The following is a 57671-nucleotide window of genomic DNA, read 5'->3' as shown; positions in this document are numbered from 1 at the left end:
ACAAGGCGATCGTTTTTGGATCAGCTTTAATAAAGTTGAGTTGCAGGTTTCCTGTTTCTACCTGTGCAAGGTCGAGCAGCTCTCCGGTAATCTTAAGTAAACGGCCGCAATCTTCCCTGATGTGTTGAATCAGCTCCTGCTGCTCCGGGTTCAGCACTCCAATCCGTTCATCTGCCATGAGCTTTAGACTCATTTTGATTGAAGAAATGGGAGTTTTTAGTTCATGAGAAACCGTTGCGATAAAATTGGTCTTTGCCTCATCGAGCTCTTTATATTGGGTGATGTTTTTTAATATATATACTTCACCTGCCGTTTTGCTGCTTGCTCTAATCACATCGTCGGGGCGCTGCTCATCCATGGGGACGGTAATTTCCCGTCGTTCGAGCTGAAAGTAAGACTCCTTGCCATCTGCATAGATCTTGATTGGCTTGTCACTGTTTCTGACTTGTAGTATTCTGTTTAACAGATCGTTGGTTTTTAACAGATCATTGGCGTCTTTCCCAATAGCATCTTTTTCGTTCAAATTCAGCAGTTGTCCTGCAACACGGTTGATGAACAGGATTTCTTTCTCTTCATTCAATCCTATGATCGCGTCCTGCATTTGCTCGATGATGGCTTCGATCCGGAGTTTCTCGGATTGTAACCTGGCCATGTTGCTGCTTTCCCATTTATTAAGTTGAAAGACCATCGTGTTGAATTCCCCGGCGAGTTCAGAAAACTCATTGTTTCCGGGAAACTCCAGGTGTTGCCGGTAATTTTTGCGACTGATTTCCTTTATCGCATCGGAGAACTCTTTTAAAGGATTGGCAACGAACCCGGGGAAATTGACGCTGAATGAAAACAGAATAAGGAAACAAATTGAGGCAATGATGATCAGGTTCCTTGCTGCCCTCTCCACGTCCATCCTGCTTGTTTCATTTTTTCTCATGATAGCCTTCATGTTGAGCTCATCGATCACCCTAAGCTGTCGATATACGTCTTTAAGAGATGACTGCTGTGAGAGGTCCTCAGCTGCAGGAACGCCTAACCGCCGGATTGCATGATACAGCGATGCAACGGCTTTGTCTTCTCCCTCCTCTGTGATATTGCTTTTCAGCAACATGAGTTGTCGGGAGATATCGGTGGCTACCTTCTCTGAAAAAGGTAGTGTGGTTTCGTCAAGAACAGCTCGCAGGTCCCGGGTATATTTAAGACTTTCGTAGTTATCTTTCAATATGAGTCTGGAGCTAAGCGAGATGTTGCTGATATAGAAAAGGGAGATCGCGCCAAAGAAGAGCACGATGATGAATAGAAATCCAAATCCGAGGCGTAGTTTAGTTTTTATCTTCATATTTCAGGGTGCTAAGATCTTATGAAAGAATGATAAGATCGCTGTCTGTTTCTGATATCTTTTTTAAAAGCTTACTGAAGATCGCAGTTTGCCATACCATTTGAAAGAACTTTAAATGCGGCTTTCCGATACAGATCGTTGTGACATCCTTTTCGGCGGCTACTTGCATGATGGTCTGGGTAATATCTTCGCCTTTGACTTTAAGTACCTCTGCCCCGAGTTCGGTTGCCAGTTTGAAGTTGTTGATGAGGTGGCGTTGCAAATCAAGTCTGATCTTGTCGCCACCTTCATGGCTTCTCTGCACATAAAGCAGGATCCAGGTGGAGTGGTGGTAGGATGCAAGTCGCGCTGTTTTACGAATGATGATCTTAGCCGTCTTATGATTGGTTGAAATACAGGCCAGGAACTTTTCTGGCCTGAGTTTGACTTGGGCGGGCACTTCCGCATTGATCTTTCTTTGCAGGTGATGGGCAACTTCTTTAAGCGCAAGTTCACGCAACTGAAGAATCCGCTCGCGCTTGAAGAAATTATCAAGCGCGCTCCTGATTTTAGTACTGTCGTAGATCTTACCCGCTTCAAGCCTTTCGATAAGCTCGTCAGCTGTCAGGTCGATATTGACGATCTCGTCGGCCAGTTCCAGAATTCTGTCCGGTATTCTTTCCGTGACGGGTACGCCGGTGATTGATTCAATTTCTTCGTTCATGCTCTCCAGATGCTGAATGTTGACGGCTGATATGACGCTGATGCCGGCGTCCAGGATGTCAGCAACATCCTGCCAGCGCTTAGCGTTTTTACTTCCCTCAGTGTTCGTATGCGCCAGCTCATCAACAATAACAACCTCCGGGTGAATATTGAGGATATTTTGCACATCCATTTCTTCGAGTTCTTTTCCCTTATAGAAGATCTTCCGTCTCGGGATCAGAGGCAGGTTGTGTAAAAGAGCGTGAGTCTCCGCTCTATTGTGAGTTTCGATATATCCGATCTGAAGGTCGATCCCATTCTTGAGCAGGGCATGCGCCTCCTGCAACATGCGATACGTTTTACCCACCCCGGCACTCATGCCTATATAGACTTTGAACTTTCCTCTCCGGGACTTCTTCACGAGGTCCAGGAAATTTTTAACTGATCCTGTCTTCTCTGATTCTTCCATGACGATTGAATGGAGCCTTAGAAAGAGATGGCTATACTTGCTGTGATCAACTCATTTCTGTCGCTCAGCGTCTCCCTCCTGAAAAAAATATCATCTTTGCTGTTGTACATTTTACCTTCCAGTCGCAATAGAGCATTGCTGACGGGGGCGTAGTCGATATTCACGGAATATCCACTGGTGTTAAACCCGTGCCCCGTTGAGGAAGCGATCAACATTCCATTTTGATCGTGGAAATATTCTGCTCTTGCGGCAAGGGCTAATTTACTGCTGATTCGGTATTGAGCGATGGCAACCGGGGAAAATACCTCATTTTTCCGGTTACTGCCTTTTTCGCGCTGCTGAGTCCCGTAATCGAAGCCGAGAGTAATTCCGAGATGTGAGCTGACTTGAATGACACTATAAACATTATGATACAATCGTCTTACGCGAATAGAATCAGCACCCTCTGTTCCCAGGTAGCTGCTGTAATTCAGGCTGAGCGAAGAGAGCGGCTTCCAGGTGAGTTGCAGTCCGCCGGCAGGCTGTCCGTTGCCGTACTGGCGGGTAATCCGTTGCCAGCCATTTAGATAGAGTAGGGATGCTGTAAGTTTACCGTCGTCAGTGCCGTAACTTAGTTTTGCCCCTGCTTCATAATAGGGTGTGTTTTCGGATGAAATATTTCTCGTCAGTACCCAGCAGTCTTTGGATATGGCGCTTTCAAAGCCAATGTGCGAAGGGAAAATTCCTGCATCCAGCCACAGGTTACTGGAAGGGGAAAGCTTTATCCCGGCATTTGCCTCGTAGATGTTTTTCAAAACACCAGGCTCTGCAGCCAGGTTGGCATTGGCGTATGTTCCGGCCATCAGGGCCACATTAACTCTTACCAATCCATTGTCATAGCTCCCTTTGATGAATCCAAGATTGAGGTTTACTTCATTGTGGCGGTTATGCGAATAGACGAATCCAGGCCTGGTGTTGTCTGTGGGTTTGTTAAAGTCGTAGCCAAAGTAGGTCTCTATGTATCCGCTTACTTTAATGGCAGGATCGTTTTGTGCGTAGCAAACAGAAGCGCTTGTTAAAGCAGTTGCTAATATGAAGAGTTTTTTCATGAATGTGGTCGTATTATAAATTCTGATTTTTCAGTTCGTCTAGTGCGATGTTGAGCTGAAGTACGTTCACCGAAGAGGGACCCAGTAGTCCCAGCAATGGTTTTTTCGTGTGCGTGGCAACCAAGTCGGCCACTTGTTTTTCGTCCAGCCTGCGATAGGCGGCAACTCTTTTAACCTGGATCATAGCTCCCGGTACTGATATATCAGGATCAAGTCCGCTCCCGGACGCAGTAACCATATCTGCAGGGATGTCTGCTTTCTTCAGGCCAGGGTGGTATTTGATCAAGGTATCTATCCGGTCTGAAACCTGCTGGAGATAGTCAGTGTTAGATGCGCCCTTATTGGATCCCGCGGATCCGGCTGCGTTGTAGCCGGCAGCGGAAGGGCGCCCCCAGAAGTACTCAGGCTTGGAAAATGATTGCCCCAGTCGTGCATAACCGACTACTTTTCCGTTTCTGGTGATCTTCTCACCGCCTCCTCCGCCGGGGGAAAGTTTGCCGACGAAGGCGATGCTAAGGGGATAGATGATGCAGAGTAAAACCATGAGGACTGCTGTAAGGCGGATGGATTGTATAAGGTACTTTTTCATATTTCTCGATAATTAAATAAACAGGCCAACCAGGATGTCGATCAGCTTAATGCCGGCGAAGGGCGCGACCACACCGCCAAGTCCAAAAACCAAAAGGTTATGCCGGAGCAGCGCACTGGCTCCTATCGGCTTATAAGCCACACCTTTCAGCGCGAGGGGAATCAACAGAGGGATGATGATGGCATTGAAGATAACGGCAGATAAAATGGCACTTTCGGGACTATGCAGTCCCATGATGTTCAGACTCTGCAAGGCAGGAATGGAGGCAATAAATAGTGCGGGTACAATGGCAAAATATTTGGCCACATCATTCGCAATGGAGAAGGTGGTAAGGGTGCCGCGTGTGATCAGCAACTGCTTGCCTATTTCAACGATCTCAATAAGCTTGGTGGGATCATTGTCGAGATCGACCATGTTACCCGCTTCTTTCGCCGCCTGAGTACCGCTGTTCATTGCTACTCCTACATCAGCCTGTGCGAGTGCGGGTGCGTCATTGGTGCCATCGCCCATCATGGCTACAAGCTTGCCCTCGGCCTGTTCAGCCTTGATGTAATTCATCTTGTCTTCGGGCCTTGCTTCAGCGATGAAGTCGTCTACTCCGGCTTTTTCAGCAATGAACCTGGCAGTCAGCGGATTGTCCCCCGTTACCATTACGGTCTTGACACCCATCTTTCTGAGGCGTTCAAAGCGTTCGCTGATGCCGGGCTTAATAATGTCCTGAAGTTCTATTACCCCCATAGCCTGTTCATTAAGCGCAACCACTAACGGAGTCCCTCCGTTACCGGATATCTTCTTTACCTGATCTTCAGTTTCGGTCGGGAAGCTCTGACCTGAGGCCTTCACCATATTATGGATAGCGTCAAATGCCCCTTTCCTGATCCTTCTGCCGTCTGCAGTATCTAATCCGCTGGAGCGGGTTTCTGCAGTGAATCTGATGAAGGAGGAGCCTTCGGGAGCAGGTGCCATTTTGTAGTTCTGAGCCAGCGCCAGTTCGATGATCGACCTTCCTTCTGGTGTCTCGTCGGCAAGAGAGCTCAGTACGCAGGCTTTGATAAACTCAGTGTCAGCTATTCCCGGGGCAGGATAGAAGTGAGTGGCTTTCCTGTTGCCGATCGTAATGGTTCCGGTCTTGTCTAACAGCAGCACATCAATGTCGCCTGCTGTTTCAACGGCTTTACCCGACTTGGTTATCACGTTCGCACGTAAAGCCCGGTCCATTCCGGCAATTCCGATAGCAGACAGTAGGCCGCCAATTGTCGTCGGGATGAGACACACAAACAGGGAGATCAGGGCGGCAATAGTTACCGGCGTGTTTGCGTAATTAGCAAATGGCTTCAAGGTGACGCATACGATGATGAACACGATGGTAAAGCTGGCCAGCAGTATGGTCAGGGCGATTTCGTTAGGGGTTTTCTGCCTTGATGCTCCCTCTACGAGAGCAATCATCTTGTCAAGAAAGCTCTCCCCCGGCTGGGTATTGACAAGTACCTTAATCTGGTCTGACAGCACCTTCGTGCCACCGGTAACAGATGATTTATCCCCGCCGGACTCGCGGATAACAGGAGCAGACTCTCCGGTTATTGCAGACTCGTCTATCGTGGCGATACCTTCAATGATTTCTCCATCGGATGGTATCGTATCTCCGGCCTGACAAATGAAAATGTCACCTTTTTTAAGCAGGCTGGAGGACCGGACTTCGATTCTTCCGTCTTCCATTACCATCTTGGCCGGAGTCTCGGTCCGGGTCTTCCTTAAGGAGTCTGCCTGCGCTTTGCCTCGCGCTTCAGCAATAGCTTCGGCAAAGTTTGCGAACAAGACAGTAAGAAAGAGGATAACGAAGATTAGAAGGTTGTATGCAGGCGAGCCCTGCCCCGGATTATTTAAAGAGTATAAGGTTACGCAAGCCATGATCAGGGTGCCAATCATTACGGTAAACATGACCGGGTTTTTGATCATTGACCGTGGGTCAAGCTTGATAAACGACTGCTTTATTGCGTCCTGAACGAGAGCAGGTTCAAATAATTTATTAGGATTTTTCATCAACGTATTATTGTTTTTAACAGTGATGAAGCGATCATGAGCACGCTTTTTTGCCAGTTCACAATCGTTTCATAGAACTTTATTTAAGCATCGAGAAGTATTCAGCCAACGGCCCCAGAGTCAAGGCAGGGAAATAGGAGAGTGCATTGAGTACGAGGATCACCGCAAACGTCATCATACCAAAAGTCAGCGTATCTGTTTTCAGGGTTCCGGCTGATTCAGGGATGTATTTTTTGGAGCCGAGCAGGCCTGCAATGGCTAAGGGGCCAATGATCGGCAGGAAGCGTCCCAGGAACAGGATGAAGCCGGTCAGCATATTCCACAGCACGTTGTTGTCGCCCAGCCCTTCAAAACCTGACCCGTTGTTGGCGTTTGCAGAGGTTACTTCATACAACATTTCAGAGAAGCCATGAAAACCAGGATTGTTGAGCCAGTTTTGCGGTTGTACGGCCCAGGCTGCATCCCCATGCTCCGTAAATACATAGGTCGTGATCGCGGTTCCCGCGAGGATAAGGAATGGACTTAGAAGGGTGATAAGTGCCGCGATTTTCACCTCCCTGGCTTCCACTTTATGACCTAGAAACTCAGGGGTGCGTCCCACCATTAGCCCGGATATAAAGACAGCGATAATCAGATAAATGAAGTAGTTGAGCAAACCTACACCACAACCGCCATAGAATGCATTGATCATCATGGCTAAGAGTTGCCACAGGCCTGTTAGGGGCATGGTGCTATCGTGCATGCTGTTGACAGAGCCTGTCGAGATGATGGTGGTCACGGTGCTCCAGTATGCTGATATAGCTGGTCCGAACCGCACCTCTTTACCTTCCATAGCGCCTGTTTCCTGGGAAACGCCCAATTTAGCAATTGCCGGGTTGCCACCTAACTCTGAACTTATTGTCGGAATCAACAGAAGAAGCATACCTATAGTCATCACCCCGAAGATTATCCAGGCTAACTTTTTCCGGCGGATAAATATTCCGAAGGCGACAATCATCGCAATTGGGATAATCACCTGTGCAATCAGCTCTACCATATTGCTTAGATAATTGGGGTTCTCAAGCGGATGCGAAGAGTTGACACCGAACCATCCGCCGCCGTTCGTACCCAGATGCTTAATGGCGATCATACCGGCAGCGGGACCTCTGGAGACATTTACGGTATCCCCCTGAAGAGAAATGTATTGATCTTTACCCTCATAGCTCGCAGGACTTCCGTTTAATGCGAGAATGGTGGCAATGACAAGGCTTAAGGGTAACAGGAGTCTCGTGATCGACTTAACGAAGAAGACCCAGAAATTACCAAGTGTGGTGCTCGTTTTCTCTCTGAATGCCTTGAAGAACACTACTGCGGCAGCTATGCCGGTGGCGGCGCTCACAAACTGCAGGAACATCACGACGAAATGCTGAGTCAGATAGGTGAGTCCGCTCTCTCCGGAGTAATGTTGTAGATTGCAATTTACAACGAAACTGATGATGGTGTTAAATGACAGGTCCGGGCTCATACCTGGATTTCCGTCGGGGTTGAGAGGAAGCTTGTCCTGGTACATGAGAACAAAAAAGCCGTAGAGGAGCCACACCATGTTGATCGTCAGCAGAGCTTTCATATGTTGCTTCCAGTTCATTTCCTCTTTTGGATTGATCCCGGAAAGCTTGTAAATGCCGGATTCAATTGGTTTTAGAAAGTCGGTCCAGACTCTCTCTCCCGCAAATATCTTCGCCAGGTAGCCACCGAGGGGAATGGCAATTACCAGGGTAAGCAGGTAGGTTACAATAATTCCAAGTAATTCTGTGTTCATGATGTTCAATTAAAATTTTTCCGGCCTGATCAGCACGTAAATCATATAGATGAATACGATGATGGCAATGATGAATAATGCAGTCATAATGCTTTAGATTTTTTCGAATAAGTCGATCGATTTGTAAGCGGCCCGGCATAGAAATAGCAGGGCGACGAGTAGTAGGATGGTAAGCATAGCGTTTTCTTTTGATGCCACTATTCCAATCCGGGTGCCATAATGAAGGGAATATTTTTAAGATGTTGGTTATTAGTGTGTTGTGGTTTGTTTTTTCAGTCGAAGTTCTTTTTAAATAAAAAAGACCCTTCCATTTTGGAAGGGTCTTTGCTGAAATGAAAAGATAGGGATCAACTATTTAGATCCTGTACTCGTCGATCTTTCTGTATAAGGTGGTAAGACCTATTCCGAGCAGGCGCGCTGCTTCCGTCTTATTCCCTTTTGTATACCTAAGTACTTTTGTAATATGCTGTCTTTCCATATCCTGCATATTTAGCGGGTCTGCATTCCTGGTCTCATCGTGGAATTCAGCAGGAAGAAGGGCCGATGTGATCATGTCGGAATCTGTAAGGATGACTGCTCTCTCCATGATGTTTTTAAGTTCTCTGATATTGCCTTTCCACTTATGGCTCACGAGGAGGCGTTCGAACTCTTCGTCCATTTCCATGGCAGGCCGGTTTACTTTAGTTGTAAATTCAGCAAGATAATGCTTCGCAATCAGCATAATATCTTCACGGCGGTGCGCCAGCGAAGGCAATTCAATGGAGAATACCGAGAGACGGTAGAAAAGATCCAGACGAAATCTGCCCTCATCGGCCTCTTTTTTCAAGTCCCGGTTGGTAGCAGCGATGATCCTCACATCGACCTTGCTGGTTTGAGTGTCCCCCACTTTGATATAGGTGTGGCTCTCCAGTACACGAAGTAACTTGGCCTGAAGGTCCAGGTTCATTTCTCCAATCTCATCCAGGAATATGGTTCCTTCATGTGCTTCCTCAAGCAATCCCTTTTTATCTTTCAATGCGCCCGTGAATGCACCAGCCTTATATCCAAACAGTTCACTTTCAAGAAGCTCTGGGTTGAAACCGCTGCAGTTCACTGCCACGAAGGGCTTTGATCTTCTCGCGCTTTCATAATGGATAGATTGGGCAAATACTTCTTTTCCTGTTCCAGTTTCACCCAGCAGCAATACGGTTGTACTGGTGCCGGCGACGCGCTGCGCAAGGGCGACAGCCTCTCTGATGGCTCTTGACTTTCCGAGGATGGAATCGAAACTGTATCTGCGTGCAATCTTTTTCTCCAGTTCAACAACGCGGGCGTTTAACCGCGCTTTCTCCATCGCCTTGTAAACAAGGGGAATGATCTTGTCGTTATCGTCTCCCTTGGTGATATAGTCGAATGCTCCATTTCGCATGGCCATAACGCCGTCAGCGATGGTACCAAACGCAGTTAAATTGATGACCTCGGCACCTGGCCTGATCTTTTTGATCTCTTTGACCAAATCCACACCGTTGAAGTCCGGAAGTTTTACGTCACTTAGGACTACCTGAACGTCATCGTTTTTCAGGATTTTCAATCCTTCTTTGCCTGTGTGGGCCTGAAGTACTGTAAAACCCTCAAGCCCTATAATTCGTGCCAGGAGGTTGCACAGCTTTATTTCGTCATCTATTATCAGAACAGTATTTTGCATCTCAGCAGCTGGTATATTAACAGGGTGAATTTAACATCGGTGCGCCATGAAATTATTCGCAAGCTAGGAATATAGCACGAGCAAGTCATATCATTATCGCTTTAACGATCTCGGAGACAAATGTAATGCCTGAATTCGGTAGTCTCGAATTTTAGGGTGTTCATTGATCATTAAAGCCCGTAACGCCTGGTTTCTGGTAAGCATAATAATCCTGACCATTTCAAAATGGAAGGGTTTTTTCATTTTGGAAGGAATATATCTCAACATGCTTAGCTATATTCGTTAATACCTAAACCCCGCCTTATAGATGAAGCCGATCCTTATCGTTTCTTTGTTGCTTTTCGCAAACCTTGCTCTTCATGGACAGGAGCGAAGTAAAGTGAAGACTAGTTCGCAGGCAGCAGGCAGTGACCCGGGCAAGGGAACAAGGCTGAGGGGCCGTACGGTAGATTCTGCTGGCAAGCATGTTCCCTTTGTTTCCCTGGCACTTTTCAGGGATGATATCCTGCTAACCGGTTCCATGAGCGACGAAGCAGGTGTATATCAGCTGGCCTACCCGTTTGCTGTAAATCAAAAGTATCGTCTCACGGCCTCCTCATTGGGGTACAGACCGCTATCGTTTGTTTTTACTTATCCTGATACTACTTTAACTGGTAGTCTGACGCTGACGGAAGAGCAGAACATGCTGAAAACGGTCTCTGTGAGGAGCCAAAGACCTCTTATTGAACGCAGGACTGACCGGTATGTAGTCAATGTGGAAGGAAGCCTCCTTGAAAGTGGAAATAACGGACTGGAAGTGTTACAGAAATCCCCGGGCGTATGGGTTGGTAGTGATGGTTCCATTAAGATAAAAGGGAATCAATCAGTTGCCGTCATGATTAACGATGTCGTACAACGCATGTCAGAATCTGATTTGGCAGAATATCTGCGAACCTTAAAATCGGAAGATATCAGCAGGATCGAGATTATCTCCAGTCCTCCCTCGGAGTTCGAGGCCGCCGGATCAGGAGGTATTATACATATCGTTTTGAAGAAGAGCAGGAAAGACGGGATGGTAGGCACCCTGTTCGGTCAGTACCGGCAGCAGGAAGAGCGCCCGGCGTATACAGCCGGCAGCGCCTTGAACTATAAGATCAAAAACCTTTATCTGAGCGGTACTATCTCCGCAGGAAAGGATGAAAGTGATTATGTAGCCATTACCGGGATAGAGTATCCCGACAAAGATCAATATTCAAGTCTGACAAGGCGGTACAATAACAACGGGCGACTGATGTACAGGGCGGGAGCGTCTTATGATCTTGGAGCACGCCAGTCGCTGGGTGCCCAGTTTATGCATAATGCCAGTCGCTTAGATCAGTATTTTGACACAGACATTGTATTGCGGGGGGCGGAGGCGATGACGGGTATTGCCAGGTCTGAATGGTTCAGACGCCCGTCCTTCAACAGTCTCACCCTGAACTATTCTTTACAAATGGATAGCCTCGGCTCGGGACTTAAGATTATTGGCGACTATCTGAACAGCACGAAGACGGAGTTGAACAACTTCCAATCCAGCTATAGCCTAAGCCAGAGAAATTCCCACTTCCGCAACAATACACCTAATGTCACGGACCTGTATAGCATACAGTCGGATCTAACCCAGGTATTGAATAAAACAACTTCGTTAAAGGCCGGAATCAAAATTGTTGGGACAAAAAGAGATAATGAGGTGATAAACGAGAACTACGCAGAGGGAAAGTGGCAGCTCAACGATAGGCTCAGTAATCAGTTCGTCTACAAAGAACTACTTTCTATGGCCTACACATCTATGGAGAAACGGCTTGGAAAGCTAGATGTTAAAGTTGGACTAAGAGCTGAATTTACGAAGATGGACGGGAATACCGTGACGACGGGCGAACAGTTCGACAGGAATTACTTTAGTGTTTTTCCCTCAGTCTTTGTTGTCAGGAGGTTAAATGAGAGGAAGGCTAGCTCAGTTTATATGAGTTATTCAAAACGAATACAGCGGCCTTCATTTGCAGATTTAAACCCTTATCGGCTCCAGTTTGATGATTATCTCACCCAGTTGGGTAATCCCGACCTGATGCCTGAATATACGCACAAGCTTGAGCTTGGCTCTGTTTTCTGGAAGAGTTTTTCCGCTGACGTATATTATTCAAGTACAAGTGATAAGATCGCCCAGTTGGCGAGACCCATGCAAGACAAAGTGATTGAATATCAGACGATGAATTTCAATAGCAGCAAAGAGTACGGATTATCTCTAAACGCGCCTGTTAGCCTTGTCAGATGGTGGAAGACGAACACCTCTATTGCTCTTTATAACCTGCGGTATGCTTTAAATGAATACAACATCAGGCAGACGACTTTTTATGCCAGGACACAGCATGAATTCTCAATAAAAAACCTGGGCGACGTTGATCTGTCTGTTGATTATCGTTCGCCTTATGTAAATGCCAACACGTATGTGGCATACCAGTTTGCAACAGATGCCGGTATATCGAGAAGGTTTCTGGACAGAAGCATGTTGCTCCGCTTCAACGTTGCTGATATACTGAATACAGCAAGAGAAAAGAACTACACACTGTATGAAGGGACGAGGATTGACTTCTACCAGAAGCGGCCTACACGCACTTTCAGTATATCCCTGAGCTATAATTTTAGTTCCGGAAAGAAGTTTAGCAACAAGCAGATTGAGCAGAGCGTGAACGAGGAGAAAAACAGAATTGGAAATTAAACCGACCCGGGCATTTCGTATGAATGATCAGACCACAAGGGAAACCTGGCATCTAGTTGATAAGCTGGACCCTTGGTTTACCGTTTACACATTCTACTCCTTTTACGGCAGGAATATTCGGTGTGAGATCACCCGATCCCTCTGCGTTAATGATCCTGATCATAAGTCGGTTATAGAGGACAATGTTTCTTTTCATATTCAGTGGACTTCCTGTTGATGAATACGGTACAAATTGCACTGACCTTGTATAGTCTTTAATCAACGCGGCGTAGCCCCAGTTGGAGGCGCTTGTACATGTTTGTGCGTTCAGATCATCAGTTACTTGCTTGTAGGTGATTTGTGCCAGAGTCTTTGCTTCGGCAATACTGATGTCTTCTGTGGTAATTACGACAAGCTTATCATTCCTGCACTCCAATCGAACGGGTTGATCCCTGGTCAATGAAACAGCCCAGCAAGGCATCGTATCCTGTACCCATCCTTCTTTAGCGATGGCTTTATTCAACTCTTCTGAATAGCGTTGGTATTCAATTTTTAATTTGTTGAATCTATCGATGTCTGCCCTTAACACCGGGAAATATCGTTCACCACATCCCGTGACCACCTCCTGTAGTGAAACATCAGATAGCTTATCGCAAGGAATGTTTTTACCTAATGATTGCATCTCTTCCAGCTTTGCTTCAGTAAGTTGCCGCCAATCTTTAGCTGTACGTTCATCTTTTTTGCAAGATGATAATAGCATGACGAGGCAAATTGAAGCCAGGCTCATTTTCAGGATTTGATTCATGTTTATATGAGTTGTTAGTCTGCAAAAAGAATACTAGGCTTGCCGTTTACGCATTCTACGCTTTTTACTCTTTTGGGCTGACTGTCATAAATGGGCTGTTCCCCGGAGTTGTTGATGATTCTCAATTTAAGACCATTGTAGAGCGAGGCTATTTTCTGAAGTTCTTTTACGTCTCCTTTTCTTGAGAAAGGAATGTACTGTATCCTCAACGGACTGTCTCTCACCAGTGCTGTATAATCCCAACCGGAATTATCGGCACAAACCTCGCTGTCTACGTGTCTCATCAACTGTTTATAAGCGTCTTCTGCAAGGGGTCCTGCTTCGTCTACGCTGATATTATAAGAGGTGATCAGTTGGATCTTATTATTGTTGCATTCAAGACGGATAGGCTGTTCCTGGTTCCAAAGCATGTCCACGCAAGGGTCTATAATAACGCCCTCCTTGATCATCGCGTCAGTTTGCTTGCCCACCAGATCGAAGTACTCCGCCTTTAGATTCTCGAATGTTTTGAGGTCAGAGTTGAGGATGGGATAGAGCTTAGAAGAGCAGCCGTTAGACAGATCCTGGATGGTGACATTTGCCTGCTGCTGGCAGGGGAGGTCACTGGAGAGTATTTCAATTTGTCTCAGTTTCGCTTGAGCAAGTTGGCCCCATTCTGAAACGCTACGCTCATCTTTTTTACAAGCAGAAAGTATTAAAATCAGGCAGAGGCTTGAGGTTAAGGCTTTGATAGTGTGGTGCATCGTTTAAGCTAGTTAGTATAAGTACAAGAACGTAAGTCCGGAACTAAACGCTACAGGTAAAAATATTCAGGCGCATATTTTTTAGAAAGAGACAAAAAAGCCTATTTTACGCCTTAATGCCAGTCGGATATCAGGAAGATGCCCGGTCTGGTTAAATCCAGTACTAGCCGATAAAATTACGATGATGCAAACCAATAGTTTTCCTGATGCTAAGCCGCACTACCAAATCCTCGATGGATTAAGAGGTGTTGCGGCGATTGTGGTGGTGCTTTTTCATATCCTCGAAGCGCATGCGGGAGGAGATCATACTAAGCAAATTATTAATCACGGATATCTCGCGGTCGACTTTTTCTTTATGCTATCAGGTTTTGTGATAAGCTACGCGTATGATGACCGTTGGAATATTATGTCCCTCAAGCAGTTCTTTTTGCGCAGAATTATTCGGCTCCACCCCATGATTATAGCTGGATCTATTATTGGGGCCTTGTTTTTTTATTTTCAGGATTCTGCAGCACTCGGCTGGGGTGGGATCAGTGAGGTGCCTTTCTGGAAACTGATAATGGTGATGATCATAGGCTGTACGCTGATCCCTGTAGGTAAAGGGCTCGACATCCGCGGTTGGAGTGAGATGCACCCACTGAACGGACCCGCCTGGTCACTCTTTTTTGAATATATCGCGAATCTCCTCTATGCCATCGTCTTACGACGACTAAAGACGGTAATGCTGTTCATTCTTGCTTTGATAGCTCTCGGTTTTACCTTACGTTTCGCCTTGACGGATCCGCAGGGTGATTTTGTTGGCGGCTGGACCATTGATGATCCGCGACAGCTCATGATAGGATTTACACGTCTTTCCTTTCCGTTTCTGGCGGGAATGATCTTAGCTCGCACAGGTAAATTGAGGTTTACCCGTTATGCCTTCCCTATTGCTTCGCTACTGCTGGTTACATTGCTCTCTTTGCCACGCATCCCTCCTGTAGATGTTCCATGGATGAACGGCCTTTACGAGAGTATCTGTGTAATCATCCTGTTTCCCCTCATTATCTGGCTTGGAGCGGGCGGAAAGGTGGAGGGAAAGCAAGCAAACAAGCTCTGCACCTTCCTGGGAGATATATCTTATCCAATTTATATCACTCACTATCCCTTGATTTATCTCTACACTGCCTGGGTTGCAAATGAGAAATTATCCTTTCAGCAATCGTGGCCTGCAGCTTTGTTGACGGCAGCAGGGGCCCTGCTTCTGGCTTACTGCTCCATGAGATTCTATGATGTACCTGTGCGAAAATGGCTTCAGAAAATGTTTTTCCCTAAGAGAGCATAGTGCTATTTCCTGTGAGATATCGGCGCATAGTGTGGTTTTTATCAACAGGGACTGCTTTATGTCATGGCTCTATGGATAAGTCTGACCTTTCAGATAATCAGTAGATTATAACATTTTTGTTGCATTGAGCTGATTCCTGAACATGTTTGGTGTGCTTCTTGGAAGTTTCTCTGTAAGGAGGAACGATGATGATAATAATCGAACAAACACCATTCAAGCGAGGTATCCAGCTATTGATTATGGCTCATTTGACATTGTTCATATTGGCCATGTCAGCTGCATCAAAGAATATCACCGATTTCATTCTGTCTTCTGATATCGGAAGTTTATCCTCTCATTGGTGGAGTGTCATGACTTACCAGTTTGTACATACTGAAATTCACGAATTCATGCTCAGCATGGGAGCATTGTGGTTTTTCGGAAGGATTCTTCAAAAGCGTGCCGGATGCATGGCTGTTCTCAGATTGTATGCAGTTAGTGCTGTCACCGGTTCTGCAGTCTTCCTTTTGGCTCATCAGATCTTTCCGACTTTTGCCGGCAGAAATCATATGATGGAAGGAGCATTTATAAGTGTGCTCTCCATTATGACGGCTACTCTTGCAACTTGCGGATCAAGATATACCCTTCAGTTTGGCGGTGTGTCTGTATTACTCTGGCACGTGTATTTAGCCGTACTGGCTACAAGTCTGTTTCTGGTCTACGAGCATAATATAGCCTGCATTCTGACATACCTGGCAGGTATAGCAGTCGGATTCAGATACAGTTACCCCCGGGAGGGTGATTTTCGCTCTTCTGCTTTGAAACTCCCTGACCATTCTCAGCAACAGAGGCAGGCATCTGTATCTCTGTAGAGTATGTGATCACAGCATCAGAGAGCATATTCTAAACTTTATTTTCTACTAACGCAACTTCTTATCGTAAAATGTGGTTTTTTTCACATTTTTGAACTATGCCAAGGATTACGCTGCTGGCCCAGCTCTTACTTTTCTTTTGTTATTCTGCCTATTCTCTGGAACGCCCTTCATTACAGGAGGTATCGAACTTGTCTGTTCCTGCCGTTCGCCCTGATACTGCGCAAGTCAACAGGCTTAATGATTTAGCCAATGAGTACCTGAAAGAACAGGTTTTCGATAGCGTGGAGCTGTTTTCAAAGAGGGCTGTTACCTTGTCCGAATCGATCAATTTCAAGTATGGATTGTCTGTAGCCCTCGCGAACATAGCGAAGGTGCACTATATGAAAGGCGACTATAAGCCGGCACTTAGCTCCATTTTGAAAAGTCTTAATCTTTCTGAAAGTATACACCATCCTGCAGGAGTAGCCATCTGTCTCAACGTCATTGGTCTTATACACTTGGCACAGGGTAACAGAGAGTTGTCGCTTGAAGAATTTAGTAAGGCTGCCACTCTGAATATGAAGGTTGGGGACCGTTATCGCTTATCGACAAACTATTTCAATATGGGTTTGGCATACAACGAGCTCAACTTGACAGATAGCGCGCTGACAGCCTTCTCTAAGGCTATAAAAATCAGTACAGAGATCAGGCATTTGAACATGCAGGCTATGGCATCAAACCGTTTGGGAGATACGCATTTCAAAAGGAATGAAATAGATGCAGCAATAAGATATTACAGCTCGGTTCTTAATAACGATGAATATCAGAATGATTGGGAAAATAGCTTCGCGTACACAGGTCTCGCTCAGTGTTTTGAAAAACAGGGAAGGTATCGGAATGCGGTAAAGTACGCGGGAAGGGGATTGGAACTTGCAGAAAAGAAGAAGGTTAAATGGGATGCCGAACGAGCATTCAGGGTGTTACACCATTCGTATGCAAAGCTCGGTGATTACCGGCTGGCCTATAAGTACCTGCTTCTTAATAAATCTTTCAGTGATAGCCTCTTGAATGAAAGCAAGGTGAAAGAACTGAATGCTCTGCAGCTGAACCATCAAAAGGCGGTTAATCGGGTGTTGATAAAAGAGAAAGAGATGGCGCTTCAGAAAAGTTTGCTCAGCAAGCAAGTGTTATTTCTCAGTGTGTTTATTATTGCTTTACTGATATTTTTGCTCTTTGTATTGTTCAGAAATGTTCGTGTTAAAAATCGACTGAATAAAGATCTCACGAAAAAGTCGGTCCACCTGGAAGAACGTAAGGAAGAAATAAAGCAGCAGAACAGCGAACTTAACGAACTCAACCGGACTAAAGACCAGCTGTTTTCGATTATCAGTCACGACTTGAGAAGCCCCTTTGCTGCTATCCTGGGTACTTTGCAACTCCTGAAAACCGTAGAGGTTGACAGGGACGAGTTGACATATCTTCTTGACACGTTGTATGAGCAAACTGCAGCTACCTCCGCGATGACCGATAACTTGCTGGTTTGGGCGAGGAGCCAGCAGGAGGGCATATCGGCTCGCTTCTCCCGGGTTCAGTTATCTGAGGTCATGATGGAGGTTCTGACAGTGTTTCAAAATATAGCTACTGAGAAACGAATTGAAATCAGGCACGAGATCGATAAAGACGCGTATAGCTATGCTGACCGGGATCACGTTAAGATCATCCTCCAGAATCTGTTAGCGAATGCCATTAAGTTTACACCGGCTAAGGGAAGGATTGCCATTCTATACGGTGCCCATCAGGGGACGACATGCGTCAGTATACAAGATAATGGAGTAGGCATGTCTGAAAATAAAATCCAGCAGCTTTTTCATAGATCAGGAAAGGATATTAGTACAGCAGGCACAAATAATGAGACTGGTATCGGCATCGGACTGGTACTGGTAAAGAAATTCGTGGACGCCAACCAGGGAACCTTAGTAGTTAATAGTGCAGAAAACGAGGGAACAACATTCCGGGTTTGCTTTAGAAGGGACGTATAACTTTGGAGTAACATGCACGTCCGCACCCAAAAGGTACCAAGACCTGCATGTAGATGCAACAGCTGCTCTGATATACCTCATTCACCTCCTTTTGCTTTAGTGGTCGCAATGCACACGTGATATATTGATCTTCAAAACCGGGCCGGGAAGCATCTGGAGTCTCACCAGTAGACTGTTCTCAAACTGCCCGGATCTGCCAGCCTCTCAGTTCCCGGCACGATAAGCAGGAAGGCGAATCTTTACTGTTGTTCCGCTTTCCGGACTGGAAGTAATAGAAAAACTGCCTTTTAAGAGCTTCACCTTGCTGCGGATCGACGCGATACCAATACCGCTTCTCCCTCTTTTTTTAACATCAAACCCTTTTCCATTATCCTGTACAACGATGAGCACAGAATCATCATAATCGGTGATTTCGGCCGAAGCATCAGTTGCCTCAGAATGTTTAACAACATTTGTGAGCAGTTCCTGTACTGCGCGAAAAACAGCCAGCTCAAGGAATTTGTCCAGTATGACATTACCGAGTGCGACTTTACAGCGGAACTCGATAGCACCCTCAAGCTGGTCGCAAATAGACTTGACCGCAGCTTTTAAGCCAAAATCCTCCAATATCGTGGGCGACAAGGTATGAGAGATCCGGCGCGTGCTTCTGATGGCGTCTGCCAGTAGGTCTTCTGCATATTTCTTTGCCTTCTGAAATTCCTCTTGTTCTTGCGTAGCTGATCTGAAAGTGAGATTGTTCATGCTGATCTTAACGGCGTATAATAGCTGTCCCAGTCCATCATGCAGACTTTCTGATATCCGGCGCCGCTCTTCTTCCTGCGTGTCAAGGGTGACCTTGAAGATTTCCCGTTGCTGTGCTGCCTCCATCTGACGGATCCTTTCTTCCGCTTTTCTGGATGAGGTGATGTCTATTGTAATGCCTAGCACCCGGCTCGGCTGATCCATGAAGCCCTTTACAGCAATTGCTTTAAAGTGAAGTACTTTACGCTGCCCAGGGACCCTGATTTCGAATGTTTTTTCGAATGAATCACTTCCCATCCGGAGAAGTTCCAGCATCTGCTCGGCAACTGTGCGGCTGCTGTCCGTCACGTACCTGATATATACCTCCGGCGAAACAGGTGAACCTGCCTTGATCTTAAAGAGTTTGTACATCTCGTCAGACCATTTTAAAATGTTTGTCTGTGGTTCGTATTCCCAGCTGCCCATCTCGGCAAGTTCCTCCGACTGCTGTAGCAGAAGATAGTTCCTGAAGCGCTCCTCTTCGGCTTGTTTTCGTTCGCTGATATCCAGATTCGTTGCGGCGATCCCATCGTCAATTTTGACGAACATGCAGGAAAACCACTTGTTAAGTCCCTCGAAAGGATAGAAGTACTCCATGCCTTGAGGTTCACCGGTTTCCATAACCCGGAGCATGGTGCGGAAGATGCCACTGGGTTCAATCCCGGGGAACTCCGCCCGGTAGAGTTTCCCGATCAGGTCACATCTGCCGACTTGCTTCTCGAGCTGTCCGTTTACCATACGGATCCTGAAGTCGACGATGCATCCGTTCTGATCGCGCACAGCCTCCATAAGCGACATGGCGATCAGGCTCGTATCAAGAATAGAGTTAAGCAAATCGCTGCTTTCTTTTAACTCCAATGTACGTAGCTTCACTTGCTCCTCTAAATTTAGCTTGTAGGCTTCCTCAGCATTTTTCCGTTCGCTCATGTCATTGAAGAGCATGGCCACGCCGCGCTTCCTGGGAGCATCTACGCGAAAGGCATATACGTCATACCATCGTCCTACTGCCCCTGCCCATTCATCAAAGTGCCGGGAAATGCCCGTCTTGGCTACCTCGCCATATATACGAAACCAGTGATCCTCCGGATTTGGCACCAGTTGACGTATCGTCTTGCCCACTACATTCCGCAATCCTGTTTCGCGTTCAAAAGCTGGGTTTACCTCCAGAAAGCGGTAATCAATAGCTTCATCCTGATCATCAAACAACACTTCAATAGTGCAAAATCCTTGTTCGATAGAATTGAATAGCGTTAGGTATTTGTCGATAACTTCGATATTGGTAGTGCGCTGCCTTTTCGCCTGATTTTCAAAGATTACAGCAACGTGGAATTCGCCAGGCTCTCCTGCTTTGATTACCACCTTCGGGAAGTTCAGAGAATAGTATTCCCGAAAGCGGAAATCCCGGCATATTGTTGGCCGCCGCATTCGCTTCCAGGCAGCGGATATCTACTGGTCGCTCGTGTTCATCAAACGTGATCTCCAGGCCCACATAGCCTTGATGCATAGCATATACCAGGTTTTTGTAATATTCATCGGAATGGTTCAGAGTTGCGGGACTTTCCATCGAATTCTGCATAGGTGACCGATCCAGTTGCATTATTATAAGCTTTTTATTTTACTATTGTTTATTTGCGGCAGATATTTGAATATATGTTTATTCTGAAAGCTAATCAATATTAAAAATGCGGCTGCAAATTATCGTCCTTCTTTTATTGTGCCTGTCAACCCGGATGAAGGCTCAGGAGTTTATTCCACTATGGCCTGAGGGTAGAATGCCGAATTCGAAAAATCTGCATTTGAGGGACTCGGTCGCGAATGAACGGATTTATCAGGTAGGTACTCCTGGAATGTATGCCTTCTTTCCCTCTTCTACTGAAAACAAGGGGGCTGCTGTGCTGATATGTCCCGGCGGGGGATATGAAAGACTGGCCTATGTCATCAGTGGAACTCAGCTTGCCAAATGGTTTAATACCATTGGAATCAGTGCGTTCGTGTTAAATTATCGTCTGCCTAATTCTCCGGATCTGAAGGATCGTCATACAGGCCCTCTGCAAGATGCTCAGCGAGCCATCAAGCTGATCCGGTCGAACGCTCCGATATGGGGGATCGACAAAACGAAGATCGGAATCCAGGGATCATCAGCCGGAGGACACCTTGCCGCTCTTACGAGTGTAAGCACTGAGGATCTTTCCTCTGTTGGAGATTCCCTTGATAAGGTCTCCGCACGCCCCAACTTCTCCATACTGGTATCTCCCGTTATTGACCTCGGTACGTTTGCCCATGTGGGTAGCCGGAAGAATCTTCTGGGGGAGAATGCTTCGAAGGCATTGATTGCCCGGTATTCTCCGAATCTGCATGTAAGTTCCACCACGCCACCGTCTTTTATCGTACACGCTTTCAACGATAAATCGGTCAGCGTGAACAATTCGCTGCTCTTCTATCAGGCTTTGCTTGACAATAAGGTACAGTCCAGTCTTCATGTCTTCCCCCAGGGAGGTCATTCTATCGCTTTGCGGAACAATCCAGGCTCCACAGAAATGTGGACTCAGTTGTGTGAAGCCTGGTTGGTAGAAATGGGCTTTATAAAAGAACCGTCATCCGGCAAGTAAGGTTTCTTCCGGGACGGGCTATCTTTTGTATATCCAGATGTTGATAATAGTGTTCGTCCAGGATGTTTTCAATCCCCAGATTGATCTTCAGTGCCTGAAGTGATGATAAGCCGAACTGCTTTCCTATGTAAAAGTTTAGTATAGTGGAAGCTGGTGTGGCAGTTTCACCATATCGGGATGTACTAACATGTTTTTGAGAGGTGTTAGTAACTCCCTCTATCCGGAGAATAGACTTTTTCAGGCTATAGTCAATCGTATTCACGGTTTTAAAAGGGGCGATCATAGGCAAAGCGAGCCCGTCACCATCAGCCCCCCGGGTAAAGGTGTTCAAACTGGTTACGACCAGCCCTCCGCCTGCTCTCCATTTAAAGGCTACTTCGCCTCCATACAGCCGGGCTGACGGAAGATTGATGTATTGCTTTACGCCATTCGCCCCAATGGTCATGGTGCTGTAACCTCCGAGGATCGATCCCGCAATGTAGTCTTTGATGAAGTAGCGGAACAGGTTGGCTGATGCTTCGATCTTTTCATTACGATAGGAGGAGTTGATGGATAAATTGACAGACGATTCTCCGCTCAGATCCGGATTGCCTATATAATCGTAGGCATCTAAGCGGTTATAGATGTAAAAGGCATAAGCCTCCTGCAGCGATGCTGCGCGCCCGCCCCGGGCAATAGAAGCATTCAGCAGCCAGTGTGCATCCGGCTTGAAGCCTAGAGCCATGCTGAGGTTGCTTATCAGGCCTCTCCTTGAAAGATCTCCGGGGAACATACCTGATAGCTGTTCCCTGGCTTCTTCTCCGCAGATATCATCATGATAGTATTCCAGGCGTGCAGAGGGTGTGAGGCTTGTCCGCTTTCCAAGTGAGAGAACATCGCTTACATAAACTCCAATGCTGCTTCTTACAGGAGATGCCAGCGTGTACATAAACATAGGAGATCCGTCCGGCGGATACATCGTCATGCTGGCTGACAGCTTGTTCTGATATCCATCCACTTTAATGTTCATGTGATGCTGATCATTCAAATGAAGATCAAGCGTTGATAATCCGCCTGAGGTGGTGGATGTGCCGGGCATATCCATATGCATGCTGACCGTTTCGGGGGGCCTCTTCGTATCATCCATAGCATGGTCGATGCTATTATAGTACGCCTTGGTTTCCCATTGAATGGTTCCCTGCTGATTAGCGTACAGGTATGAAAGGCTTGCTATCCTTGCTTTCGCAAAGGAAACATCCATCGTAAGAGCCGGGTAGCCGATGTCCCGTCCCTCATCCTGCAGATAGCTCGCTTTGAGAATACCTGTTCTTCCCAGCCTGCTCATCACAGATGCGCTTCCATTCCATTTACGATATTGTGAAAATCCAATCTCCTGGCCTCCTGCGGCCTTGTAGTTGTCACTTCTTCTGAAAATCCCATTGATCTGAAAGGCCAGATCTGCACGGCCATAGTCCAGCCCTCCAAGGGTTTGCACAGCTGCTCCATTGCTCTCGAACCCCGTTCCTATGCGGCCTGACCACCTGGGGGTTTCTCGGAATGAAGGTTCTTTAAGACGGAAGTTGATGCCGCCGCCGAGACTACTGCCCCCGGTGCTTAAGCCAGGATCGTAAGAAACGGAAATGCTCTCCAGGTTGTTGGGTTCTACGTAGGAGCTGACTGGATCCATCTTATCTGTGCATGCGCCGAAAACGCGCATGCCATCAATAGTCGTGGTGATCTGCCCACTGTTTAAACTGCGGATAGTGGGTTCCATAGCAAAGTTCCCCCGGCGTATCATGCTGATTCCCGGGGTATATTCAAGGATCTTGTCGGTCAGCTCCTGCAGACTCTTTTGTCTGGTGTCTTTCGCTGCTTCATAAATATCTTTTTCTGGCCGTATCAATACCTCATTGAGCAGCAGTGTTCTGCTGGGTAAATGCCTGCTTGCACTGTCAACAGGCTGCGCATACGAAATGCAGATGAAGGGCAGCCAGCAAATCACCGTGGATATTAACGCTCGCGTTCTCATCTTAAAACAGAAGATCAAGCGCCGCATCCTCCATAATCACCGTATTGCCTCTTTTTAATTTAAAATGAAGTCTCCAGTCGCCCGTCATGGTGAAATTAACTTTTCCGCGATAGTGTCCCTTGCCGGTGTGAACAGGATTGACGTTGTTTGGAGAGCCATGTCCCATGGAAGGCATTTCGGGTATCAGTTCGATGACAAGGTCTTCGACAGGTGGGAAGGTCATCATATCCTGCCGTGTGTTCACCAATACCTCCAGATCATTCATCCCCATCTTGGGTGTCAGGGGTTGTACCAGAGATACGGTGTAATAGAACCCGTCAGAACCGGTGACGGTAGCCGTTGTCTTTGTATTAGAGGGAGCCGCTTTAATGTCGAGCGCGAAAACCACCGGCTCACCGTCGACGGTGACCGTAAGTGTCCAGGCTCCCATTTGACCTGATGGCATGGAAAAGACTACCGCTCCTTCATAAAGTTCTTTTTCTGCGGTATACACCGGTTGTTCCACGGGTGCTGCGTGTTTCATCGTCATCATGTCCATCACAGGAGCATAGCTCACTTTTGCGTTCGAAATAGCAGAACCTTTTGCGTTTTTGAGTGAAACATAAAGCTTGTTCCAGGCAACCCGCAGGTCTGACTTGTCTGCCCAGAGGGTAACAGACGTACCTGTTGCAGTCGTCTTTTCAGCGATCCGGATCTTTTCTGCTTGCGTGGGAGTATTGTCGTTGTCTTTGCTGCATGAGGCGAACGAAAATAGCGCCGCCAGCAACATCATGAGTTTAAATGTATGATTCATGGAATATTCAAATTAATGAAGGCATAAAACCTTCGCGCAGGAGTACTTCTGCACTACTGCATCATGAAGAAATTAATTAAGTATAAAGGAGGCGATCAGACCTGAGGAGGCTGAAACAGATCTGCATGATGCCCGGAAGAAATACGCCCATAATAGGGTGTATCGAATGTAGCAGTTAGCTTGTTTCCGAAAAATACGAAGAACATTTCCGGAGTAAAAGAGTCTTGAACAAGATGCTTTTGTGTCTCCCGATCTTGTTTCCTTTCCTTTTCCTCAACCTCTTTCATTTTTTTTGCGAGGTAGCATTTTCCCTCACAGTGCATCCATGCTTTATCGCGATTCTCGCAAAGCTTCGATGCGATGAAATTCTTATTCAGCTGAAAACCGGTAAATACCACCATCCTCGACAGGCTGACGCCTAGAATTAGGGGTATTAAGAGGAATGCTGTCATTCGGAGTGCCATCGCGGCAAAGGTAGAAAATCAGAACTGAAAATCATACTTTCCAAAAATACCTAACAACGATACGCGGATGCAGTAATTGTTTATAATGGAAGAGGTAGTTGAGGAATTATTTACTCGCATACCTCTTTTGTTTTCACATATTGTGGAAGAAAGAGGGCCGGCAATTCTCTGCAAGGGCTGTTTGCCCCGGGATTTTTAGTGGCGTCATTTTTGGTCATCTATTTCATATATTCTCATTTGAGAAGTAACCACATCAAACAATTTCAAATAAATTTCTCAGATCTTAAGAATGTCAGAGCTTCGAGTGTCTTCATCTGCGCCGTCTTCGATACCTGCTAATTCCGCCAGCAGAACTTTCAAAAAGTGTCCCCGTTGTGGAACTATGACCGATAACCGGATTAAGCGTGGCTTCTTTGCCCGTTTGATAGAGCCAGTGATCGTGTTGAAGAAATATTCCTGCCTGAAATGCTTTAAAAAATTCTTCGTGAAGGTATAAATGAAACGCTAAGGTTTCATGATCATCACGGATGGGCTGTCCGGTAACCAGACACTGTTTAGTTCGAGTGCCCGCTTCCAGCTGTCAAGACTGATTAACATCAGATCATGCGCTGTAAAGAGACCTTTGGTTGCATGAACGTTTTCGAGCACAGTCAGATAACCGGGGGCTGCAATCTCAATCGCCCGAAGTGTTTCCTTGAACTCGACTGAATGTTTAATACTATCCTGCGCATCGAAGATCGTTATAGCAACGCCGCCGTTGTTGATGAACTTTTGAATGTAGATCACCAGAAAGCTGTCGCTGAGTGAAAAAACAGGCACAATGACTTTGTTTATTGAGCTTAGATTTTTATCAATCAGCACTCCCGTAGGTATTTTGGTCGATTTGAGGATATGTCGTGTGCGTTCATCGAAAATACTTTTCATGAACATATTATCCTTTCCTGTGATGGTGTCGTATAGACGCTCTGGATTGATCACCCTGGTGGTAAACCCCAGTATTTTTCCTAAGACGGTTCCTTCAAATACAGACTGCCCGATACCGACCAGAAGAAGGTCGTAGTCTCCGCCGTTCGCAATTTCTGTGATCTCTGCGTCTATATCCTGAACCGGTTTAAATATAGCCCGGAGGGGCTGTTGAAGAGCTGCGGCCTCTTCCCGGATTAAGCGGAAGCTTTCGCGTTCATATTCTACAAAGTTGAACTGGTTGAGTTCATTTCCCGGGGAGAGATGTAAGGCTGTGACAGCTGTGTTCTCTGTCGATTTTCTAATGAGAACATGCGCCAGACGCATTAGCTGCTGCCCGCTTTGCGGATTTCCAAAGGAGATAAGCACGTTGTACTTGTCTTTGCGTGGCAGCAATGACTCATCTTCCGCTTCATCCCCGAACAATCTGTTGATCAGATCCAGAATTGGCCCTGTCATAAACGTTGTGACAAGGGCCATGAGTACCAGGATCGCGAACATCTCCGCGCTCAATACTCCCAGATCATACCCGATGTTAAGAGCGATAAGTTCCATCAGCCCTCTGGTGTTCATCAGCGCTCCAATGGTCAGGCTATTTCGCCAGCTTTGTCCAACAAAGCGTGCTGCAAGTGTGCTTCCCATGAACTTCCCGGTTACAGCTACAGCAATGATGACCAGGCATAGCTGCCACAGGTGCGGCTCATTGAGGAGACCTATCTGGGTGCGTAAGCCTGTAAATACGAAGAAAAGCGGGAGCAGGAGTACCAGAGCCATATCTTCCACTTTTTCAATGAATACGTTCCTGAAGTTTACGTTGGGAGGCATTACAACTCCTGCCATGAAGGCCCCGAAGAGGGCATGAATGCCGATGACCTCTGTACACCATGCGGAGATGACCAGCGTAACAAAGAACACGCCCACAATGGGCTTGCTGAGTCCTTCCTTATTCGAGTACAGATCTCCAACGCGGTGCAGGAAGGGACGCACCAGCTTCAGCATCAGCATCACATAAAGAATAGCCAGCATAATGGTATAGCCAGCACCTGCCACCGATCCTGCCTTTACTATCGTGATAACTGCCGCCAATATACACCAGGCTGTAATGTCATCTGCCGCGGCACAGGTTATTACCAGTGCTCCCAGCTTCGTTTTCGTCATGCCCCTTTCCTGAACGATACGCGCAAGCACGGGAAATGCCGTAATACTCATCGAAATGCCGATGAACAAGGCGTACGACAGGAATAGCGTGCCTTCGGGGGCTGTATCCTGGTAGATAAAATAGGCAAGTACAACCCCAAGTGCGAACGGAAAAATAATACTGGCGTGACTCACTACTACCGCTTCATGTGCCTTTCGTTTCAAAACATCCAGGTCTAGCTCCATACCCACAACAAACATGAACAGGATCAGGCCGATCTGGCTCATCACACCCAGGTTTCCTAGAGAGGATGCGGGGAATAGAAAGTCAGATATTTCCGGAAAATATGCTCCCAGTAAGGAGGGACCCAGCAGAATTCCCGCTACGATCTCTCCGATAACAGAAGGTTGACCAATTCTCCTGAAGAAATAAGCAAAAAATCGTGCTACCAGGATGATCGTAATAATCTGTAACAGTAACGTCCCGAGCGGATGCGTTAGATTTTGTTGCAGAGACTCTACGAACTGGGTCCATGCACTTCCTGCCCCTCCCGGAGTGTCGGATGACGGTCCGGGTTGAAGCTTGTTGCCCAATGACACGACAAAATAAATGAGAGCAGATAATCCGCCTATGGTTCCAACGTAAAAAAGTAAGTTCTTTAATTTTTTCATACCAACAACTCAGCAGGTTTCACCGCTTAATATAGAGTTATAAGCTGGAAACCCATTTTCAGGCTGCGATTTATGTACTGATCCCGGGTTTTTCTGTACCGGATCACTTGCCTGCGTGCTCTCTGAAGGAAGATCGGAATTGGTCTGTTAAAGGGAGTATAACCGATTGCCCGCGTTCATCGTTGAGAGTGGTTCGAACTGAGTCATGAGTAAAGCTGACCACACAATTCATAGAAATTGCCGTCTTTCGGTTGATTTGTAAGAATTGGCCGTCGGGTAAGGAGTTCAAAAGTTGTTGAAAAGATATGTTTTTTAAGATTACTTCCTCATGGTTTTTTAATAGTACTTTTTTATCCCTATGATCTATTTCAGATGTGGTGATGATCGCTATCTCGGGAAAGCGCAGTAGAATTTTCCCCCTGTTGCTATTTAAGACAACAAACTGGTCGGTCGTCTCTTGGTGCCCAAGGAGATTCTTTGCACGTGAAAGAGCTTTCTCCAGTCGTTCCTTCCTGATGGGCTTCGTTAAATAGTCGACCGCCTCCAATTCAAAAGCCTCGGCAGCATATTCCTTATAGGCTGTGGCGAAAATAATTGCCTTATTGCTGAGACCGGCAGCCAGTTCGATCCCCTTCATTCCTGGCATTTCGATATCGAGAATGCATATTTGAAAGTCCATGCTCTCGGCTTCCTTTAAGAACTTTACCGGGTCATTATAGGCTTTTATTACTTGAATGAAAGGCACATCGTCACACAAGGCCCGCAGGTAGGCGAGGCTTGGAAGCTCATCGTCTACGATCACACACTTAAATATCTGCATGCAGCTTTATCTTTAATTGAGTGGTATATACGTTTCCGTCGCTTTCTTCTTTAAGCTCGAACGTGGTTCCGTAAAGCGTCTGCAGTCGGTCTTCAAATGCCTTGTTCCCAATTCCCCCTTTTTGCTGATGCATTGATCCTGCCGGTATTTTATTTGACACGGACAGGAAGAACCAATCGTCGCTCAGATCAAAGATGACGGAGATAAACGCATCGTCACTTTGAAGATCGGCATGCTTAAATGCATTTTCAATGGGATTGATTGTGATGAAAGGAGCTATTTTAAGCTTGCGGAATAAGGGCTTATCCGCATCAATTTTATTCCTGATATGCAGGTCGAAAAGCGGACTGGTTTTAAGCCTGTTGATCTCGATGAGATTAAATGCAAATTGGAGTTCATCTTTCAGCAACACGTAGCCTCCGTCTGACTCATAAAGAATGTAGTCGAGCACGTTCGATAGCTTATCCAATGCATAATAGCTCTGGTAAGCGTGAGATTGGATGGCATTTAATGCATTTTTTAATAGATGTGGATTCAGTTTATATCGGAACGAATCTAAATCCTGCACCTGAAGAGCGATCTTCCCTGCCTTAAGGTGATTTGAAGTGATTCCGTTTTTCCTGAGTTTTCGTAATTCAACAAAGAGAATTAAAATAATGATCAGACAAACTACGATAATGCCCGCAAGGATGAATTGATTAATATCTCCTCTTTCATTCATGATTGCTGATTTGCTTGGATAAGGAACACAAAAGTAAATTAAATGAAGGGCAAACCAAGGAGCAATTTACATGAGCGACCGTGGCTTGTGTGGTGAAAGAAACTTGCGGGAACCTCCTCATTACACGTTTATCATCAAGAAAAATACACAAACAGTACTTTCTTAATTGGAATTATTCTAAATAGGTATATATTTGGAAATAAAATAAGCCGCACAACTGGTACTTGTGCGGCTATTACCGGCCGAAACCGGTTCACCTTTAACGTTACTTAAAAGTCATGCAAATTACGAAATTTTTGCTTGTGGGCATGCTATGTGCCTTCAATTTTCTTGTCCATGCGCAGGAGAAACCCTATGGCGCGATCAGTGGATACATCAGGGACAGCTCGGGGGAACCTGTCATCTCCGCCACAGTCAAACTCCTCAATACATCTGCCGGAGGGATCTCCGATGATCGCGGATACTATGAGCTCAGCAACCTCAAACCAGGTACCTATGTTCTCCGGATCCAGTCGCTTGGCTTCGACAGAACCAGCCGGGAGGTTCTGATAACAGCTGGCGCAACGCTCTCCCTGAACTTTACCATGAAACAAAGCAGCCAGCAAATGGAGACCGTTTCCGTGATGGGCCGCTCAGAGGTTCAGGAGGCAAACCGTCAGGCTTACAATGTCGTAGCCGTAGATGCTAAAAGACTGCACAACTCTACCCTCGACATTTCCCACGCACTCGATCGCGTCTCGGGCGTCAGGGTAAGAGAAGCAGGGGGCCTGGGTTCCCGTATGGATTTTTCGCTGAACGGCTTCACCGGGAGACAGGTCAAGTTCTTTATCGACGGTGTACCAATGGATAACTTCGGTTCGTCGTTCCAGCTCAACAATATCCCGATCAACCTCGCGCAGCGTGTCGAAGTTTATAAAGGGGTAGTGCCGGTTTGGTTGGGGTCTGACGCCCTGGGCGGCGCCATCAATATTGTTACAGCAAACGAGGCAGGATGCTATGCGGATGCTTCCTATTCATACGGTTCCTTCAACACGCATCGTACTGCTGTAAACGCGGGTTATACCAGCCCCGCAGGCTTCAAAGTGGTGCTGAACGCTTTTCAGAATTACTCGGATAATGATTACGTCGTAACAACCGATGTGGCAACCTTCTCCGGTCAGTACTTCCAGCATCAGCGGGTGAAAAGGTTTAACGATACCTATCACAACGAAACCTTCATAGCTAGTGCAGGTGTGGTTAACAAGCCATGGGCCGACCAGTTGATGCTCGGGCTGACGCTCGGACAGAACTACTCGGAAGTGCAGACAGGAGCAAGGATGGTTAGTGTTTTTGGCGACTGGCACCGCAAAGGAAGTCTGATCATGCCAAGCCTGAAGTATACTAAAGAAGATTTGTTTGTTGAGGGTCTTGATCTGAGAATCACGGGAAACTATAACCTTGGTAAGGAGCAGAACATCGACACCGTTTACCGCCGGTATAATTGGTTCCAGGAATTTAAAGAATATCCCGGACCGGGCAGCGAACGCGAACGTTCCATGTATAAATACAGCAACAACAACGGACTGGGCACAATCAACCTGAGTTATGCACTGAACGACAATCACCTTTTCACACTGAACAATGTTTACAACACCTTCAACAGGAAAGGATCAGACGAGCTGTATCCTGAAAGTGAAAAGTACGAACAGCCACGCAAGAACATTAAGAACATTCTCGGTTTTGGCTACCAGCTAAAAGCATCAGAAAAATGGAGTACCTCTTTCTTTGCCAAGCATTTTTATCAGCATAACAAATACGCACAAAGTTATAACCCAAGTGGCAACTGGGGCGACATAGCCTATCTTCTGAAGGAGAACAGTCTGAATAAGCTCGGCTATGGCATAGCTTCCACCTACTTCATTATGCCCAACCTGCAGGCAAAAGCCTCCTATGAGAAAAGCTACAGACTCCCTGAAACAGATGAATTGTTTGGCGATCTGCTGAACCTGGAAGGAAATATGGATCTGGAGCCAGAGCACAGCCATAACTACAACTTTGGACTTAGCTACCAGACTCATGTGAATACCATTCACCGGTTTAACATCGACGGAAGTGTGCTCTACCGCAATGCGAAAGATTTTATCCGCCCCAGTCTGAATAACAACCATACCAAGCAGGTAATGGGCAACCTGTCAGATGTTACCAACCTGGGTTTTGAAGGTGAGGTCAGGTATTCTTTCAGGCAGCTTTTTACCGCAGGAGTCAACATGACCTATCAGAATCTCCGGAATAATACGAGGTATGAGGAAAATCAAACCATGGAAAGTCCCCTGTACCGTGATCGTATTCCCAACATGCCTTACTTGTTTGGTAATGCTGATGCATCGCTCTTTTTCAATAACGTAGGCAGGAAAGGCAACACCCTCACACTGGGATACAATGTGCTCTACGTCCATGCCTATTATCTCTCCTGGCCAAGTCAGGGATCATCAGATCAGAAGTACGACATTCCCAGACAGTGGCTTCAGGATGTCAATGCCGTTTATACGCTTGGCAAAGGGAAGTACAACATCGCCCTCGAATGTAAGAACCTCGCAGATAACAGGGTCTACGACAATTTCTCCCTCCAAAAGCCGGGCAGGGCGATCTATGCGAAGCTGAGATATTTCATCAGCAAGAACTGACACCTGAGCAGACAGAATCTTAAACCAGGCTCATCAGCCTCCAAAAACACTCAAAAATGAAACTCAAATATTTACCCGTACTTGCTGCAGTATCGATACTGTGCATCTTTACTGCTTGTGATCCGGAACTGGAATACCTCGATATTACCGATACAGATACAGAGCTCACCGGAGCAACCAAATACATTATTTCTGCCACGCCTATAGGTACCACCGGAATTGCTGATTACCTGCTGACGACAAACAGTCTGGACGAAGGCATGATCACCACTAAGGGCAATGGCTTAGAGCAGGACGGCTCGTACCGGTACTACCTGACTCATAAGAACCGGTTCTTCAGTATGCTGTATGGTCAGGGTAATCCTGGTGCGGTAACCAGCTACCGTCTGGACTCGACCGGCACACTCACCAGGCTGAGTAACTTCCAGAGTGAGACCGTACACGTATTCGCTCCTGTAAAAGACGATGTCTTTACCATAAAAGTGCCCCGCTCTGGTAATGAGTTTGCCAGCATGTATCGGGTAGATGCACGCAAGTATCAGATAGTCGGCGAGAAGCAGGTAAACATCGTCAAGCTGGCGGGGAACGGAGAACGTGCCCACTTTACCTGGGCCACCCAGGTCGGCGAGAAGGTATTTATACCCTATATGAGTATTAAAGGAGCAGCTCCCGACGTATTCGGTACGGCCTATCCCGACAGTTCCTGGGTGGCTGTGTATTCTTATCCTGAACTGGAGTTTGAGAAAGTTATCCGGGACAACCGCACAAGTTATATCGGTGCTTACTTTCTTGATGGCCTTGTCGAAACAGAGAACGGCGATGCCTACGCCTTCTCTCCGGCGGCTGCAACAAACAATGGCCTCCCTGCATCTACCAAACCCTCCGCGATCATACGGATCTTAAAGGGTACTACAGAATTTGATCAAACCTATTTCTTCAATATCGAACAAGAGTCCGGAGGTCACCACATCGCTGCTCAGACCTACCTGGGTAAGGGCATCTTTATCCTGCAGATGTATCCTCAACCTAAATCGCTCGCCGGTACCGCCCGCAAGTTTGCCGTTGCAGATGTCATCAATAAGAAGTTTAAATGGGTAAGCGGTATCCCCGATGATATCACCCGCACCACAACCATTAATAACTATTCACCCCGAGATGGTAAGACCGGATATATCGGCATCACTACCGCCAGTGAGGGAAGCTATGTCTACATCTTCGATGCGGAGATCGGGGCGGCTAAACGCGGACTGAAAGTCGAAGGGGGAACAATCACTGCAATAAACGCGCTCAAATATTAAAATCAATCATGGCATCTTCCACATTCAAAAAGGTAAACAACTGGCTTCACCTCTGGTTGGGTCTGATCTCCGGGATTATTGTCTTTATCGTCTGCATTACTGGCTGTATCTGGGTGTTTAACGAAGAGATTACTGCATTACTGGAACCTGAAACCCGTGTGCAGAGGCAGGATAGACCGGTTTTGAAACCCTCTGAACTAAGCCGGATCGCACACGATCTCTATCCTGACAAGAAGGTAGCCTATGCGATGTATCAGCAAGGTCGCACCATCAACGTGAACCTCAAAGGCCCCAAAGAAGAGGGCAGGCGAGGAGGGGGGACTACCTTGAAATTGCATCCCTACACAGGTGAGGTGCTCAGCCAGCAGGTCCACAAAAAAGGAGAAACAGACTTTTTTCGCTTCATATTGAACGGGCACCGTTTTCTTTGGCTCCCCTTTGAGATAGGTCGGCCGGTAGTGAATTATGGAACCCTGATCTTTGTCGTTCTGCTTATAACCGGATTGATCTGGTGGTACCCCAAAAAATGGAATAAGACCACACGTGAAAAGAGCTTCACGATCAAGTGGGGAGCCTCTTTCAAACGGGTAAACCTTGACCTGCACAATGTCCTGGGTTTCTATTCCCTGCTGTTCCTGCTGGCTATCGCGCTGTCGGGTATGGTCTATGGCATCCAATGGTATAGTGAGGGGCTCTACTGGGTCACTTCCGGCGGACAATCCCTGCCTGCCTATGAGCGCATGCAATCCGACTCCCTGCAGGCAAATAAATACTATACTCCCGGGCAGGCTATGGATCTCGCCTGGGAGAAAGTAATAAAAGAGAATCCAAAAGCAGCTGGCTTCTACTACAGCTTTGCAGACTCAGCGAAGGCAAAAGCAACGATCGACATCAATATTTATCCGGACAAAGGCCAGTTTTATACGAGCAAGGGATACACGTTCGACCAACACACACTGCAGCAGCTGAAGCGGAAGGATGTCTATGCAGCTGATTACGAACAGGCATCCTTTGGTACCAAACTCCGGAAGATGAACTACGACATTCACGTAGGTAGTATCCTGGGATTTCCCGGTAAGGTCCTGGCCTTCCTGGCTTCCCTGATCGGCGCATCCTTACCTGTTACCGGATTTCTTGTCTGGTGGGGACGTAAGTATGGGAAAAAGAATAAGAAGAAGAATCAAGCCCGGCGGCGTGCAACCGCAGTGACAAGCTCCCCGGCGCCCGTGCTGTCCACATCATCAGGCCCAGCAATCAGGAACGTATAATCAAATCTCAAACTTAAGAACATGAAAAACCTCAGATCATTTCTCCTACTGTTGCTATTCAGCACAGGCACAGTACAACTCTTCGCCCATGCACTGTGGATCGAAACCCCAGGTACCGGAAAAAAAGGCCAACCCCAGGAAGTGAAAATCTTTTATGGGGAGTATGCCAGCAACGAACGGGAGCAGCTATCTGAATGGTATTCCGATGTAAAGGAATTTACCTTGTGGCTTACTGCCCCCGGGAAAGAAAAAGTTCAGCTCAGTAAAACTCCCGGAGCCGATTTCTATTCGGCAAGCTTTATTCCTGAGCAAGACGGGGTCTATCTCCTGACCGTAAGTCACGTCGCAAAAGATCTCGGCGGAACAACAAAGTACGAGTTTTCTTCCGTCGCCGCCGTAGCTGTTGGAAAAACCAGCGTGGTTGATCACCGGTCAATTCCGAACACCATCAATGTGCTGGCCGGCGAAGCGAGAACGTATAAGATGAATGCGACCGTGCAACTGAAGGCAGTTCTGAACGGTCAGCCTCTGGCAAACAAGCCCGTATCCGTGTTTTCTCCCGAGGGATGGAGCAAAGAGTTCATAACAGACGCAAATGGGCATGTAGCATTTACCCCCCTGTGGCCGGGACGATATGTTCTGGAGTTAAGCAACTTTGAAAAAACTACCGGAACACATAACGGACAAACCTATACAGCGGCGTGGCAGGGCGCAACCTCCAGCCTGGAAGTTTCCAAATGATCAAGTCCTGGTTACCCGCTTGTTGGTTAGGAGCGGGTAACTCAGGCACAAACTGGCACTGCATTTGAGATACCGGCACCTATGAAATCAACACGACTTGCAAAGACCGCCGCATTATTGCTGGCTGCAGGAATTTTTGCAGCAGGATGCGGCTCTCCGGACAATAAGATGAATAACACCTCGGCAAGCAGCTCCGCTCCTAAAACGGCCGACTCCCTCAAAGGATGTTATGTGGCTGTGCTCAAAAAAGACACTTTCCAGCTGGCTATTACTGAAGTGAACGGAAATGAGCTTAGCGGTAGTCTCATCTATAATTTTGCCGAGAAAGACCGTTCAAAAGGCACGATCGAGGGCAATTATGAAAATGGGATTCTATCAGCCAGATACATATTTAATGCAGAGGGCACGACCTCAGAAAGGCCCGTTATATTCAAGAAAGTTGCTGAAGGCTTTATAGAAGGCTACGGCGAAACGAAGTTGGAAGGCGGTAAAGAAGTGTTTGCCAAATCGGATACTATCAGCTTTAACCAGGGGGAAGTCCTGAAGTATACAGAAACCTGCTTACCCTAGATTGAACCTGCAACAGCTCTCCAATCAAGAAAATCAGATATTGCAATTTCTTTGCAATATCTAATGCTACACTGTTGCATTAAAGCTCTGTAATCATATCTTTGTTAATAACAACCAGATCTGATCTTTATGACTACAGCACCCGACAAATCATTCGATGTCATCATCATAGGAGGCAGCTATGCCGGACTTTCTGCAGCGATGGCGCTTGGCCGCTCCTTAAGAAAGGTACTGGTCATCGACAGCGGCTTACCCTGCAACCGTCAGACTCCTCACTCGCACAACTTCTTAACACAGGATGGGAAAACTCCTGCGGAGATTGCCGCAATTGCACGGAATCAGGTCGGGCAGTACAAAACGGTGGAATTCCACAACGGACTCGCTTCCCGTGGAACAAAACAGGGCAAGGGGTTTCTGATAGAGACGCAGGACGGTCAGCACTTCGTAGCGAAGAAGCTGATTATGGCCAGCGGGATTAAAGATCAGATGCCCGATATAAAAGGCTTTTCAGAAGCATGGGGTATTTCGGTAATCCATTGTCCCTATTGCCACGGATATGAGTTTAGCGGTCAGCAAACGGGTATTTTTGCCAATGGAGAAAAGGCTATCCACCTGGCCGGTCTGGTACATAACCTGACAAGGAAGCTAAGCATGTTTACGCAGGGCAAGGCGGAATTCAATCCTGAACAGCTGCATCTTCTTGAGAAAGCGGGCATCCCTGTTGTTGAAGATCAAATAGCCGAAATCGGTCATGAAGACGGCTATTTAAACCATGTGATGTTGAATAACGGATCCCGTATTCCCCTCAGAGCACTGTATGCAGCCATTCCATTCCTGCAGCATTCTGATATTCATGCAACCTTAGGCTGCCAGATGACCGCAGGCGGACATATACAGGTGGACGCTACTCAAAAGACATCCGTCCCCGGCGTATTTGCCTGTGGCGATAACTCCTCTCCAATGCGCTCGGTATCCAGCGCCGTCTACACCGGCACTATGGCCGGTGCAATGGTCAATATGGAACTCGTTGGCGAAGAATTCTAAGCGTCTTTATCCTTCGGCTCCTGTTGCTTACCCATAGTGGCTGAGGCCATACTGTCTGGCAGCACATTGGCCATGGCCGCTTGAACTTTATTCTTAAATCCCGAAATGATCTTGTCATCACCAGACATGAGCGCCTCATATCCGTCTTTGGCAACATCCTCCGGATTCGACAGCTTGGAATCCACGATCTTGGAGTTCTGCATATCTGCCTTGTTGAAGAAATCCGTGTCTGTTGCTCCCGGCAGTAAAACGGTGACCGTGATGTTCGTGTCTTTTAGTTCATTGCGTATGGCAGTCGACCAGGAGTTGATGAAGGCCTTGGTTCCGTGGTAAACCGACTGGTACGGCCCTGGCGCCTCACCGGCGATCGACCCCAGGTTCAGGATCTTGCCTTCATTCCTCGCCAGCATATCCTTCAGGAATAGTTTGGTTAAGGTCACGCATGAAATGATATTTAATTCAACGATCGCCACCTCCTTTTCCAGATCCGTTTCCTCAAACTTCCCGTAATGCCCCTGTCCCGCGTCATTTACGAGCACATCAATATGGATACCTTTCGATTGTACCTCTTCGTAGATCTCTTTTGCACTCGTCCTGACGAAAAGATCTTTGGCAATCGTGTGCACCTGTATCCCTTCCTGCTGCAGCTCGCCCGCTGTACGCGACAGTTCCGCAGCATCCCTCGCTACAATAACCAGGTTGTATTTGTCTTTTGCGAATAGTTTAGCCAGCTCATATCCGATGCCGCTGGTAGCGCCTGTGATCAGCGCGTATTTTTGATTGTTTTCCATCTTATGTATGTTGGTTGATGTGTATTGATCGGTGTTAGTTGTCCACTTCTTTCTTCAGGAGTTTTCCGCTCGCGGAGTAAAGTACCTTCAGGTCAGGCCTGCCGTCCAGGCTCACTTCGTAATTCGTAGCCTTATTCCTTATAGCGGTCTGAACATCGTCGATACGATGCTGGGGATAATCACGTGTTACGGCCTCACGGATGACCGCGGGGATCATGGATGATGAAAATTCTTTGCCGTGTTCCTGAAGCGCACCCGAACTGCTGAAGGTAGCATGATGATCTATTCGGTTCAGCTCAAAGGACACGTTGTACTCATTTCCTTTTTTCTTCCACTCCGCCTCTGTGGCTTTCGGGAAACGGCTGTTGAACGTATTGATCACTGCCTGCGGAACATCCTTGTCGCGGATGCGTGTTGTTTTACTGGCCTGCGCAAGGGCGCCGAATGTCAAACCGGTCAGCAGCGTGAAGGCTAAAAGGGCTCGTTTCATCGTAGGTGTTTTGGTCTGGCATCTTACATCAAAAACAGAACCAAAAAACAAGCGGTATCTCAATTGTAACAAAACCGCTGACCAAAGAATAATTGTTGCTTTAACAATTGATATTAAATGCTATTTTTAACGATACCAATTGACCGCCAATTTCCATGAACAGAAAATTCACCTCTCTGCAATCTATCCTCTTTATCCTTTTTGTGTCCGCTTTTGCAAACCAGGCGAGGGCTCATGATCAGCCAGACTCCGTCTACCTGTTTTCTTATGGTACCAACGGACTGCGTTTCGCCTGGAGCCAGGACAAGCAACACTGGACTTCTATAGGCAACGGGCATCCCTATGTAAAAAGCGACTATGGAGCATGGGGCAGCGAGAAAAAAATGTACACACCCTATCTGATTCAGGGGAAAGGGGGGCAATGGCAGGCTGTGTGGAGTCTTAACGATCGTACCCTCCAATTCGCACATGCCTCATCCGCCGACTTGCTTAGCTGGGGTCCTCAGAGCTATCCTTATCTTCAGAAAGGTAAGAACGTGCTCAAACCGGTCATCTCTTATGACAGCAATACGCAACAATATCACGTTGTGTATACTGATTCCGAAGGGAAATATTACCAGACCAGCACGCCGGATTTCAAAGAGTATATACCAGCAAGGGAGGTGCCTTCTTCTCAATACAAAAATGCAGGTATCTCTGTTAAGCTGGGTACTGAACAGGTCGAAGGACAGCTTCATCGTGTATCCTGGACACTCGTCGACGGCCTGCTGAAAAACTACCAGTTGCAGCAATATAATGCTGCGCTCAACGCCGAAACAACCAGTCAGGACGCACAGCGCTTTGCCGGCCTAAGATCCGTAGATGCCCGCATCGTGCTGCAACCCCAGGCAGCCAAGCCGATCAGCGATATGCTCATGGGCGTGTTCTTTGAAGATATCAATTATGCTGCCGACGGAGGACTGTATGCAGAATTGGTTCAGAACCGTGGGTTTGAATATCATCCGGGTGATAAAAGATATCGGGATAAAGAATGGAATAGCACCTACGCCTGGAGTGTGAAGGGTAAAGACGCCGGCTTAAAGATCGACTCGCTAAATCCTGTTCATCAGAATAACCCTCACTATGCGGTCTTCACGACCGGGGCTGCTGAGGCTGCATTGGTCAATAGCGGATTTGACGGTATAGCCCTGAAAAAAGGCGAATCGTATAACTTCTCCATGTTCGCTCGTCAGCTGCAGAAAGGAGGAGGCAACGTAGAGGTCAGGCTGGTCAGCGACAAGCAGGGGCTCATTGCCAGTACAACTGTCGCACTGTCGTCTCCTGAATGGAAGCCGGTCAAGGCCGTGCTCTCAGCATCAGCCGACGCTTCAGACGCCCGCCTGGAACTGCAGATCAGACAGAGTGGAAGCTATGCTTTCGACATGGTATCGCTTTTCCCGCAAAAGACATTCAAGGGACGCAAAAATGGACTTCGTCCTGACCTGGCACAAACCATAGCAGATATCCATCCCCGCTTTATCCGCTTCCCGGGGGGCTGCGTAGCGCACGGCGATGGTATTGATAACATCTATAAATGGAAGAACTCCATAGGTCCTCTGGAATCCCGCGTACCTGACCGTAACCTCTGGAACTACCATCAGAGTATGGGTTTAGGGTATTTCGAATACTTCCAGTTCTGTGAAGATATAGGTGCGCAGCCCGTCCCTGTACTGGCTGCTGGTGTTCCCTGCCAGAATTCATCAACAGGGGGTGGGGGACAACAGGGAGGGATCCCGATGAGTGAGATGGACGAGTATGTTCAGGATATTCTGGATCTGGTGGAGTACGCCAATGGAGGCGTAAATACCACCTGGGGAAAGAAGCGTGCTGAAGCCGGACATCCCCGGCCGTTCAACCTGAAATACATCGGAATCGGTAATGAAGATCTGATCACAGAAGTTTTCAAAGAGCGCTTCGAAATGATCTATAAGGCACTCCGCAAGGCACACCCCGAAATTACCGTCATCGGTACAGCCGGTCCTTTCTTTGAAGGCACAGACTATGAAGAGGGATGGAAGATCGCCTCAGCCTTGGAGATACCGGTGATCGACGAGCATTACTACCAGTCGCCCGGGTGGTTCATCAACAACCAGAACTTCTATGACAAATACGACCGTACCAAGTCGAAAGTCTATTTGGGCGAATATGCCGCCAGCCTTCCTGGAGGCACCAAGACTAATCTGGAGACGGCCCTTGCTGAAGCGGCATACCTGACTTCACTGGAGAGAAACGGAGATATCGTACACATGACGTCCTACGCTCCCCTGCTCGGCAAAGAAGGCCATACGCAATGGAACCCCGACTTGGTTTACTTCAACAATACAGAAATTAAGCCCACTATCGGCTACTATGTTCAGCAGCTCTACGGTAAGCATGCGGGTGACAGCTATATTCCGGCTATTGCCACCTTGTCTGATCAGAGGGAAGATCTCCGTAAGCGTATCGCATACTCGGTCGTGCGGGACAGCAAGACGAATGATCTGATCGTCAAAATGGTGAATATCCTGCCGGTGCCGGTCAAGACAGAGTTAGATCTCGCCGGTATCAAAACAGCCGGGATGAAAGGATCAAAGACCGTCCTCTCCGGGAATCCTGCTGATAAAGTGGCCAAACCCATTAATTCTGAATTTAGTCCCGGCGCCAAAAATACACTGGAACTGCAGCCCTATTCGTTCACCGTGCTCCGTTTCAGCAATAAATAATAAGCAGAATGCGACATTATTATTCATGGTTGATCCTGCTGGGATTGCTGATATCAACAGGCTTGCAATATGCAATGGGGCAAACGGTCCGGCCTTCAACAGAAAAAGAAAAAGCCGCTTATCTGTTCGTTTATTTTACCGGAAACCGCATCCATGAAGAGCAGGTACGTTACGCCGTCAGCAAAGATGGTTTCCATTATTATACGCTGAACAACAACAACCCGGTGATCGACTCCAAATTAATCAGTTCCAGCGGAGGAGTGCGCGACCCGCATATCCTTCGGGCCGAAGATGGGAAGACGTTCTACATGGTGGTCACCGATATGGCTTCATCCAAAGGATGGGAAGCCAACCGCGCCATGGTGCTTCTGAAATCGGCCGATCTCCTGAACTGGACCTCCAGCATTATCAATATCCAGCAGAAATATCCCGGGAATGATAGCCTGAAGCGGGTCTGGGCCCCGCAAACCATCTATGATGAGGCGGCAGGAAAATATATGATCTACTGGTCCATGAAGCATGGCGACCAGCACGATATCATCTATTATGCCTACGCCAACAAAGATTTTACCGATCTCGAAGGGACACCCAAGCCGCTGTTTCTCCCTAAAACACCGGCCTTTAATATCGATGGTGATATCATCCGTAAAGACAGCCTCTACTACCTGTTCCGCAAAACAGGAGGAGCAGACGGCGCCGGCATCAAAGTAGCAACCACTCGCTCCCTAACTTCAGGAATCTGGAACGAAAATGACCGCTATCTTCAACCTACTAAAGAAGAAGTCGAAGGCTCATCCGTATTCAAGCTGATTGGTTCACAAAGCTATATCATGATGTACGACTTGTTCAAAGCGCACAGCTTTCAGTTTTCACGCAGCGAAGACCTTCAAAACTTCAGCGTCATAGACCAGGAAGTCAAAATGGATTTCAAGCCCCGCCACGGTACGGTTATCTCCATTACCAAAAGCGAGCTTAGGAGATTGTTTAAAAAATGGGGAAAGCCGCAAGATTTTTAAGTATCCGAAGATTAGAACCTGTTGGTACTAAGCTCTCGACTTGTTAAATACGAAGAAGCATATTAATAGACATATACACAAATAAGCGGTGTTTATGTATTCGACGCGGGTAATCCAGGACGTAAGATCTGCAACGAATCCGTTAAATGCGTTCCATCCCGAATAATAAGGTATATATTCAATATATTCCCATCGTTGCATAATCAGAGCACAGAAAGATGCGAGACAAGCAAAAGCTGTGGGAATCACGAAGTTTCTGCTTGCCAGGCTTAGCGCGGTCTGAATCATGGTAATGGCTAATAAGCCGAGGAACAGGCGTATGAAAAACGTCAGTGTGATAGCGGAAATTTGGTAATCGCCAAACCGGTATCCGGGGAGCAAAGCTTCGAAAAGATAACCTGTAGCCATAAAAGTTAAAAAGGCGATGATAATGGATAATATCAGTGTTCTGATGATAAACATTAGCTTGCAGGCAAATATCCGGTTCCTGTTCACAGGTAATAGGAACAAATGCTTATATCCCGAGTTCTTAAACTCGACGTCGCAAACCGAAAAACAGAGAATACTTGCTAAGACGGGATATAGAAGGGAATAGAACTGAAAAATGTGCCTGGCCAGCACATACTTCCAGGGATTATAACCGAAGGTTGCCGCCGGGTTCCCAATTGCATGGCTGTTTCTGTAAAGTATATAACACCCGATGCTTATTGTCAGTAGAAGAGGAAACAGGAGGATCAACAGTACACTGGAGTTTCGCTGCATTTTGAATTGTTCACTTCTGTAAACGGACAATATAGAAGGTCTAGACATATAAATTCCGGGATGTAAATTTCAGAAAAGCATCTTCTAAAGTTGTCTCTCTACTTTGTACGGAAAAGATTTGTATGTCCGATTGTACAATAGTCCGCAGCAACCGATCAAAATCAACATCGCTACTGATGAGCACAGAAAGCCTGTTGTCTTCTATAAGCTCCGTTCTGAAGCCTTTATCTGCACAAAGCTTGTATGTCGTTCCAGGATTATCCGTTCGTAATATAACCGTTCTGTCGACAGACGAGAGCAAGTCGGAGATTGATCCTTGAAAAATAACCTTCCCCTGGTGCAGAAAGCCTATATGAGTAGAGATCTTCTGTACATCAGATAGAATATGACTAGAGAAGAAAATCGTCTTACCCTCCCGGTGCAGATTGAGCAATAGTTCTCTCATTTCATAAACCCCTTCTGGGTCCAGTCCATTAAAGGGCTCATCTAAAATCAACAAAGTGGGATCGGAGAAGATAGCCATCGCTATTCCCAAGCGCTGTTTCATACCCATCGAAAACTTCTTGACGAGCTTGCCTTGGTCGCCGCTCAGCCTAACCATTCGCAATACTTCCTGTATGCGCGCAGCGCCCTTTTTAAAAATGAAATCCAGATAGCTCAGGTTTTCAAACGCCGTCAAATGCCCGTAAGGAGAGGGCGCTTCTATCAGACTTCCCGTAACGGCATAGTAGTCAGGTCTATTGTTATAAATGCTGCTTCCTTCGAAGACAACAGTCCCCGCGTCGGGCTTCTCCAAACCGAGGAGCAGTTTGATCGTCGTCGACTTCCCTGCGCCATTCTTTCCAAGAAAGCCATAGATGCTACCTTTAGGAATGTTCAGATGAACGTTTTCTAATATCTTGTTCTTGCCATAACTGAATTGTAAATCTCTCGTTTCTAAAAGATTCATGTCTACATTGACTCTGGTTTCTCCATGTCAATGTAGGCATTATTTACCAGATATCACTTATGTTACAAGATACTCTATAATATTGGTAGATTATTTCTATATTTGTAGAACAAGCCCGGATGGCCGAGTGGTGAGGCAAAGGTCTGCAAAACCTTAAACGGCGGTTCGATCCCGTCTCCGGGGTCTTCATTATTGGTAAGGAGAAATCTTATAAAGGGAGCACAGTCTTTCCCGATACTTCGTTAAGCACCTGCGCAGCAGCTGTATAGATGGCTGTTAGGCCGCAGAGAATGCCCTCATAACCAGCCAATGTTTTGATCGTGCTGTTACCGGTATAATCACCGATGGCTAGCAGGGCAAACAAAAGCGTCAGGGAACCAAAAACCAATTGCAGAGAAACCTTCTGCTTCAGCGTAGCCAGGAACAGCAGGAAAGTAAACAGACCCCACATCGAAAGATAAGCAACAAGGCCTTCAACCGATACCGCATTCGCCCAACCCATTTCCGGGAGAACCAGCAGGCCCACAAAAGACAACCAGAAAAAACCGTAAGAAGTAAATGCGGTGAACCCGAACGTATTATTCTTTTTGGCTTCGATGATCCCTGCAATCACCTGTGCGATTCCTCCGTAAAAGATACCCATAGCCAGGATCATCGAGTCCAGTGCGAAAAACCCCGCATTATGGATATTTAACAAAACGGTCGTCATACCAAAGGCAAACAGTCCCAGCGGAGCAGGATTCGCATACAGGTCCTTCAAAGTTACTTCTCTTTCTTCTTTCATGTTGTGTTTTAATGTGGCGCGAAAATAGAGGATGTCTCAAAAGAAAAAAGGGATCTAAGTCACAATTCTGTTATTTTCGAATGGTAAATCACCCTTATCTGCCCTGCCAGCCTCATTTACCGTACCCCCATTTTGACATTCCCATTAGATAAGCCATGGCACTAAACTGATAATACCCTATTAGTTCTATAGATTAATCTATATATTTGACGCCAATATTGTTCTACACCTGGCTTATCCAGACTTTTACTCATTTCACTGATGAAATCAACTTTTTACTTTTTTCTCAGGGATGGCAACAGGCCATCCATCTTCCTTTTCTTTACTCTTCTTTTCCTCAGTTTCAGTGCTTCTGCCCAGCAGCTCCGCATAGCCGGAAGGGTAGTAGAAGCCGGTAGCTCTGAAGCACTGCCCGGTGTAAGTGTCACCGTTAAAGGATCGGGGAAAGGCACGCTGACCGACGCAAACGGCCGCTATACCATCATGGTGGGTTCCAACAAGGATGTCCTTCGCTTTACTTTTATCGGCTTTGAAACGCTGGAAGTTCCTGCCGCACAGGTCGCTTCAGTCATTCAGCTCAAACAATCTACAAGTACCCTGAATGAAGTTGTGGTAGTTGCCTATGGTACAGCTAACCGTTCTAATTTCACCGGATCTGTATCGGCCATTAAGGGCGAACAACTGGAAAGCAGGCCCGTGTCCAATATCGGACGTGCCCTTCAGGGTGTAGCGCCCGGAATCCAGTCCACGGCACAGTCCGGGCAGCCTGGTACTGAAGCGACGATCCGCATCCGCGGGATAGGCTCCGTTAATGCATCCAGCGCACCGCTCTATGTGGTCGACGGCAACCCTTTTAGCGGCGACCTCGCGTCCATCAATCCCAACGATATCGCCTCAGTCAGCATCCTGAAAGATGCCGCTTCCAGCGCTCTTTACGGATCCCGCGGTGCCAACGGGGTCATCATCATCACTACCAAGCAAGGGAAAAGGAATAACGAAACCCGTGTAGGGGCAAACTTCTCTCAAGGTTTTTCTACCCGTGCGGTTGAGGATTATAAACACCTCAGCACCGACGAATATTACGAGCTGACCTGGGAAGCTATCCGCAATAACCAGCTCGCAAATGGCGCATCGGCGGCGAATGCTGCCCAAACTGCCAGCAGAACGCTAGTACCTTCTCTGGCTATCAACCCCTATGGTTCAGCTTTTCCGGAGCCCGTAGGTGTTGATGGAAAGTTGGTTGCCGGCGCCCGCCCGCTCTGGAACGACAGCTGGGCAGATGTACTCACCCGCACCGGAAAGAGAACCCAGGCAGATATCAACTTCAGCGGCGGAAATGAAAAGTCGCAATACTATATTTCAGGCGGTTACCTCAATGATGAAGGTATGGCTGTCGGCTCAGGCTTCAAGCGCTACAATGCCCGTGTCAACGTTAGTACTCAGGCTAAGAAATGGCTGAGCGCGGGTCTAAACATCAGTGCCGCCAACTCCAAACAGGATTATCCTCAGTCTGAAGATACACAGACTTCCAATATCATCAACTTCAGCCGCATCGTCGCCGGCTTCTATCCTGTGTACAAGCGGAATGCTGATGGCTCTTACCAGCTTGATCCGGTCACTAATGAGCGGGTCTACGATTACGGCGAGTACAGGCCATCTGCCGCAAGCCCCAGAACCAACCTGGCGGGAACCATAGGACTAGATAGATCAGAAATCTCGAAGGATAATGTTTCCGGGCGTGCATTCCTCGAAGCTACCTTCCTGCCTGAACTGAAGCTGCGTACCACCTATAGTGCAGATCTTACCAACCAGAACGATCATTATTATATCAACCCTTCCTTTGGCGAAGGCGCAGCTACCCTGGGTTCCGTGTCCAGAAGCAATTACCGCACCTTGTCTTACACCATCAACAATATCCTGACCTACGATAAGCGCTTCAATGACGATCACCATCTGAACCTGCTGGCTGGTCAGGAGTTCTACAGTTTCAACAGAAAGCAGATGTCCGGCTCCCGCTCCCGGTTTGCTTTCCCCGGCTTTTATGAGCCGGATGCAGCCTCTCAACTGAATTCCTTCACAGGGACATCTGACGAATATGCCCTGCTGAGCTTCCTGGGCCGTGCCGAATACGACTACAAGAGCAGATACTTTTTCTCAGGATCACTGCGGACCGACGGCTCATCCCGTTTTTCACCTGATGCGCGATGGGGCACATTCTGGTCTCTCGGTGCTTCATGGAAAGTATCGGAAGAAGCATTCCTCAAGGATAAGTCCTGGCTCGACCTCCTCACCCTACGGGCAAGTTACGGGGGACAAGGGAACGATAATCTCGGGATCTACTACGCATACGAAGGCTTGTATGCTGTGTCCAACAACCTGGGCGAGAATGGTGTGGTAACTTCCCGCCTGGCTACCCCCAACCTGAAGTGGGAAACCAACCTGAACCTGAACGTAGGTCTGGACATCTCGGTGCTGAATAACAGACTCGGTGCGACGTTTGAATTTTTCAGCCGCCGCTCTAAAGACCTGCTTTTCAAACAGCCAAAGGCGCCTTCAATAGGCTACAGTTCTATTGACGCCAACATCGGATCTCTGCAGAATAACGGCTTCGAAGTGCAGCTGAACACTGTACCCGTACTGTCTGAGAACTTCCGATGGGCGCTGGACTTCAATCTGACGCACTACAGGAACAAGATCACTTCGCTTCCGCAGCGTTACGTAGACAATGGGAACAAACGCCTTACCGTGGGCGGGTCTATATACGACTTCTACCTGAAAGAATGGGCCGGTGTAAACCCTGAAACTGGCAGTCCGCAGTGGTACCGCACCGACGCGGATAACAACAAGGTGATCACCAACCAGTACGCGCAGGCAACCAGCTATGTTGGCAAGAGTGCCCTGCCTGATTTCTTCGGCGGGATCACCAATACCTTCCGTCTCCACAACTTTGAGCTGTCTGCCTTATTGGCCTACAGCGTTGGTGGCTACGTCCTCGACCGCGATTACGTGCTGATCCTGCATAACGGTAATTCACCGGGAAGGGCATGGAGTAAGGAAATGCTGAATCGCTGGACTCCTGAAAACAGGAATACCGACGTACCTGCGCTGTCGACAACCGCCAACAACTGGAACTCGTTGTCCACACGCTTCCTGTACGACGCGTCTTATGCCCGACTGAAAAATGTCTCCCTACGCTATCACCTGCCAAAGAGCCTGCTGCAACGCTTCAGTATCAGTGATCTGAGTGTTTCCCTGATTGGGGAGAACCTGCTGACCTTCTACGGGCACCAGGGCATGGACCCGGAGCAGGTAGTCGACGGGACCACCTATTTCAGATACCCCGCAATCAAGTCCCTCTCTGCAGGCATACAGTTAACATTCTAAAATATCAGACATAGATAAGATGACAAGGATATTCAATAAGCAGTTCGCTTTCTTCACCGCCCTCTTTTTGCTGTTTAGTTCCTGCGAAAAAGAGCTGTCCACCTCACCGGCTACCTCCGTATCCGAAGAGAAGCTGTTCACCAGCGTCGAAAATATAGAAACCGTCCTGAATGGCACCTGGAGCTATATGAACGACACATACTTCACCTACGCCAATCCAGGCTATGGTGCCATCCTGCGCACGAGCGATGCCATGGGCAGCGATGCCGTGATCAATCCCTCCAAGTACGGATTTCCCGCAGCTTACTCTTTTACGCAGATGCAGCTCAATACAGATACGCGGGTTTCCGCATTCTGGACACTGCTCTACAAGGTGATCGACAACTGCAACAACATCATCACCAAAATTGATGCAGCCTCCGGCTCGCAGCCTAAGAAAGATCAGATCAAAGGGCAGGCCCTTGCACTGCGGGCAAACAGCTACCTCACCCTGGCAAGCTTCTACCAGTTCAGCTATCTGAAAGACCCGGAAGCGAAAGCGGTGCCCATCTATACCGAGCCGGCACGTCCCGAATCAGAGGGAAACCCGAAAGCAAGCCTAAGGGAGGTCTATAACCGCATTTTTGCCGACCTGAACGACGCGCAGACGCTATTGTCGAAATATAGCCGTCCCGCTTCAGCCAAATACAAAATCAACACCGACGTGGTTAAAGGCCTGCTTGCCCGGGCTTCCCTGAACACCGGTAAATGGGCAGATGCTGCTTCAAACGCTGCTGCGGCACGTCAGACTTATCCGCTGATGAACGCCGCAGATTACGCTGCCGGCTTCAATAGCCTGAGCAACAGCGAATGGATCTGGGGACATGGTCAGACGCCTGAACAGAGCAACGCCAGCTATAACTTCCACTTCCTCGACGTGAGTTCCGCTTCTTCCTATTACTACAGTTTCATGGCCGATCCCTATTTTAAGGACTTGTTTGAAGCAGGCGATATTCGCACTCAGCTATTCCTGTGGGACGGGCTTAAAGGTCGCGAAGGTTCCCTCCGCTATCAGAAGTTTAAGTTCCGGCAAGATCAGACTGCCGATATCGTGCTGATGCGCGCTTCGGAGATGGTCCTGATTGAAGCAGAAGCAAAAGCGAGAGAAGGCAAGCTGGAAGAAGCCGCCCTTCGGCTGAATGAGCTGCGCAACATCCGCAAGGCGGGCCCGCTCGATATAGCAGGGAAAACACAGCAGCAGGTGGTTGACGCGATTCTTATCGAGCGCCGTAAGGAACTCTGGGGAGAAGGTTTCGCCCTGTCTGACATTATTCGCACCCAGGGTAAGGTGGTTCGCAGGGCCTTCAATACAGGCGGTGCAAACCCGGGACCGGTTTACGTCACCATCACCAACTCTGAGGGTAAAATCCAACAGGTGCCTGGTATTGGTCATTCGGTACTTGTATTGCCCGACAAGAGCGCCTTTGTGCCGAATAGTCCCTACTACCTGTTCACCATACCTGAACTTGAAGTCAACAACAACCCTCGTTTAAATGATTAAGATGAAAAGCTTTTTTAAATGGTCACTGCTGACCCTCCTCTTGCAAGGAGGGTTCAGCTTCGCTCAGGGAAAGATCAGCCCCGTTCATATCAGCGGAAAAACGGCTGATGCAGGTTCCGGATATGTATATCTGCAGCGCTTTGAGAACAAAATGTTCTTCACCATCGACTCGGCGAAGATACAAGACGGCAACTTCAACATCAGTACAAAAATCGAGCTGCCTGAACTGTACGGACTCACCCTCAACAAGGCGCAGAGCCCATACTTCCTGTTTGTCGATTCTGAAAACATCAGAGTAAACCTCGATCCCGAATCATACTATAGTAAATCTACAGCCGAGGGATCCCCCGCTCAGGATCTTTTTACGGCATACAACCGGCAGGACGACGAAACGATGAAGATCGATAGCTTCATTACCGCCAATCCCAAATCCATCGTTTCGGCCTACGTGCTGTACCGCAATTTCGCTTACCGCCTGTCGCCCGATGAGATCGCCCGCAACTTGAGCCTGCTGGATCCGGCTTTGCAGCGCAGCCGCTATGCAGATGCACTCAGAGAACTGATCACGGTGCTGCGCACTGTTGAGCCGGGAAAGAAGGCGCCCGACTTCACGTTGAATGACCCGGAAGGGCGTCCTGTAAAGCTGTCTGATCATCGCGGCAAATACCTGCTGCTCGACTTCTGGGCATCCTGGTGCGGACCTTGCCGCCGTGAAAACCCCAATGTGGTTAAGGCTTGGCAGAAATATAAAGACAAAGGATTCGATGTGTTTGGTGTATCGTTAGACCGCAAAAAAGAGAACTGGGTAAAAGCGATTAAAGACGATCATTTAACCTGGACTCATGTGTCCGATCTGCAATTCTGGAATAGTGCCGCAGCAAAGCTATATGGTGTACGGGCCATTCCTTCGAACTTGCTGCTGAGTCCCGATGGTACCATCGTCGCTAAAAACCTCAGAGAAGAAGAACTGCATAAAAAGCTGGAAGAATTACTGGGGAAATGATCCGCGGAACGCAGAAAAAAAATAAGCACCTGATGGGCAGGTGCTCAAACTAACCAATTATAAACCTACTCCTACAATATCAAAGCTCGTGCCAAACTAGTAACTAACAGGAAACTGTGCAGTTTATGTTCCTAGTGCGATGTGAAGTGTTTAGTGTTCTCTACAAAGTGTGAAATTTTGAGGAAGTTGTACTACTATCAAAACATAACAAGAACTATTCAACCGAAAACACAAACAATAAGCTCTGTTTTTGTATTGCAATGAAGGTAAGCACCCAATCATCAATACACATATGAGTGAAACACAAGTACAAGCCTACGGCACCGAAGCGGCACAGGCTCCTCTCAATCAATTGACCATAAAGCGCAGAAAAAATACACCACATGATGTCGAAATAGACATTTTGTTCTGCGGAGTATGTCATTCTGACCTCCATACTGCACGAAACGAGTGGCATGGTACCGTGTATCCCTGCGTGCCCGGTCATGAGATCGTAGGAAAGATCATCAGTGTGGGCGATCACGTGAGCAAGTTTAAGGTAGGAGATACAGTAGGGGTGGGCTGTTTAGTGGATTCCTGCCAGGAATGTCAGTATTGCAGGGAAGGGCTGGAGCAATTCTGTGAACCGGGAGCTACACAGACGTATAATTCGCCGGACAAGCACCTCCAGACACAAACGTACGGTGGGTATTCAGAACGCATTGTAGTAGATGAGAACTTTGTCCTTCGTATTCCTGAAAAGCTCGACCCGGCGGCTACCGCACCACTCCTGTGTGCGGGTATCACCACTTATTCGCCGCTCCGTCACTGGAACGTAGGTCCCGGTAAGAAAGTGGGTATCGTGGGTATTGGAGGTTTGGGACACATGGGTATCAAAATAGCGAAGGCTATGGGCGCGCATGTGGTCGCTTTCACCACTTCCGAATCCAAGTTCGCTGAAGCCAAACGCCTGGGAGCCGATGAAGTGGTCCTCTCGAAAGATGCCGGTCAGATGGCTGCCTTTCAGGGGAAGCTGCATTTTATACTCGACGCCGTATCGGCACAGCACGACATCAACGAATACCTCAGCCTCCTTCGCGTGGATGGCTCCCTCGCCCTGGTGGGTGCTCCTGAATTTCCCTTGCCTGTTGCCGCATTCAGCCTCATCGGCGGAAGGAAGAGCTTTGCAGGCTCCATGATCGGCGGAATTGCTGAAACTCAGGAAATGCTGGATTTTTGCGGAGAACACAATATCGTTGCTGATATTGAAATGATCGATATCCAGAAGATCAATGAGGCCTACGAGCGTCTGCTGAAGGGCGATGTGAGATACCGCTTCGTTATCGATATGAAATCCCTGAAGAGTAGTCAATAGCTCAAGGGGGCCTATGAACAAACAAAAAATGGGAAGCAGGATTCCGGCCTGCTTCCCATTGATATAAAAGTTTCTTCTCTAAAATTAAAGCGTCGCACCTGCACCTGCGGTCACCACATCCGGAACTTCATCCGCCGGTATAAGCGCAGAGCGGTATGAGTAAGGAGGCGTCCAGTCAACTTCCCTGGTCGTGATATCGTTTCTTCCTGAATTATCATAACGATTGCTGCTGGCATTACTCACATATCCCGGATCATCATGTCCCAAATTCGTATCAATCGGGGTATGGCAGTTTAAGAAGTAATTGTTATCCGTCCTGACAATTCCATCTATCCTGGAGCCTATGCAATATCCGTCATTATTAACAAAATAGTTGTTGAAAACGTGTGCATTGCCTGCTACTAGTGATGGTACCCGTTCCGCCAGGTTATACATCAGGTTGTGGTGCATAGTCACCTTAATGGCACCCCGGTCAGCTTCACTTACACCAAAGAGCATGCCTTTGTAGCTGTCATGCAGCTTACTCCAGGAAACGGTGATGTAGTTGGATTTCTTGGTTACATCAATCAGGCCGTCCCAATAGTCCCAGCCATGACTTCTGTCCGAATAGAACTCACAATGGTCTATCCAGATGTGATCCGAGTATTTGATATTCACGCAATCGTTGTCATCCAGGCCGGCAATCACGTCCTTGATCGTCAGGTTCTGAACAATGACATTGGTGCTTTCGAAAATTTGCAGTCCGATCCCGCTTAACATCCCATTGTCAATCCCGATGATCGACTTGTTTGAACGTACCTTCAGGCTGCCGATTCCAGAGATCTTTCCTTTGATCAGGACGATCAGGGGCACACGGGCTTCGAGGGCATCCTTCAAATCGGCGCGGGTGGTTACTGTCACTACTTCACCTCCTAAGCCGCCAGTGGTTTTTCCATCTACATTAGCGTAGCCGATAGGTTCTGTGCCGGGTAGATATTCGAGGCCTTCAGAAGGCGACTGCTGTGGCTTTCCAGCATTGCTGCTCACTACCGCATAGGTATATTTTCGTCCGTTTGTCCGAGGATCTGAATTGTCAGATGCGGATAAGTACACGTTTCCGCCCCAGTGGCTGAAACGACCTTCTCCCAGCGCTCTGATGTCCTGGTGAAGGGAGTGTGCAGGACCGATCTCCACGCCGTTTTCGTAAATTCTAACTAAGGATTCCTGAGGTTGATCCGGACTGTCACCCGGTGTGTTCTGGATAGCCCGCTTGATTAAAAATGCGTTACCGCCATCTGATTTTGCTCTGGACAGATCCAGATCCCCGCGGATCGTGGTTTCGGATGCAAGCGCCGAAATGGCTTCGGGGGCTTTTACATCTGCCAGGATCTCTTCGTCCTTTTGGCAGCTAAATAATAAGAATGATGATAATAATAGAAATGTAAATAGTTTGCTCTCTGTTTTAATGTTTCTCTTCATTTCCTGTTTTTGATTTTTTTTCTTTTTCTGGAGCTCTCTTTCATTCACAGCGATGCCCGGCCCACGAAATGGACAAGATCATTCAGCGCATGGCGCTGTGACTAAAAGATCATTCCAAGTGAATGATATTTTAAAAAAAGATGACTGAACTGAGAGTTTTATTAAAGTATACCTAAGCTTTGCCGGCCATAGCCAGGTATATGCCTTGGGAGCGATACCACAAACCTAGAAAGATGTTTGCAGATAATCAGTATGTTTTTTGTGATTGTTACCAGTATTTCATATAGTTACATATAAAGTTCCTAAGGCTGACCGCAATTTTCGTTTAACGAATGCGAGAAATACGGACGTTTCAAATCACGGTCAGCCGGGCCTGCGATCAGGCTCCGAGAGGTAAATTAAAGAAGAAGGTAGAGCCTTCTCCTTCTACACTTTCTACCCAGATGCGTCCCTGGTGGCGTGCAACAATTTCTGCGCAGAGATACAGGCCTATTCCAAAGCCGGAGATATGTCGCGTATAGCTGGTCTCCACCCGGTAATAGCGTTCAAAAAGTTTTTCTTTGTCCTCAGCACTAATGCCATAGCCTTCGTCCTGCACACTTACCTGAACGGTGTTCCCCAAAATCTCGCAACACACTTCAATTTTCCCTCCCTTAGGTGAGTACTTGATGGCGTTGCTCAGCAGATTGGATATGACGAGGCTCACCTTGTCGTAATCGGCAAAGATCCCTACGGGACCGCATGGAAGGAACTCAATCCGGTGGCTGCTCAGCGTCAGCTGCATCTCCTTGATCGTATCATCCAGCAGCTCCTGGAGGTTGAATTCCGATTTGTCGATCTGCATCTTTCCTGATTCCAGGCGAGAAACATTCAGGAAGCCGCTGATCATCGTCTCCATTTTTTTCACCTGGATGTTCGACTTCTCTATGGCGCCCCGCAAAAATGCGTCGTCGCTGGTCTTCAATTTGAGTGCCGCTACCTGCAATAAGGCTTTTATCGAAGTGAGAGGCGTTTTCAGCTCATGGCTCACAATGCCGATAAAGTCATTCTTGCGCTGCTCATCTTTCTTCTGCTCGGTTACATCCTGCAGCACACCGCTGAGCCGGGTAGGCTGTTGCGAATCATCAAACAGCGCTCTGCCTTTTGCACGAACTTCGCGGAGGGTATTCGTCAGCGGGTTCCAAATGGTATAGTCAATCTGATAGTCGCCTCCCGATTCAAAGGTCAAGGCCTGGTTAATGGCCGTGAGCACTCGTTCGCGGTCGGCGTTAATAATAATGCTGGTTGCCTTATGCAGGTCGATCTCATCTTCAGGCTGCAGCCCAAACCAGGATTTCGTTAGTTCATTGCCTGAGAATTTGCCTGAACGCGGATTGTAATCCCAGGTAGCCAGTCCCCCGGCATCAATAGCGAGCTCCAGTTCATCCTGGCTGATCTTCAGTGCGTCGTTAAGTGCCGCCAGTTTCTCATTGATGTCCGCTTGCTCTTCATTTGCAGACTGTAGTTCTTCATTCGTTGCGGCAAGCTCTTCATTCAGCTGCTGCACCTCATCGCGTGATTTCACATGAGAAGTTACATCTACCGCCGTCACCATCACGCCGACCACATTTTCCCGCGCATCGCGGTAAGGCTGGTACACAAAGTTCAGATAGAGCGTCTCCGCCTGGTTGTTCCGGAGCAGCGTCACCGGACGTTCAAACGCTTCAAAGGTCTTGCCTGTGGTGTAGACCTCGTGCAGCAGCTCTTCCAGTCCCTGACCCCTGGCATCATAGAGCCCTTCGAAGATCGGCTTGTTCATAATCGATTCCCGTGGTTTGCCCCAAATAGCGATGATGCGGTCATTGGCTATCGATACCCTGTGATCTGGACCTACAAGAATGCACTTTGCGACCGGCGATCGCATGACGATATTATACAGGCTCTTCTCACTCTGTTCAACCTGCAGTTTCGCGTGAACAAGTTCCGTCACATCGGCTGCCGTATTCATCACACCGTACACTTCCCCGCGACCGTTGAACAGGGGTGTGAAATCATAGTTAAAGTAAAAAGGTCTCAGCTGGCCGTCAACAACGAGGTCGACACGCTCATTCTGAGTATGATAAGGAATACCCGTTGTGTATACCCTACTGAGGTGCTCGTAAACACCGGTACCGGCCAGTTCAGGCAGTACTTCCGCATAGGTCCTGCCGATCAGGTCATCACCTCTGTCCCATGCGTCGATAATCGCCTGGTTGACCAGTTCAATGCGCATCTCCGGTCCAACATAGACGCCGATTGGGAAAGGTGCACTTTCCACCAGGCTCCTGACCTTTTGTTCGCTTGTGGCGAGCTCGTTCACGAGTTCCTCCAGGCGATACTGGCTTTCGATCAGCTCCTCGTTGGTAGCCGCTATTTCTTCGTTAGTAGCCGCCATCTCTTCATTAATGGCAGTAAGTTCTTCATTGAGTTTTTGCTGCTCGCTTTCACTTTCCTGGAGATCAGCAGTACGCCTCCTGATCCGCTCCTCGAGCGTGGCGTTCAGCAGGGCAAGTGCCTCCTGTGCGTCTGTCAATGCGTCGTTCGTCGCCGAAAGCTCTTCGTTACCTGCCATGAGCTCTTCGTTGCTGGCCTGCAGGTCCTCGTAGGCCTGTTGCAGGTCGGTGTTCAGCTGCTTCAGCTTCTGCTCCTTGACCTCGAGCAGCTTGCGCGCCGCCACATGCCCTGTAACCTCGTATTTAAAGCTAAGTATGGCATTGACCTTCCCGCTTTCGTCCCGCAGCGGCTGGTAAACCACATTGAAGTAATGATCGTTCAGCTCGCCCCCGGTAATAGATGCCAGAGACACCTGCATTTCGTTGTGGATAAAAGGCTCCCCTGTCGTGTAAACTTTTTTCAGCGTGTGCCAGATCGGCTTATCAGCAATTTCCGGAATGGCGCTGAGCAAAGGCAGGCCCAGGACATCCCGCTCCGGGAACAGTTCTTTTTTGTATTGTGGATTGATATAGGTGTAAACCAGATCATCTCCGCTGATTACAGCGATCTGCGCCGGGACAGAATGGAAAAGGATATCAAGCTGCTGACTTTGCTGTTCAGCTGCCATCTTCGCCTTTCTTTCTGTCTCCAACCGTTCCCTCATGTTCCTTTCGTTGAAAACCTGCTGAGAGATATCGCGCATCTTGTGAATGATATAGGCAATCTCACCATCGTCTCCTGATACCGGTTGATCGATTGTTTGCCAGTAGGACTCCTTCAGCTTGTCAGCATGTTCGGGATCGGGCACATCGAAGCGCAGCAAGTCGATCTGCTGCTGTTCTTTGGTCGCCAGCACCCGCCGGAAGGATGAAGCAAGGCCGGAATTGTCGCGTTCCTCCCCGGGCGCGAGCACAGGGAAGACGTCGAAAAAGTAATGACCCGTGATGTCAGACCGGCTTTTTCCGGTGAGCTTCACATGGCTATCACTGACCGTTAATATCGTGAGCTGTGGCGAGAGTACCACACAGCACATCGGTAATGTCTCAAAAACGCGTAAAGCAATTGGCGGTAAAGCCGGACTGCCTGAATTTTTCATAGTATCTGTCGAGCTTGTAGGTTTTGCAAGAATACGTATTAATTAAAAAAATCAGCAGAGTTTTCGTAATTAGCAGGTTCCGAGGAACTCCATCTTCTGTAAATTTCCCTATGCGCAAGTGCAAACTTGTCATATGCCCGGTCAAATACCGTTCCTTATATGTTTTGTTTAATAGCTTGTTAGTTATTACCTTCGGGTACCTAAACTGTATTATGAGATCTTTTTTACTTACTCTGATTTTCGTATCAATCGGCTCAACAAGCCTCGTGCAGGCGCAAAACAGAGACACCATCCGGTCATCTGCAACATTTCCTTCCACCTTTCAGAAGAAAAACGAACTGAAGCTCAATCTGCTTTACGGAGTCCTCGGCATTGGGGAACTGACCTACGAACGGGTGCTCGACGAGAACCAGGCGCTTGGTGCCTCCATTGCCTTTGGGTTCACAGATGATACGGACTACAAGTTCAGCCTTTTGCCTTATTACCGGATGTATTTTGGGAAGAAGCCAGCGGCAGGATTCTTCATTGAAGGAAATGCGGGACTCTTTAGCTACCGCGAATTTTACTACTATCATACTGATGCCAACGGTTTCTCCGTTACCCGCGATGACAATAAAAATTCCTTTGGTGCCGGATTGGCCGTAGGAGGAAAGTTTCTGAACAAGAACGGCTTGTTTGGAGAGGTATACACGGGAATTGGCCGTCTGTTCTCGGGAACTGACGATGTATTCCCAAGGCTGGGGATCACACTGGGCAAGCGGTTTTAGTAACGCTTTCCTTTCTCGCTTGCTCCGGCATTAAATTAGCTTATTGAATTTGTTCATTCAGGAAAGTCCGCCCTTCAGAGCATATAAGCAATTCCTCTATGAAGATCTATTTAGAAAAGTTCCGACCGAATGACTTCGATGCCTATTATTCGCTGGTTCAGCATGATGAAGTAATGAAGTATGTCTCCGGAAAAGGCTTGTCCAGGGAAGAGGCGGAGCTAAAGTTCCATTTCATTCTGATCATCAACTCCAATGATGAAGAGTTTGGCTATTTCAAGGTTCATAATGAAGAAGGTCAGTTTATTGGCGATTGTAAACTAACCCGGTATCAGCAAGATCTTCCTGCCCTGGAGATAGGCTACATCCTGAAGAAATCCTGGTGGCGCCAAGGTTACGGCACG

Annotated in this window: 44 protein-coding genes and 1 tRNA gene (2 of these 45 running past the window's edge); 20 read left to right on the top strand and 25 right to left on the bottom strand. The window is 47.6% G+C overall.

What is annotated here, in order from left to right; genetic code table 11:
* The 8 genes from ACO1NU_RS09125 to ACO1NU_RS09090 form a co-directional block, all read right to left on the bottom strand.
* Window positions 1–1330: the 5' portion of an ATP-binding protein gene (locus ACO1NU_RS09125; RefSeq protein WP_448818165.1), read on the bottom strand. Its footprint begins 428 nt before the window's first position; the window shows 1330 of its 1758 coding nt (coding positions 1–1330); it begins with the start codon at window positions 1328–1330; its stop codon lies off the left edge, out of view.
* A 19-nt stretch (window positions 1331–1349) separates the two neighbouring features.
* Window positions 1350–2480, bottom strand: coding sequence for a sensor protein KdpD (locus ACO1NU_RS09120; RefSeq protein WP_448818164.1), 1131 nt, complete (start codon window positions 2478–2480; stop codon window positions 1350–1352).
* Between the two features lie 17 nt (window positions 2481–2497).
* Window positions 2498–3568, bottom strand: coding sequence for a porin (locus ACO1NU_RS09115; RefSeq protein WP_448818163.1), 1071 nt, complete (start codon window positions 3566–3568; stop codon window positions 2498–2500).
* A gap of 13 nt (window positions 3569–3581) precedes the next feature.
* Window positions 3582–4157: a K(+)-transporting ATPase subunit C gene (locus ACO1NU_RS09110; RefSeq protein WP_448818162.1), complete on the bottom strand. Its 576-nt coding sequence runs from the start codon at window positions 4155–4157 to the stop codon at window positions 3582–3584.
* A gap of 12 nt (window positions 4158–4169) precedes the next feature.
* A complete protein-coding gene (gene kdpB / locus ACO1NU_RS09105) occupies window positions 4170–6197 on the bottom strand; it encodes a potassium-transporting ATPase subunit KdpB (protein ID WP_448818161.1) in 2028 nt (675 codons plus the stop codon).
* Between the two features lie 79 nt (window positions 6198–6276).
* Window positions 6277–7995 carry a potassium-transporting ATPase subunit KdpA gene (kdpA, locus tag ACO1NU_RS09100; protein ID WP_448818160.1) on the bottom strand — a complete coding sequence of 573 codons (1719 nt, stop codon included), beginning with the start codon at window positions 7993–7995 and terminating at the stop codon, window positions 6277–6279.
* Window positions 7996–8004: 9 nt separating this feature from the next.
* Window positions 8005–8082 (bottom strand): potassium-transporting ATPase subunit F, encoded by a 78-nt coding sequence (locus ACO1NU_RS09095; RefSeq protein ID WP_448818310.1) that lies wholly within the window; start codon window positions 8080–8082, stop codon window positions 8005–8007.
* Window positions 8083–8350: 268 nt separating this feature from the next.
* Window positions 8351–9679 (bottom strand): sigma-54-dependent transcriptional regulator, encoded by a 1329-nt coding sequence (locus tag ACO1NU_RS09090; protein ID WP_448818159.1) that lies wholly within the window; start codon window positions 9677–9679, stop codon window positions 8351–8353.
* Window positions 9680–9986: 307 nt separating this feature from the next.
* Between ACO1NU_RS09090 and ACO1NU_RS09085 the strand changes: the two genes are divergently transcribed.
* Window positions 9987–12413, top strand: coding sequence for an outer membrane beta-barrel protein (locus tag ACO1NU_RS09085; RefSeq protein ID WP_448818158.1), 2427 nt, complete (start codon window positions 9987–9989; stop codon window positions 12411–12413).
* A gap of 52 nt (window positions 12414–12465) precedes the next feature.
* Here the strand turns inward: ACO1NU_RS09085 and ACO1NU_RS09080 are convergent, their stop codons facing one another.
* Together ACO1NU_RS09080 and ACO1NU_RS09075 are read right to left on the bottom strand one after the other, a co-directional pair.
* Window positions 12466–13197 (bottom strand): hypothetical protein, encoded by a 732-nt coding sequence (locus tag ACO1NU_RS09080; RefSeq protein ID WP_448818157.1) that lies wholly within the window; start codon window positions 13195–13197, stop codon window positions 12466–12468.
* Window positions 13198–13211: 14 nt separating this feature from the next.
* Window positions 13212–13940, bottom strand: a complete 729-nt coding sequence (locus ACO1NU_RS09075; protein WP_448818156.1) for a hypothetical protein — start codon at window positions 13938–13940, stop codon at window positions 13212–13214.
* Window positions 13941–14121: 181 nt separating this feature from the next.
* On the opposite strand from ACO1NU_RS09075, the gene ACO1NU_RS09070 reads away from it, so the two are divergent.
* From ACO1NU_RS09070 to ACO1NU_RS09060, 3 genes are all read left to right on the top strand, one after another.
* Window positions 14122–15261, top strand: a complete 1140-nt coding sequence (locus ACO1NU_RS09070) for an acyltransferase family protein (RefSeq protein WP_448818155.1) — start codon at window positions 14122–14124, stop codon at window positions 15259–15261.
* Between the two features lie 185 nt (window positions 15262–15446).
* Window positions 15447–16112: a rhomboid family intramembrane serine protease gene (locus ACO1NU_RS09065; protein WP_448818154.1), complete on the top strand. Its 666-nt coding sequence runs from the start codon at window positions 15447–15449 to the stop codon at window positions 16110–16112.
* A gap of 98 nt (window positions 16113–16210) precedes the next feature.
* Window positions 16211–18133 carry a tetratricopeptide repeat-containing sensor histidine kinase gene (locus ACO1NU_RS09060; protein WP_448818153.1) on the top strand — a complete coding sequence of 641 codons (1923 nt, stop codon included), beginning with the start codon at window positions 16211–16213 and terminating at the stop codon, window positions 18131–18133.
* 204 nt (window positions 18134–18337) lie between these two features.
* Here the strand turns inward: ACO1NU_RS09060 and ACO1NU_RS09055 are convergent, their stop codons facing one another.
* Together ACO1NU_RS09055 and ACO1NU_RS09050 are read right to left on the bottom strand one after the other, a co-directional pair.
* Window positions 18338–20272, bottom strand: a complete 1935-nt coding sequence (locus ACO1NU_RS09055) for an ATP-binding protein (RefSeq protein WP_448818152.1) — start codon at window positions 20270–20272, stop codon at window positions 18338–18340.
* Window positions 20220–20510, bottom strand: a complete 291-nt coding sequence (locus tag ACO1NU_RS09050) for a hypothetical protein (protein WP_448818151.1) — start codon at window positions 20508–20510, stop codon at window positions 20220–20222. The genes ACO1NU_RS09055 and ACO1NU_RS09050 overlap by 53 nt, the downstream gene beginning before the upstream one ends.
* A gap of 85 nt (window positions 20511–20595) precedes the next feature.
* Here ACO1NU_RS09050 and ACO1NU_RS09045 point away from each other — a divergent pair, with 85 nt between their 5' ends.
* Window positions 20596–21522 carry an alpha/beta hydrolase gene (locus tag ACO1NU_RS09045; RefSeq protein ID WP_448818150.1) on the top strand — a complete coding sequence of 309 codons (927 nt, stop codon included), beginning with the start codon at window positions 20596–20598 and terminating at the stop codon, window positions 21520–21522.
* Here ACO1NU_RS09045 and ACO1NU_RS09040 read toward each other — a convergent pair.
* The 6 genes from ACO1NU_RS09040 to ACO1NU_RS09015 form a co-directional block, all read right to left on the bottom strand.
* Window positions 21494–23530, bottom strand: coding sequence for a TonB-dependent receptor plug domain-containing protein (locus ACO1NU_RS09040; RefSeq protein WP_448818149.1), 2037 nt, complete (start codon window positions 23528–23530; stop codon window positions 21494–21496). The genes ACO1NU_RS09045 and ACO1NU_RS09040 overlap by 29 nt on opposite strands.
* Window position 23531: 1 nt before the next feature.
* A complete protein-coding gene (locus ACO1NU_RS09035) occupies window positions 23532–24323 on the bottom strand; it encodes a FixH family protein (RefSeq protein WP_448818148.1) in 792 nt (263 codons plus the stop codon).
* A 95-nt stretch (window positions 24324–24418) separates the two neighbouring features.
* The gene (locus tag ACO1NU_RS09030) at window positions 24419–24787 is read right to left on the bottom strand and encodes a hypothetical protein (RefSeq protein ID WP_448818147.1); all 369 of its coding nucleotides are present in this window, start codon (window positions 24785–24787) and stop codon (window positions 24419–24421) included.
* 504 nt (window positions 24788–25291) lie between these two features.
* The gene (locus tag ACO1NU_RS09025; RefSeq protein WP_448818146.1) at window positions 25292–27559 is read right to left on the bottom strand and encodes a cation:proton antiporter; all 2268 of its coding nucleotides are present in this window, start codon (window positions 27557–27559) and stop codon (window positions 25292–25294) included.
* Window positions 27560–27662: 103 nt separating this feature from the next.
* Entirely contained in the window at window positions 27663–28379 is a 717-nt protein-coding gene (locus tag ACO1NU_RS09020; protein ID WP_448818145.1) for a LytR/AlgR family response regulator transcription factor, read from the bottom strand.
* Complete coding sequence (locus ACO1NU_RS09015; RefSeq protein ID WP_448818144.1) at window positions 28366–29100, bottom strand: sensor histidine kinase; 735 nt, start codon at window positions 29098–29100, stop codon at window positions 28366–28368. Before ACO1NU_RS09015 ends, ACO1NU_RS09020 begins: the two co-directional genes overlap by 14 nt.
* 278 nt (window positions 29101–29378) lie before the next feature.
* On the opposite strand from ACO1NU_RS09015, the gene ACO1NU_RS09010 reads away from it, so the two are divergent.
* The 6 genes from ACO1NU_RS09010 (at window position 29379) to ACO1NU_RS08985 (ending at window position 36684) form a co-directional block, all read left to right on the top strand.
* Complete coding sequence (locus ACO1NU_RS09010) at window positions 29379–31763, top strand: TonB-dependent receptor domain-containing protein (protein ID WP_448818143.1); 2385 nt, start codon at window positions 29379–29381, stop codon at window positions 31761–31763.
* Between the two features lie 56 nt (window positions 31764–31819).
* Entirely contained in the window at window positions 31820–33061 is a 1242-nt protein-coding gene (locus tag ACO1NU_RS09005) for a DUF4374 domain-containing protein (protein ID WP_448818142.1), read from the top strand.
* Window positions 33062–33069: 8 nt separating this feature from the next.
* On the top strand, window positions 33070–34329 hold the full coding sequence (locus ACO1NU_RS09000; RefSeq protein WP_448818141.1) for a PepSY-associated TM helix domain-containing protein: 1260 nt from the start codon (window positions 33070–33072) through the stop codon (window positions 34327–34329).
* 21 nt (window positions 34330–34350) lie between these two features.
* Window positions 34351–35070, top strand: a complete 720-nt coding sequence (locus ACO1NU_RS08995) for a DUF4198 domain-containing protein (RefSeq protein WP_448818140.1) — start codon at window positions 34351–34353, stop codon at window positions 35068–35070.
* 81 nt (window positions 35071–35151) lie between these two features.
* Complete coding sequence (locus ACO1NU_RS08990; protein ID WP_448818139.1) at window positions 35152–35640, top strand: hypothetical protein; 489 nt, start codon at window positions 35152–35154, stop codon at window positions 35638–35640.
* Window positions 35641–35769: 129 nt separating this feature from the next.
* Complete coding sequence (locus ACO1NU_RS08985; protein ID WP_448818138.1) at window positions 35770–36684, top strand: NAD(P)/FAD-dependent oxidoreductase; 915 nt, start codon at window positions 35770–35772, stop codon at window positions 36682–36684.
* On the opposite strand, the gene ACO1NU_RS08980 is transcribed toward ACO1NU_RS08985, so the two are convergent.
* Window positions 36681–37475, bottom strand: coding sequence for an SDR family NAD(P)-dependent oxidoreductase (locus tag ACO1NU_RS08980; protein ID WP_448818137.1), 795 nt, complete (start codon window positions 37473–37475; stop codon window positions 36681–36683). The genes ACO1NU_RS08985 and ACO1NU_RS08980 overlap by 4 nt on opposite strands.
* A 34-nt stretch (window positions 37476–37509) precedes the next feature.
* Window positions 37510–37965, bottom strand: coding sequence for a PepSY-like domain-containing protein (locus ACO1NU_RS08975; protein ID WP_448818136.1), 456 nt, complete (start codon window positions 37963–37965; stop codon window positions 37510–37512).
* Between the two features lie 155 nt (window positions 37966–38120).
* On the opposite strand from ACO1NU_RS08975, the gene ACO1NU_RS08970 reads away from it, so the two are divergent.
* Window positions 38121–40706, top strand: a complete 2586-nt coding sequence (locus ACO1NU_RS08970) for an alpha-L-arabinofuranosidase C-terminal domain-containing protein (protein WP_448818135.1) — start codon at window positions 38121–38123, stop codon at window positions 40704–40706.
* Window positions 40707–40714: 8 nt separating this feature from the next.
* Window positions 40715–41722: a glycoside hydrolase family 43 protein gene (locus ACO1NU_RS08965; protein WP_448818134.1), complete on the top strand. Its 1008-nt coding sequence runs from the start codon at window positions 40715–40717 to the stop codon at window positions 41720–41722.
* A 27-nt stretch (window positions 41723–41749) separates the two neighbouring features.
* Here ACO1NU_RS08965 and ACO1NU_RS08960 read toward each other — a convergent pair whose 3' ends face one another.
* Both ACO1NU_RS08960 and ACO1NU_RS08955 read right to left on the bottom strand, forming a co-directional pair.
* Window positions 41750–42532, bottom strand: a complete 783-nt coding sequence (locus tag ACO1NU_RS08960; RefSeq protein ID WP_448818133.1) for an ABC transporter permease — start codon at window positions 42530–42532, stop codon at window positions 41750–41752.
* Entirely contained in the window at window positions 42525–43433 is a 909-nt protein-coding gene (locus ACO1NU_RS08955; RefSeq protein WP_448818132.1) for an ATP-binding cassette domain-containing protein, read from the bottom strand. Before ACO1NU_RS08955 ends, ACO1NU_RS08960 begins: the two co-directional genes overlap by 8 nt.
* 113 nt (window positions 43434–43546) lie before the next feature.
* Here ACO1NU_RS08955 and ACO1NU_RS08950 point away from each other — a divergent pair.
* Window positions 43547–43617 (top strand) — tRNA-Cys (locus ACO1NU_RS08950).
* A gap of 24 nt (window positions 43618–43641) precedes the next feature.
* Here the strand turns inward: ACO1NU_RS08950 and ACO1NU_RS08945 are convergent.
* The gene (locus ACO1NU_RS08945; protein WP_448818131.1) at window positions 43642–44217 is read right to left on the bottom strand and encodes an acetate uptake transporter; all 576 of its coding nucleotides are present in this window, start codon (window positions 44215–44217) and stop codon (window positions 43642–43644) included.
* 261 nt (window positions 44218–44478) lie between these two features.
* Between ACO1NU_RS08945 and ACO1NU_RS08940 the strand changes: the two genes are divergently transcribed.
* The 4 genes from ACO1NU_RS08940 (at window position 44479) to ACO1NU_RS08925 (ending at window position 51498) form a co-directional block, all read left to right on the top strand.
* Complete coding sequence (locus tag ACO1NU_RS08940; protein ID WP_448818130.1) at window positions 44479–47601, top strand: SusC/RagA family TonB-linked outer membrane protein; 3123 nt, start codon at window positions 44479–44481, stop codon at window positions 47599–47601.
* Window positions 47602–47620: 19 nt separating this feature from the next.
* Entirely contained in the window at window positions 47621–49141 is a 1521-nt protein-coding gene (locus ACO1NU_RS08935) for a RagB/SusD family nutrient uptake outer membrane protein (protein WP_448818129.1), read from the top strand.
* A 1-nt stretch (window position 49142) separates the two neighbouring features.
* A complete protein-coding gene (locus ACO1NU_RS08930; protein WP_448818128.1) occupies window positions 49143–50144 on the top strand; it encodes a redoxin domain-containing protein in 1002 nt (333 codons plus the stop codon).
* Between the two features lie 292 nt (window positions 50145–50436).
* Entirely contained in the window at window positions 50437–51498 is a 1062-nt protein-coding gene (locus ACO1NU_RS08925) for an NAD(P)-dependent alcohol dehydrogenase (RefSeq protein WP_448818127.1), read from the top strand.
* An 84-nt stretch (window positions 51499–51582) separates the two neighbouring features.
* Here ACO1NU_RS08925 and ACO1NU_RS08920 read toward each other — a convergent pair whose 3' ends face one another.
* Entirely contained in the window at window positions 51583–52956 is a 1374-nt protein-coding gene (locus tag ACO1NU_RS08920) for a pectate lyase family protein (RefSeq protein ID WP_448818126.1), read from the bottom strand.
* A gap of 379 nt (window positions 52957–53335) precedes the next feature.
* On the bottom strand, window positions 53336–56503 hold the full coding sequence (locus tag ACO1NU_RS08915) for a PAS domain-containing protein (protein WP_448818125.1): 3168 nt from the start codon (window positions 56501–56503) through the stop codon (window positions 53336–53338).
* A gap of 212 nt (window positions 56504–56715) precedes the next feature.
* Here ACO1NU_RS08915 and ACO1NU_RS08910 point away from each other — a divergent pair, with 212 nt between their 5' ends.
* Together ACO1NU_RS08910 and ACO1NU_RS08905 are read left to right on the top strand one after the other, a co-directional pair.
* A complete protein-coding gene (locus ACO1NU_RS08910; RefSeq protein ID WP_448818124.1) occupies window positions 56716–57270 on the top strand; it encodes a hypothetical protein in 555 nt (184 codons plus the stop codon).
* A gap of 98 nt (window positions 57271–57368) precedes the next feature.
* Window positions 57369–57671: the 5' portion of a GNAT family N-acetyltransferase gene (locus tag ACO1NU_RS08905; protein WP_448818123.1), read on the top strand. Its footprint extends 213 nt past the window's final position; only the first 303 of its 516 coding nucleotides appear in the window; the start codon lies at window positions 57369–57371; its stop codon lies beyond the right edge, outside the window.

It is taken from the genome of Arcticibacter sp., assembly GCF_053551015.1.
The sequence above is the reverse complement of the archived record's forward strand: the minus strand, read 5'-3'. Positions and strand labels throughout refer to the sequence as shown.

Excerpts from the sequence above, each read along its gene's own strand:
- ACO1NU_RS09040 (WP_448818149.1), bottom strand. The coding sequence starts at position 23,530 with ATGAGAACGCGAGCGTTAATATCCACGGTGATTTGCTGGCTGCCCTTC.
- ACO1NU_RS09000 (WP_448818141.1), top strand. The coding sequence starts at position 33,070 with ATGGCATCTTCCACATTCAAAAAGGTAAACAACTGGCTTCACCTCTGG.
- ACO1NU_RS08980 (WP_448818137.1), bottom strand. The coding sequence starts at position 37,475 with ATGGAAAACAATCAAAAATACGCGCTGATCACAGGCGCTACCAGCGGC.
- ACO1NU_RS08940 (WP_448818130.1), top strand. The coding sequence starts at position 44,479 with ATGAAATCAACTTTTTACTTTTTTCTCAGGGATGGCAACAGGCCATCC.
- ACO1NU_RS08945 (WP_448818131.1), bottom strand. The coding sequence starts at position 44,217 with ATGAAAGAAGAAAGAGAAGTAACTTTGAAGGACCTGTATGCGAATCCT.
- ACO1NU_RS08930 (WP_448818128.1), top strand. The coding sequence starts at position 49,143 with ATGAAAAGCTTTTTTAAATGGTCACTGCTGACCCTCCTCTTGCAAGGA.
- ACO1NU_RS09075 (WP_448818156.1), bottom strand. The coding sequence starts at position 13,940 with ATGCACCACACTATCAAAGCCTTAACCTCAAGCCTCTGCCTGATTTTA.
- ACO1NU_RS09120 (WP_448818164.1), bottom strand. The coding sequence starts at position 2,480 with ATGGAAGAATCAGAGAAGACAGGATCAGTTAAAAATTTCCTGGACCTC.
- ACO1NU_RS08995 (WP_448818140.1), top strand. The coding sequence starts at position 34,351 with ATGAAAAACCTCAGATCATTTCTCCTACTGTTGCTATTCAGCACAGGC.
- ACO1NU_RS08960 (WP_448818133.1), bottom strand. The coding sequence starts at position 42,532 with ATGTCTAGACCTTCTATATTGTCCGTTTACAGAAGTGAACAATTCAAA.
- ACO1NU_RS09085 (WP_448818158.1), top strand. The coding sequence starts at position 9,987 with ATGAAGCCGATCCTTATCGTTTCTTTGTTGCTTTTCGCAAACCTTGCT.
- ACO1NU_RS09065 (WP_448818154.1), top strand. The coding sequence starts at position 15,447 with ATGATGATAATAATCGAACAAACACCATTCAAGCGAGGTATCCAGCTA.
- ACO1NU_RS09090 (WP_448818159.1), bottom strand. The coding sequence starts at position 9,679 with ATGCAAAATACTGTTCTGATAATAGATGACGAAATAAAGCTGTGCAAC.
- ACO1NU_RS09030 (WP_448818147.1), bottom strand. The coding sequence starts at position 24,787 with ATGGCACTCCGAATGACAGCATTCCTCTTAATACCCCTAATTCTAGGC.
- ACO1NU_RS09080 (WP_448818157.1), bottom strand. The coding sequence starts at position 13,197 with ATGAATCAAATCCTGAAAATGAGCCTGGCTTCAATTTGCCTCGTCATG.
- ACO1NU_RS09035 (WP_448818148.1), bottom strand. The coding sequence starts at position 24,323 with ATGAATCATACATTTAAACTCATGATGTTGCTGGCGGCGCTATTTTCG.
- ACO1NU_RS08985 (WP_448818138.1), top strand. The coding sequence starts at position 35,770 with ATGACTACAGCACCCGACAAATCATTCGATGTCATCATCATAGGAGGC.
- ACO1NU_RS08935 (WP_448818129.1), top strand. The coding sequence starts at position 47,621 with ATGACAAGGATATTCAATAAGCAGTTCGCTTTCTTCACCGCCCTCTTT.
- ACO1NU_RS08920 (WP_448818126.1), bottom strand. The coding sequence starts at position 52,956 with ATGAAGAGAAACATTAAAACAGAGAGCAAACTATTTACATTTCTATTA.
- ACO1NU_RS09015 (WP_448818144.1), bottom strand. The coding sequence starts at position 29,100 with ATGAATGAAAGAGGAGATATTAATCAATTCATCCTTGCGGGCATTATC.
- kdpA (WP_448818160.1), bottom strand. The coding sequence starts at position 7,995 with ATGAACACAGAATTACTTGGAATTATTGTAACCTACCTGCTTACCCTG.
- ACO1NU_RS08965 (WP_448818134.1), top strand. The coding sequence starts at position 40,715 with ATGCGACATTATTATTCATGGTTGATCCTGCTGGGATTGCTGATATCA.
- ACO1NU_RS09050 (WP_448818151.1), bottom strand. The coding sequence starts at position 20,510 with ATGCAACTGGATCGGTCACCTATGCAGAATTCGATGGAAAGTCCCGCA.
- kdpB (WP_448818161.1), bottom strand. The coding sequence starts at position 6,197 with ATGAAAAATCCTAATAAATTATTTGAACCTGCTCTCGTTCAGGACGCA.
- ACO1NU_RS09115 (WP_448818163.1), bottom strand. The coding sequence starts at position 3,568 with ATGAAAAAACTCTTCATATTAGCAACTGCTTTAACAAGCGCTTCTGTT.
- ACO1NU_RS08915 (WP_448818125.1), bottom strand. The coding sequence starts at position 56,503 with ATGAAAAATTCAGGCAGTCCGGCTTTACCGCCAATTGCTTTACGCGTT.
- ACO1NU_RS08910 (WP_448818124.1), top strand. The coding sequence starts at position 56,716 with ATGAGATCTTTTTTACTTACTCTGATTTTCGTATCAATCGGCTCAACA.
- ACO1NU_RS09095 (WP_448818310.1), bottom strand. The coding sequence starts at position 8,082 with ATGACTGCATTATTCATCATTGCCATCATCGTATTCATCTATATGATT.
- ACO1NU_RS09110 (WP_448818162.1), bottom strand. The coding sequence starts at position 4,157 with ATGAAAAAGTACCTTATACAATCCATCCGCCTTACAGCAGTCCTCATG.
- ACO1NU_RS09005 (WP_448818142.1), top strand. The coding sequence starts at position 31,820 with ATGAAACTCAAATATTTACCCGTACTTGCTGCAGTATCGATACTGTGC.
- ACO1NU_RS09070 (WP_448818155.1), top strand. The coding sequence starts at position 14,122 with ATGATGCAAACCAATAGTTTTCCTGATGCTAAGCCGCACTACCAAATC.
- ACO1NU_RS09020 (WP_448818145.1), bottom strand. The coding sequence starts at position 28,379 with ATGCAGATATTTAAGTGTGTGATCGTAGACGATGAGCTTCCAAGCCTC.
- ACO1NU_RS08990 (WP_448818139.1), top strand. The coding sequence starts at position 35,152 with ATGAAATCAACACGACTTGCAAAGACCGCCGCATTATTGCTGGCTGCA.
- ACO1NU_RS08970 (WP_448818135.1), top strand. The coding sequence starts at position 38,121 with ATGAACAGAAAATTCACCTCTCTGCAATCTATCCTCTTTATCCTTTTT.
- ACO1NU_RS09010 (WP_448818143.1), top strand. The coding sequence starts at position 29,379 with ATGCAAATTACGAAATTTTTGCTTGTGGGCATGCTATGTGCCTTCAAT.
- ACO1NU_RS08975 (WP_448818136.1), bottom strand. The coding sequence starts at position 37,965 with ATGAAACGAGCCCTTTTAGCCTTCACGCTGCTGACCGGTTTGACATTC.
- ACO1NU_RS09060 (WP_448818153.1), top strand. The coding sequence starts at position 16,211 with ATGCCAAGGATTACGCTGCTGGCCCAGCTCTTACTTTTCTTTTGTTAT.
- ACO1NU_RS09045 (WP_448818150.1), top strand. The coding sequence starts at position 20,596 with ATGCGGCTGCAAATTATCGTCCTTCTTTTATTGTGCCTGTCAACCCGG.
- ACO1NU_RS09025 (WP_448818146.1), bottom strand. The coding sequence starts at position 27,559 with ATGAAAAAATTAAAGAACTTACTTTTTTACGTTGGAACCATAGGCGGA.
- ACO1NU_RS08955 (WP_448818132.1), bottom strand. The coding sequence starts at position 43,433 with ATGAATCTTTTAGAAACGAGAGATTTACAATTCAGTTATGGCAAGAAC.
- ACO1NU_RS08925 (WP_448818127.1), top strand. The coding sequence starts at position 50,437 with ATGAGTGAAACACAAGTACAAGCCTACGGCACCGAAGCGGCACAGGCT.